Below are 56,108 nucleotides of genomic sequence, written 5' to 3' on the forward strand. Positions count from 1 at the left end.
CACCCTCACCGGCCACCGCAACGAGCGCAAGGAACAGGCCGACAACGTCATTCGTTACGACTTCGTCCGCGATGCCGGCCAATGGAAGATCGACGACATCCGCGGCGCCATCGACGGCAAGCCATGGTCGATCCGCGACATGCTGGCCGAGTTCATCAAGCTGACCGATAAACCGAAACGAAAGTAGCGCCCAAGAGGAGTGACCATGACCGCCGTCCGCGACAACAAGGCCGAGAGTCGCTTCGAGCTCGACATCGACGGCAGCATCGCCTTTGCCAATTATCGCGCGACTCCGCTCGCGGTCATCATCACCCATACCGAAACGCCGCGTCCGCTGCGCGGGCGCGGCATCGGGTCAGAGCTGGTGAGGGGCGCGCTGGAGCTGATCCGTGCGGAGGGACGAAAGGTCGCCGCGGGCTGCAGCTTCGTCGCCGATTACCTCCGCGATCACCCGGAGAACCGGGACATCATGGCGTGACAGCCCGTAGAACTACCGAACAGAACGATTGGAGCCGCCTTCTTAACCCGGCGGCTACCCGGATGGATCAGCAATTCCCCGCCGTTCAAGCAATCAGACCAATGGGGAGAGGCTCATGTTCATCGCGGCCGTATTCGACGTTCTCAAGCGCTACGTCCACTATCGCACTCAGCTCGCTTATGTCGATCAGCTGGACGAGCGGACGCTGCGCGACATCGGTTTTACGCGCGACCAGCTGCATGCCGAGGCCTGGCAGCGCGCGGCGTTCGTGCGCGCCTGACGCGTTTCGCTATGGCGCGGCCACGCGTCGCGCCACACGACATCCAAGACGACAAAGGCCCGCGCGATCGCGGGCCTTTCGCTTTTGGAACGAGAGCACCAGCTTCTCAGTGCTTGATCTCCGGCGGCAGCTTGCCGCCATTGGCCGCGAGCTTGCTCATGACCTGTTTGTGCAGCCAGACGTTCATGCTTGCGGAATCGTTGGTGTCGCCGCTGTAGCCGAGCTCCTTGGCGAGCTCCTTGCGCGCCGAGAGGCTGGAATCGATGTCGAGCGCCTTCATCAGGTCGACGATCGAGGTCCGCCATTCCAGCTTCTCGTGCTTGGCGGCGGCAGCCTTGTCGACGATCGCTGCCACATCGACATTTTGCGGCGCAGCAGCCGGAGCCGAGGCCGGAGCCGCACCCGGGCTCGCCGTGGGCGCGCTTCCACCTGCAGCTGGCGCGCTGCCGCCGGCCGGGGCGGCCTCGGCCTTATGGCCGAAAATCGCGCCCATGATCTTTCCGAAAATGCTCATCAATGGCTCCCAAAGCAGTGTGATCGAATGAAGAACTCGGCCGACGGTGTTCCGTTGCGGAGCAGCCTGTCAGCGTCAGTTCGCCCCGCTCGCCAACGCGGACACGGCGACCGTTGTGAAGCTTACCGAAGGCGGAATGACGGCGGAATGACTTTGTGCGCGCCATGCTCAGCTTCATTGGGTGGATCTGCCCGCCTAATGCACTGCGATATTCACTGGGGTCACCGAGGCGTGAGTAGGCGCGGGCCGGATCGCCGTTATGCTTCTCGCTTCCGTTCGCGAATGGCCGTCCCGAGGTTCGTCGCGTCTGGCCATCCGCGATCCGTCAACGACAAGCGCAGCCCGGCCTGCGTGGTTGGGAAGCGCCTCACGCAGTTTGAGGGAGCGAACGACGATGGCCACCTATCACAGCAATGTCGATGCACATGTTCGGCCAGCCGACGAGGTGGCGGCCGAGATCACGATCCGCAAGATCGACATGTCGAGCCTGATGCGCGCGCTGCGGCTCGGCTGGGACGACTTCAAGGCCGTGCCCAGCCACGCCATCATGCTGTGCGCGATCTATCCTGTGCTCGGCCTGGTGCTGGCGCGCGCTGTGTTCGGCTATGCGGTGCTGCCGCTTTTGTTCCCGCTGGCGGCGGGCTTCGCCCTGCTCGGCCCGTTCGCGGCGCTGGGCCTCTACGAACTCTCGAGCCGGCGCGACCGCGGCGAGGAGGCGAGCGCCTGGGATGCGTTCGAGGTGCTGCGCTCGCCGTCATTCGGCTCGATGCTCGGGCTGGGCACCCTGCTGCTGGCACTGTTCGTCATCTGGGTCGCGACCGCGCAGGCGATCTATGTGGCCGTGTTCGGTTACGGCGGAGCCGCCGGCGTCAGCGACTTCCTGCAGCGCGTGTTCACCACCCCGCAGGGCTTCTGGCTGATCGCGGTCGGCTGCGGCGCCGGCTTCCTGTTCGCGCTGATGGCGCTGTGCCTCAGCATCGTCTCGTTCCCGCTGATGCTCGACCGGCACGCCGGCGCGCTCGAAGCCGTGGTGACGTCGCTGCGTGTCGCGGCGCAGAACCCGATTCCGGTCGCCGCCTGGGGCCTCATCGTCGCCGTGCTGCTGGTCGCCGGCACGATCCCGTTCTTCCTGGGGCTCGCGGTCGTCATCCCCGTGCTCGGTCACGCCACTTGGCATCTGTATCGCGAGGCGATCGCCGTCCACCCCGACGCCGCGCCGGTCGTGACCCCGCCTGCGCGCGCGTCGAAGCCCGCGGCCGATTTTCCGGCCAATCTCTTCCCATGGCGGCCGCGCGACCGGATGTGAGGACACGCATGGGTGAACGTGCTTGCCGCCGGCCTCTTGGCCGGCGGGGGTCTGGATGGCCGGCGTCGGGCGGTCATCACAGCCGACGGCAACGTGATCGTCCGGCCTTGTTGCTGCCGCGGTTGCGCCCGACATGGAGCGCGCCCGACCTCCTTCTTTCAGCATCCATTGCCGTCCAGGTGTTTCGATGATTGCCCGCGTTGCCCTCCCCGTTTTGGCCTGCCTCGCTGTCCTGACGACCTCCTCCACCTTCGCCCACGCCGCCGTGCCCTGCGGCACCGGCAATTTCGATGCATGGCTCGCGGAATTGAAGACGGAAGCCGCCGGCAAGGGGATTTCCCAGAACGCGATCAACGCGGCGCTGACCGGGGTGACGCCGGACCAGACCGTGCTCAACCGCGACCACGGTCAGAAGGTGTTCACCCAGACCTTCGAGGAGTTTTCCGGGCGCATGGTGCCGCCGCGGCTGACCCGCGGCTCCAACATGCTGAAGCAGTATGGTTCGGTGCTGTCCCGCATCGAGCAGGCCTATGGCGTGCCCGGCGAGGTGCTGGTCGCGATCTGGGGGCTGGAGACCGATTTCGGCGTCAATGTCGGCAAGTTCCCGACGATCCGCGCCCTGGTGACGCTCGCCTATGACTGCCGGCGCGCCGAGCAGTTCCGCGGCGAATTGCTGGAGGCGCTGCGGATCGTCGATCGCGGCGACCTCCAGCCTGCCGAGATGCGCGGCGCCTGGGCCGGCGAAATCGGACAGACCCAGTTCATGCCCTCGTCCTGGATCAAATACGCGGTCGATTTCGACGGCAATGGCCGCCGCGACCTGATCCGCAGCGCTCCCGACGTGCTCGCCTCCACGGCGAACTACCTCAAGGGCTATGGCTGGCAGAAGGGCAAGGATTGGGAGCCGGGCAGTCCCAATTTCGCTGTCATCCAGCAATGGAACAAGAGCGAGGTCTATGCCCGGACGATCGCGACCTTCGCGACCCAGCTCGCGCGGGCGCCCTAGCGCCAAAGAAGAAGGGCCGGCCGCCGAGGGCGACCGGCCGGTGGTTGATGACGCCTGAGATGCGGTTACTTCATCATCCCGACGTGCATCGCCTTGGTCAGGTGCATGCTGCAGGCGCCCATCCTGCCGGCGAGCAGCGCGTCCTGCGCCGCGGCGACCTGCTTCTGGGCCTCCCAACGGGCATCACCGTCGGCCATGGCCTCGACCGCCGTCTCGGTCTTTTCAAGATTGGCCCCGCTGCAGCCGGCGCCATGCATCCGCGCCGCCTGAGCCGGCCCGAATGCGAAAATGGCCACGGTGACGAGTGCGGCTCCCAACAATTTGGTTGTCATTGTTCTTTCCTCGCTGGTGCGTCGGCGTCGGCATCATTGCCCAACACCGCGACAATTTGTCGCATAACCAGAGCGGATCACGAATGAAATCCCCGCGAGCAGCGCGTGATCGAGGGACCGACGTTACGCACGGCGAATTGAAAGAATGAATTATAAATCAGGTCCGTGGACCCATGCATTCGTACGACGCTCTTCTCGCCGTTGCTTATCCCTCCCTTTCCGCAAATCACGCCGAGCGGGACGAGAGCTTCATTTGTTGTCCAAATGCGCCGATACAAAATCCCGCATCATTACGGACTGTTACGAGATCGCCCAAGGCATGGGCTCGTGCGCTCGATTCTTACTCAAGCGTTACCCGAGCTATGCGCGTCAGGTTTAGCTGCATCGCAACATTCACGCTTCCGCATCGCAACAATCCCTTCTATGTTCATTTCAACGATGAGGTTCCAGTAAGAACTGAATCGCGAATTGAAGGAGATTTCTCATGTTGCTCTCGCTCATCCGCATGGTTCACGCGTTCCGTGAGTATCAGCGCAACGTTGCCGAGCTGTCGCAGCTCAGCGATCGCGAACTCGCCGACATCGGTCTCGATCGGTCGGACATTCCGCGCGTTGCTGCCGGTCACTACAACGGCTGATCAGCCTGCTTCCGATTTCTACCGGACATCGCCCGCCTCGCTGCGGGCGTTGCCGCATCTGGGCCTCGCCGGCGACACAGCGGCCCGGTTTCTCGCACGCGGGCCCACTCGCGCATTTGCAGCGCTGACGAAAAGCGCTACCTGTCCCGCGATGACAGGGACCAAATCACCTCATACCGTCCACGTGATCGGGGCCGGACTCGCTGGCTCCGAGGCCGCTTGGCAACTCGCCGAGGCGGGCCTCGATGTGGTGCTGCACGAGATGCGGCCGGACCGCATGACGGAGGCCCACCGGACCGCGACACCGGCAGAGCTGGTCTGCTCGAACTCGTTCCGCTCCGACGATGCGGCCAACAATGCCGTCGGCCTTCTCCATGCGGAGATGCGCCGGCTCGGCTCGCTGATCATGCGCGCGGCCGATGCCAATCAGGTGCCTGCCGGCGGAGCGCTCGCGGTCGATCGCGATGGATTCTCGGCAGCGGTCGCGGCGGCGCTGGAAAGCCATCCGCGCATCGCCCTGAGCCGTGGCGAGCTCACCGGCCTTCCGCCTGCGGACTGGAGCAACGTCATCATTGCGACCGGTCCCCTCACCTCGCAGCCGCTCGCGGAGGCAATCCGCGGCCTCACCGATGAGAGCGCGCTTGCCTTTTTCGACGCCATCGCGCCGATCGTGCACAAGGACACGATCGACATGTCGCAAGCGTGGTTCCAGTCGCGCTATGACAAGGTCGGTCCGGGCGGCACTGGTGCGGACTACATCAACTGCCCGATGACCAAAGAGCAATACGACGCCTTCGTCGCGGCGCTGCTCGCTGGCGAGAAGACCGACTTCAAGGAGTGGGAGACCAACACGCCCTATTTCGACGGCTGCCTGCCGATCGAAGTCATGGCCGAGCGCGGCCACGAGACCTTGCGTCATGGCCCGATGAAGCCGGTCGGCCTGACCAACCCGCACAACCCGACCGTGAAGTCCTACGCCATCGTCCAGCTGCGCCAGGACAACAAGCTCGGCACGCTCTACAACATGGTCGGCTTCCAGACGAAGCTGAAGTACGGACCGCAGCAGCAGATCTTCCGCACCATTCCCGGCCTCGAGAATGCGGAGTTCGCGCGGCTCGGCGGCCTGCATCGCAACACCTTCCTCAACTCGCCAAAACTGCTCGACCCGCAGCTGCGCCTGCGCGCGCAACCACGGCTGCGCTTTGCCGGTCAGATGACGGGGTGCGAAGGCTATGTGGAGTCGGCGAGCATTGGCCTGATCGCGGGCTTGTACGCGGCAGCCGAGGCTCGCGGCGCGAGCTTGTCGCCGCCGCCGCTTACGACAGCGCTCGGCGCCCTGCTCGGCCACATCACCGGCGGACATATCGAGACGATCGACGGCGCGACGCGCTCGTTCCAGCCGATGAACATCAATTTCGGCCTGTTCCCGCCGTTGACGGTGGCTCCGACCAGAAAGCCGGACGGCACGCGACTCAAGGGCAACGAGAAGACGGTCGCCAAGAAGCAGGCGATGAGCGCCCGCGCGCTGGCGGATCTCGACCGCTGGATCGCCGAACATCTGCGTGTCGCGGCCGCTGCGTGAGAGTGCGATGAGTTTGCCGAAGACCGACTCAGCCCTGCTAGCGGCGCGCTGGAGCGAGGGCGTGCTGCTCAAGCGCGACGTGTTCTCGACCGTCGAGCGCGGCCGCTTCAGGAGCGAGGCCGGCGAGGTCGATGCCGTGCTGCGCCGGCTCGACGAGGTGCCGTGGTGGTCATTCGTGCTGGCACGCCATCTGTTCGCCAGGGAACGCAAGGCGCTGACGCGCGCCAATGGGCTGAATGCCGGTCCCGACCTGTTGTGGGCGGGAGATCGCGCGCTTGTCCGCGGCTTCATCAACGGCGTGGCGCTGCATCTTGCGAAGCCGCACGGCAACGTCGCCTATTTCCGCTCCGCCAAGCAGATGATGCGCCGGCTGCATCGCGCCGGGATCACGCACAACGACCTCGCCAAGGAGCAGAACTGGCTGGTCGGCCATGACGGCCATTGCTACGTGACCGACTTCCAGCTCGCCGCGTGCTTCTCGCGCCGCAGCCGGCTGTTCCGGATCGCTGCGTACGAAGACCTGCGCCACCTCCTCAAGCACAAGCGCAGCTACGCGCCCGAGGCGCTGACGCCGAAGGAGCGCAAGATCTTGGCGCGCAAGTCGCTGTTCGCACGGATCTGGCTGATGACGGGCAAGAAGGTGTATCGCGCGATCACCCGCGGCATCTTCAACTTTACCGACCGCGAGGGCGGCGGGCGGCGCTTGGTCAATGATGCACCGGTGCTGATGGACATGATCCGCAGGAATCCTGCGGTGCGTGACGCCGCGATCGTCGCCTTCGCCGATCGGCGCTCGGGCGTGGGACTCTATGCCTTCGTCGAGGCTGACCAGCCTGCGCTTGAGAATCAATTGCAGGACGAACTGACCTCTGCCAAGGGGCCGAAACCGCCGGAGCATATCCAGGTGGTCCACGCGCTGCCACGCGACGCCGGCGGCAAGCCGCGTACCGAGCTGTTGCAGCTGGTGGCGATGAACCAGATCGACCTGATCGAGCCGATGCTCACGAGCGACAGCGATCGTGCGTTCCTCAAGGACATCCTGGATTCACGCAAGAACCTGCGTGACCGGTTCAATTTCGAGGCGGACCTGAAGCTGCCGTCGACCTGAGCGGACGAGACTTCGCAGAGCGCACGCGCTATCGTCGGTGCATCGCAAGGGAAGGATCTAGCCATGAACGTCGAGACCCGCCTGCACCCGGCCTCTCCGTCATCATCGCTCGAGATCGTTCCGACCGGAGCGCAGCTCGGCGCCGAGATCCGCAACGTCGATCTCCGGAATCTCGACGATGCGGGGTTCGCGGCCCTGCTCGGCGCCTTCCACGACCATTCGGTGCTGCTGGTTCGTGGACAGACTCTCTCCGACCAGGATCTGATCGCCTTCAGCCGCCGCTTCGGTGATCTCGACTTCGCGCCGATCCAGGAGAACGGCCGCCGCTTCGTCGACGGCCTGCCCGAGATCTACATCGTGTCGAACGTGAAGGTGAATGGCGAGGCGATCGGTAGCCTCGGTGCGGGCGAAGCGGTGTGGCACACCGACATGTCGTATCTCGACACGCCACCGATCGCGAGCGCGCTCTATGCGCTGGAAATTCCTCCGGTGGGTGGCAACACGTCGTTCTGCAGCATGTACGCCGTCTATGACGCGCTTCCTGCCGACTTGAAGCGTCGGATCGCAGATCTCAAGATCAAGCACGACGGCACCTACAACAGCGGTGGCTTCGTGCGCCAGGGCGTGACACCGACGGATGATCCGCGCACATCACCGGGCGTGATCCATCCGCTGGTCTGCACGCATCCCGAGTCCGGCCGGCAGATGCTGTATCTCGGCCGCCGGCGCAACGCGTATCTCATCGGACTTGCGCTCGCTGAATCGGAAGCGCTGCTCGACGAACTCTGGACCTATGTCGCGCGTCCTGAATACGCCTGGGAACATGTGTGGAAGGTCGGCGATCTCGTCATCTGGGACAACCGTTCCACCATGCATCGACGCGATCCGTTCGATGATCATAGCAGGCGAATCATGCACAGGACTCAGATCAAGGGAGCACAACGGCCGCAGTGATTCGCCGGAGCATGACGCGCGCCCATTCGCGCGCCATACTGCCTGCGATCGACTCGCAGGTTGCTGAATATTTCTCTCCACATCGCCTTGAAGAGTCCCATTTCTGACTCAGAGCGGCAGAGTGTGCCGACAATCGGCAGATCGTGCCGCGATCCTTCCGCGAATTGCCTCCGAGCCGAAACAACCCCGACAAATTACAGTGGTTGATTTGCAGTGCTGGTGAAACTTGGGAGATGACGCAAGTGAGTCTCAGAAGCAACGTTGCTCGAAGCGCTGAAAGCAGCCTCATCCAGGTCAATCCCACGGGAAAGGCGCTCGGCGCCGAAGTCTGCAACGTCGATCTCGGATCGTTCGACGATTGGGCGTTCGCCTCCTTCATGCGCGCGCTGCTCAAGCACCAGGTTCTGCTCGTGCGCGGCCAGCGCCTCAGCGAGCGCGACCTCGCCGCCTTCAGCCGTCGCTTCGGCCATGCTGATCTTCTGTACACGTCGCCAGGAACCATGTTCGGCGACAGGCTGTCGTTCTGCAGCCTCTTCGCCGCCTATGACGCGATGTCACCGGCGCTGCGCAGCCGCGTTGCGCATCTGAAGCTTCGGCAGCTCGCGACCGACATGTCCGATGACGGCCGTCGCACCATCGTTGCGGGACCCGTGCATCCGCTGGTCGGCAATCATCCCGATACAGGAAGGCCGATGCTCTCGCTCGGCCAGCGCCGGCAGTCCTATGTCGTGGGCCTGGAGCAGGACGAGTCGGATGCATTGCTCGACGATCTCTGGCAGCTTGCCGAGCTGCCCGAGTTCCGTTGGACCCACATGTGCCGGCCCGGTGATCTCGTCGTGTGGGACACGCGCTGCACCATTCACCGGCACGAGGCGCAGGAGATGCCGAGGCTCCTGCACAGTCCGCCGCTCTGGAATGCCATCTCGAGCGCATAGCACGCGAGGTTTCAACGCGACCGAAAGCTTGCCGATCTCGCCGCGCGCCACAGCGTCCACAACGTTGCCAGACGCGACCGGGCGGCTGGTTGAAAGGGATCACCGGCGCGGCGATCGGCCTGCGCCAGGTCGCGCCGCACCAGCGCAAGCGGCAGCAGCGCCGGCCGGACTGCCGGCGGCGCCTCGCGCGCAAGCTCCAGCGTGTGATCGAGATGCTGCCTGGCCTGCCCGCGCAGGTCGGCCAGCATCTGCTGGATGGCCGGCGTCACCTTGCCGGCAAACATCTCCTCCTGCCCGACGACGCCGTGGCGCGCGAGCAGCTCGAGCGGAATGTACAGCTGCCGATGCGCGGCATCACGCGGCAGCGACGAGATCAACTGCATCAGGCCAAGTGCGACTCCGGCGTGGTGGGCAAGATGATCGACGGTCTCGAAGCTGCCGGCAACGAGCCGTGCGGCCAGTCCGAACAGCGCGCCGCTGGTGTCGCTGAGATAGGCGTCCAGCGCGGCCATGGTCGGCATCGGATCGTTGTAGAGGTCGAACTGATGTTCGTCGATCAACCGCGTCAGCCGCTCGACCGGAAGGCCGAAGCGTTGCACGGTCGACAGCAACTCGGCAGCAACGGGATTGCCCTCCACGCCGCCATGCGCCAGGCCGCTCAGCGCATCGTGCCACCATTGCAGGCGAACTTCACCCGGCAAGGGCTGCGACACCAGATCACGGATGCGCGTCACCTCGACGTTGAACGCGTACAGCGACAGCAGCGCGCGCCGAATCTCGGGCGCAACGAACAGCGTCGAGGCGTAGCGGTCGAAATCATGCTCGCGGACGAGGCCTGCACAGAACGCGGCGTCGCTTGCGCTGGTCTCGCTCATGGCACGGCAATGAGCGCCGCAGCAACCCGCCGCCGCTCGCCGATCATGACGTTGTAGGTGCGGATCGCCGGCCCGGTCTGCATCGCATCGAGCACGACGCCCACGCCGCGCAGGGCCGCCCGCAGCGGCGCCGGGGGCATCCACACCTCGGTGCCGGTGCCGACGATGAGCGTGTCGATTTTGTTCGCCGCATCGAACACGCGCTGTAACGAATGGCGATCGATCTGGCTCGGCTGAGTCACGTCCCAGGCCCAGATCGAATCTGGCAGGCACAGCAGCGAGCCGCGATGCGACATGTCGGCGAAGGCGAAGCCGCCTTTGCCATAGCCGTCGATTGGCGCGGACCGCGGGAAATGCGGTGTATCGTTCGCAGTGGCCATGTCCGAGATCAACCTGCTGCCTCCGGATATGATCCAAAGGCAAGCTTCCTTCGAATCACGGAGTCTTCTTCGTCGCCGGCTTCTCGTCCTGCGTCTCGGCGCGGACCGAGTGCACACCAAGATAGATCAGGATCGGAGACGCGATGAAGATCGAGGTGTAGGTGCCGACTAGCACGACGCCGAACATCATGACAGCGGTGAAGCTGTGAATGGCCGGGCCGCCGAACAAGAGCAGCGCGAGCAGCGCCAGCGTCACCGTGACGTGGGTGATGATCGAGCGCGACAGCGTCGAGTTGATCGATTCGTTGAGCAGCTGCGGCATCGGCATTTTCTTGTACCGCCGCAGCATCTCGCGGATACGGTCGTAGATGACGACGGTATCGTTGAGCGAGTAGCCGAGAATCGTCAGCAGCGCCGCAATGCTGGTCAGATCGAAATCGACCTGGCTGATCGACATGAAGCCGATGGTCAGCACGATGTCGTGGACGTTAGCAATCATGGCGCCGAGCGCAAACTGCCACTCGAACCGGAACCAGAGATAGATCAGGATCGAGACGATCGCGAGCATTAGGCCAAGGAGGCCTACGGCCAGGAACTCACCGGAGACACGCGGACCGACGACCTCAATTCGGCGATACTCGACGGAATCACCGATTGCCGCCTTCACCTTGTTGGCAGCCTCCTGCTGCGCGGCATCACCGCCAGGCTGCTCGGCGATACGGATCAGAACCGATGCATCAGTATCAGCACCGAACTGCTGCAGCTGCACCTCGCCGAGGCCGAGCGTCGACAGCGTCGCGCGCATCCCGGCGATGTCGGCGGTGCCCGACTTGGCCCGCACTTCCAGCAGGCTGCCGCCGCGGAAGTCGATGCCGAGGTTCAGGCCGTGGGTGAAGAACAGCACGATCGCGAGGATCGACAGAGCCGCGGAGATTGGAAAGCTGATGCGGCGGAACTGCGTGAAGTCGAAATGCGTGTCGTCGGGAACGATGCGCAGCGACGGCAGCAGGCCGAGCGCGCTGACCACCGTCAGCACCGCGATCAGGATGCCAAGCCCGATGAGAACCCAGTGTGTCACGATAGCTCCTAGATTGGCACGCTTTGCGGCCGCTTCCACCGCACCCACCACGCGACGATCAGACGGGTCAGCGTGAAGGCGGTAAAGACCGTGGTGAGAATGCCGATGCCGAGTGTCACGGCAAAGCCGCGGACCGGGCCGGTGCCAATGTAGAACAGCACGGCGGCGGCGATGAAGGTGGTGATGTTGGAATCGAGGATGGTCGCGAGCGCGCGCTTGAAACCGGCATCGATCGCCGAGATCGCGTTGCGGCCGCCGCGCAGCTCCTCGCGGATGCGCTCATAGATCAGCACGTTCGAGTCCACGGCGATGCCGACCGTCAGCACGATGCCGGCGATACCGGGCAGCGTCAGCGTGGCATTCAGGAGCGAGAGCACGCCGAAGATCATCGCGACGTTGACCATCACGGCGATGTTCGCGAACACGCCGAACAGCCGATAGGTCACCAGCATGAACACGATGACCAGAATCGAGCCGACATAGGAGGCGAGCTCGCCCTTGGCGATTGAGTCCGCGCCGAGCCCGGGGCCGACGGTGCGCTCCTCGATGACCTTGAGCGGAGCCGGCAGCGCGCCGGCGCGCAGCAGGATCGCCAGCTCGTTGGCGGACTGCACGGTAAAATTGCCGGAGATCTGGCCCGAACCGCCGGTGATGGGCTCGCGAATGACGGGCGCCGAGATCACCTTGTTGTCGAGCACAATGGCGAAGGGCTGGCCGACATTCTCGGTGGTGGCCTGCGCGAACTTGCGCGAGCCGGCCGAATTGAAGCGGAAGGTGACGATCGGCTCGTTGGTGCGCTGATCGAAGCCGGTCTGTGCATCCGACAGATCGCCGCCGGCGACCAGCACCTGCTTCTTCACGACATAGGGCTGATTGGGCGGCGACGCGCTCTGCAGCACTTCGGAGTCCGGCGGCACCCGGCCCTGCAACGCCTGCTCGGGCGACACCGTGGTGTCGACCATCCGGAATTCCATCTTGGCGGTCCGGCCAAGCAGGTTCTTCAGCTGAGTCGGATCCTGCAATCCCGGCACCTGCACGAGGATGCGGTCGGTGCCCTGGCGCTGGATCACCGGCTCGACGGTGCCGAGCTCGTTGATGCGGCGCTCGACGATCTGGATCGACTGCTCAATGGTCTGACGGATGCGCTCGATGATCGCAGCCTGCGGGATCGTCAGCTGGATCAGGCTGTTGCCGGCGTCGCTGACTTCGAGACTGCGCTGGCCGCTGGACCCCAGCAGGCCGCCGAGCGGCTGCGACAAGTCGCGCAGCTTGGACAGCGCGGTCGGAACGTCGGTATCCTTGGTGATGCGGACCTCGACGCCATCACCCTTGGTCACCAGTCCGGTGTAGCCGATCTTGGCATCGCGAAGCGTCCGGCGCACGTCGTCGCGCACGGAATCGAGCCGTTCCTTCTTGACGTAGTTGGAGTCGACTTCGAGCAGCAGATGCGAGCCACCCTGCAGATCGAGACCCAGAACGATGTGACGCTGCGCCCAGGCCGGCCAGGTCTTGACGGTGGCTTCAGGGAAGAAGTTGGGCACGGCGCACAGGCACACCACGAGCGCCGTGAGGATGATGCCCAGCGCCTTCCACCGCGTGAAATACAACATGAGAGGTGTCCGTAAGGCCGAAAGCCGGCCCGAAAAATCAGAACATCAGGTCAGACGAAGGCCGGCATCGCGCCGGCCGGGCAGCGATCAGCTGGCCGCCTTCTCGTCCTTCTTGTCGTCCTTGGCGTCAGCCTTGGCGGGCTCGCCCTTGGTGCGGACGCCCGTGATCATCTGGCGCATCTGGCGGACGCGGATGCCGTCGGCGATCTCGAACTCGACCTGGTCGTCGTCGACGACCTTGGTGACCTTGCCGACCAGACCGCCCTGGGTCACGATCGTGTCGCCGCGGCGGACGTTCTTGACGAGGTCGGCGTGCTCTTTGACCTTCTTCTGCTGCGGCCGCAGGATCAGGAAGTACATGATCACGAAGATCAGCGCGAACGGCAGCAGCGACATCAGCATGCTGTTGGTATCGCCAGCGCCGGCGGCCTGGGCATAGGCAGGGGTAATCAGCATGCAGTCGATCCTCGTGGGCCAGCGCCCGGTGATACGGAAATAGCCGGCGAACCACGCTTCTCTCGGCGCGGGCCGGCCTCTTTGCGAATTTCGCGCGGAATATAGCGGCAGCGGTCCCAATAGCAAGGCGCCCGGCCCCACCATTTCACCCCGCTTGCGGCCGCAGCCGCGGCCCGATATGGCTGCCCCATCAGGAACTTGCAGCATGTCGAAAAAACCAGCCAAAGCCCCCTCCCGCAGCCCCGCCAAAACCGTGTTCAGGCCCCGGACCAAGGGAGCAAAATCCGCCGTGCAAAAGCCGGCCGCGGTCGCGGCAAAACGTCCCGCAGGGCCGGCCCCGGACGACACGCGCGAGCGGATCGCAAGGGCGTTGGAAGCGATTGCGGCGCATCTGGCGGCAACCCACGCGGGTGCGACACCGGCTGTTGACCTCAGTGCCGCCGATGCCTTCGTCTGGCATCCGAACGGCCGGCTGTCGACGGTGCCGCGCGTCAGCCGCGTCGAGATCGACCTGCTGAAGGGCATCGATCGGATGCGCGACATCCTGATCGAGAACACCGAGCGCTTTGCCAACGGTCTGCCCGCCAACAACGCGTTGTTGTGGGGCGCGCGCGGCATGGGCAAGTCATCACTGGTCAAGGCCGCCCATGCCAGCATCAACGTCGCACGCAAGCCGGCCGACCGCCTGAAGCTGATCGAGATTCACCGCGAGGACATCGAGAGCCTGCCGGCGCTGATGGACATCCTGCGCGCGGCCCCCTTCCACTTCATCGTGTTCTGCGACGACCTGTCGTTCGACGGCAATGATGCGTCCTACAAGTCGCTGAAGGCCGTGCTCGAAGGCGGCATCGAGGGCCGGCCCGAAAACGTCATCCTCTACGCCACCTCGAATCGCCGCCATCTGCTGGCGCGCGACATGATCGAGAACGAGCGCTCGACCGCGATCAATCCGGGCGAAGCGGTCGAGGAGAAGGTCTCGCTGTCCGACCGCTTCGGCCTTTGGCTCGGCTTCCACCGCTGCAGTCAGGACGAATACCTCGCGATGGTCAAAGGCTATTGCAGCCATTTCGGTATCGCGGTGGCCGAGGACGCGCTGGAGCGCGAGGCGCTGGAATGGGCCACCACGCGCGGCTCGCGCTCCGGCCGCGTCGCCTGGCAGTTCACGCAGGATCTGGCCGGCCGCCTCGGCGTGCGGCTGAGCGCGAAGTAACGGCGGGCTTAGCCAGGCCTTCGGACATGACAGCAGCATGTGGCGTTGAGCCAGCCTCAGACGCCGTCATTGCGAGCTTAGCGAAGCAATCCAGAGTCCTTGCTCGGCCCTGGATTGCTTCGCTGCGCTCGCAATGACACTTGTGGCGATATCCGGTCTCGAAAACGAAAAGGGCTCGCCAAAGGCGAGCCCCGTGTAGACGACGCTAAGGCTCTAGGTCTTACGCCCCATTGAGGAATTGCAGCGGGTCGACCGGCGACGAGCCCTTGCGGATCTCGAAGTGCAGCTGCGGCGATCCCACCTCGCCCGACTGGCCGGATTTGGCGATGACCTGGCCGCGCTTGATCGGATCGCCACGCTTCACCATCAGCTCACTGGCGTGAGCATAGGCGGTGACGAAGCCGTTCGAATGCCTGACAAGGACGAGGTTGCCGTAGCCCTTCAGCTCGTTGCCGGCATAGGCCACGACGCCATCTTCGGCGGCCTTCACCGGCGTGCCTTCGGGCACGGCGATGTTGATGCCGTCATTGGCCTTGCCATTGGTCTTGGCACCATAGCTCGTGATCACCTTGCCCCGCGCCGGCCAGCGGAAGGTCGGCAGCGAGCTCGTGGTCTCGGCCGGACGCGCCGGCTCTTCTTCTTTCTCAGGCGCCGGATTGGCCTGGGCCAGACGAGCGCTCTGGACCGGGCCTGCGGCTGCCACCCGCGTCGTCGGCGCTGGCGCGGGCACGGTCGCAACCGCCTGGGGAACGGTTGCGACCGGAACCACAGGCGCAGCAACCCCTGCAGCCTTGCCAGGGACGGTCAGCCTGGCACCGAGCTTCAGGGGGGAAGCCTGATCGAGATTGTTGGCGCGGGCGAGCTCGGCAGCCGTCATGTGGTTCTGGCGCGCGATGCTGGCGAGAGTGTCGCCGCGATTGACGAAGTGGATGGTCGACGGCGCGGCGGGTGCCACCGCGACAACGGGCTTTGGCGCCGGCGGCGGCGCAGCAACCGGAGGCGCGGCGGCAACCGCGCCGGGCTGCGGAATGATCAGCTGCTGGCCCGGCGACAAGGCGCGCGGCCCCTTGTAGCCATTGGCAGCCAGGATCTCCGCCGGGCTCACGTGATAGCGCTTGGCGATGATGTCGAGCGTATCGCTGGTGCCGACGATAATCTTCGTGCCGCCTGCCGGACGCGCGGCGGCCACGGAGCGCGGCGGCACCGCGCCGGTGGTCTCCAGCTGGGGCTGGGCCGGCGGAGCATAGGCGTGGGTCGCCGGTGGTGCATAGGCCTGTGGGGCCGGCACCGGGGCTGGCGGCGCGTAGGACGCCACGCCACGCCCGCCCCCGGACATGCCGCCGGCGCCACCGCCGGACGCATAGGATTGCGGCGCGCCGACCGCGGGCGGCGGCAGCGCGGAGGACGAATAGGCCGGCGCCGGCGCGGCAGGCGTGTAGGATTGGCTATACTGCTGCTGCTGCCGGGGCGGCTGCGCCTGCACCGAGCCGGTGGACTCGGAGGCGAAGGGATTGGAGAATGGATTTTGCGTCTGCGACAGCCGCGTCGACATGTCGGCGCTGCAGCCGGCGACGCCGAAAGACATCAGCGCCAGCGCCGCAACCTGCGGCAGGCGGCGCGAGCGAAGCAACTCGACGGTAGCGGGCATGGTTACTCACTCGTACGCAACAAACAACGAATTCGAGTAAACACAGCCGCGGTAAATAAGCGCTTAAGCCGCAAATAAAGCGTTGTCGGGCCTGCTGATCCGGTGCCTCAAAGTTCACGCGCAATCCCCGGAATTGCCGGCACAAAACGCACGTCCACGAGCTCCTTGCGATCGAAGCGATCGCCGCTCCTGGTGATCCTGACGAGCGTCTGCACCCCGTGATGGGGCCCGACCGGTGCGATCAGGATACCGTCCGGCTGAAGAAGGTCGAGCAGGCTCTGGGGGATCTGGTCCATCGCAGCCGTGACGATGATGCGGTCGAACTGGCCGATCCCGGGCGGCAGCGCGTAGCCATCGCCCAGCATCACCTCCACGTTGAAGCAGTCGAGCTTCTCCAGCCGCTTCCGCGCCTTGTCGGCCAGGGTCCGGAAACGCTCGACGGTCAGGACGTTGGCCGCCAGCCGGGACAGGATCGCCGCCTGGTAACCCGAGCCGGTGCCGATCTCCAGCACGCGGTGGGTCTTCTGCAGCTTGAGCTGCTCGGTCATGTAGGCGACGACGAAGGGCTGGCTGATGGTCTGGCCGCAGGCGATCGCCATGGCGCTGTCACGGTAGGCGTCGGGGCGATCGGCCGGAAGCACGAACTCTTCCCGCGGCACCTCCTCCATCGCGCGCAGCACCGCCTGGTCACTGATCCCGCGGCGGCGCAGGGTCAGCTGAAACATCATTTTCTCGGGCGGAGCGGTCGGGGGCATTGCGCCGTTTCGGGTGGTTCACCTCGATCCAATCTAGAGCATCCTCAGCACCTTTCGCAGCGAATATTGGCTAGGCCGCGGTCGCGATGGCGGCCAGACCGCAGGTAGTCACAGAAATTCGCTCCTCGCCAGGAACCAGCGGACGTCGAACTCGTTTACTTTGCGGGCGATTTTGCCCGCGCCGCCAGGCGCTGACACACCAGAACGGCGCTGTTGACGTTGCGCGGTAAGCCGTTATTTGCGAGCGTCGAAGTCGCGTATTGGGCAAGGACTGACATCATGACTGCACCGCGGCCGCCGCGCGGCTCCGTGTTTCTGGTTGAAGACGAAGTCATGATCAGGATGATGGTGGCCGATATGCTCGAAGAGCTCGGCTACACCGTCGCCGCCGAGGCCGGAGAGATCGGCGAGGCGATGCGGCTGGCCGAGAGCACCTATTTCGACGTCGCGATCCTCGACGTCAACGTCAACGGCAAGGTGATCTCGCCGGTGGCCGATGTGATCAAGGCCCGCAACCGCCCCTTCATCTTCGCAACCGGCTACGGCTCGTCAGGGCTGCCGGAGGAGTATCGCGATCGGCCTGCCCTGCAGAAACCATTTCAGCTGGAGACGCTGAGCAAGGCGATCGACCACGCCTTGCGGAGCGCGGAGCCGCAAGGCTAGTTCAGAAGGCTAGTTCACAAGGCTAGTCTAGAGACGGAAGTCCTAGCCGAGGATCTCGCCGAGCTTCCCCGAAAAACTCTCGTCGGTGCGGTCCAGGCGCAGCGGCGTGACCGACACATAGTGGGCCGCCAGGGCCGCGAGATCCGTGCCCTCGTCGGGCACATCCAGCGCCGCAGCGCGATCGAACCCAATCCAGAAATAGGGATTGCCGCGGCCGTCGCGGCGTTCATCGACCTTCAGGAAGCCGAGATTGCGCTTGCCCTGCCGCGTCACGACGATGCCGCGGACCTCATCCGGCGTGCAGGACGGGAAGTTGACGTTGATCACGGTGTTCTTCGGCACCCCGGCGGCCAGCACCTTGCGCACGATCTCGGGTGCGAATTTGAGCGCGGTGTCCCAGGACGGCTTGTCGCGCGTGGCGATGCTGAACTCCTGCGACAGCGCGAATGACGGCAGCCCCAGGATCGTCCCTTCGAGCGCGCCGGCGATGGTACCGGAATAGACCACGTCCTCGGCGACGTTGCGTCCCTTGTTGACGCCCGACAGCACGACATCGGGCAGCTTGGTCCCCAGGATGTGGCGGGCGCCCATGATGACGCAGTCAGTCGGCGTTCCCCGCACGGCGAAGTGCCGCGGACCGACCTCGCGCAGCCGCAGCGGATCGTTGAGCGACAGCGAATGCGACACGCCGGACTGGTCGAGCTCGGGAGCCACGATCCAGACGTCGTCGGACAGAGCGCGCGCGATCTCCTCGATCACCTTCAGGCCCGGAGCGTGAATCCCGTCGTCATTGGTGCAGAGAATCCGCATGCCCATCTTCCCGTTCGATCCGATTTCCGGGTGTCTTATCCGCTGCGCAGCACCGAGGCAAACCCGCCGCTCCGCGCCTCGATCGGCCGCTTCAATTGCGGATTCGCCACTGCGGCAGGAACCGCGCGAGCTGGCCCTGCGTGCCGAGTTCGAGCGAGCTGGGGGACGTGGCAGAGTCCTCGGAGGCCGCAGGACAGGCGGGCGGCGGCTGTTCGGGCTCCGCCGGAAACCGTCCTCGCGCAACGCTCAGCGCCTTGTCGAAATCGGCAGCGTTGAACCAGGGCTGACCGAGCAGCGGCTTGGAGAGACCGTCGCTCCACACCCTCGTGCGATCGATGTCGAACGTGCCCTTCAGGCGCTGGTCGATGGCCTGGATGCCGGCGGCGGTGACCGCCCATTGCCGTCCAATCCAGAAGATGTCCCGATGCAGGGCCATGGTGCCGGTGTCTGAGAGAGCGATTGCTGAACAGACCCGAGGATACGGTGCCGCGGTCGCCGCGCAAGGTGACGACCGCCGCCGATGACATTTGCCGCGGCGCTATGGCTCCGCGGCAACGACCTTGAGCCCGCCCATGTAGGACTGCAGCGCGTCGGGCACTGCGATCGAGCCGTCGGCCTGCTGATAGGTCTCCATGACCGCGATCAGCGCGCGGCCCACTGCCGTGCCGGAGCCGTTCAATGTGTGCACGAAGCGCGGCTTGCCATCGCTGGCGCGATAGCGCGCATCCATGCGGCGGGCCTGGAAGTCGCCGCACACCGAACAGCTCGAGATCTCGCGGAACGCGCCGCCATCGCCCTGCCCGGGCATCCAGACCTCGATGTCGTAGGTCTTCTGCGACGAGAAGCCCATGTCGCCGGTGCACAGCGTGATGACGCGGTAATGCAGATCGAGCCGGCGCAGCACCTCCTCGGCGCAGGAGAGCATGCGCTCATGCTCGTCCTTGCTGGTCTCCGGCGTCGTGATCGACACCAGCTCGACCTTGGTGAACTGATGCTGGCGGATCATGCCGCGGGTGTCGCGTCCCGCCGCCCCGGCTTCTGCCCGAAAACACGGCGTCAACGCCGTGAGCCGCATCGGCAGCTCCTTCTCGTCGACGATCGATTCGCGCACGAGATTGGTGAGCGCGACCTCCGCGGTCGGGATCAGGCCGAGCCGCTCGGTCTTCAGCCGATCATCGGGAGAGACGAGCAGTTCGCCCTTCACCGCCCAGAACTGGTCGTCCTCGAATTTCGGCAACTGACCCGTGCCGAACATGACGTCGTTGCGCACCAGCAGGGGCGGATTGATCTCGGTGTAGCCGTGCTCCGTCGTGTGCAGGTCGAGCATGAATTGCCCGAGCGCACGCTCCAGCCGCGCCAGCCCCTTCTTGAGAACCACGAACCGCGCGCCCGACAGCTTCGCCGCCGACTCGAAGTCCATCGTGCCGAGGCCAGCACCAATGTCGTCATGCGGCTTCGGCGCAAACGCGTAGTTGCGCCTCGCGCCGAACAAGTGGCGCTCGACATTGTCGTGCTCGTCCTTGCCGTCGGGAACTTCGTCGAGCGGCAGGTTGGGAATCGCCGAGAGCTCACGCGCCAGTTCATCGTCGGCCTGCTTCGCAGCCGCCTCGAGCTCCGGCATCGTCGTCTTGAGCTTGGCGACCTCCTCCATCAGCGCCGACGCGCGCGCGTCGTCCTTGGCCTTCTTGGCCTCGCCGATTTCCTTGGAGGCGGCGTTGCGGCGGGCCTGCGCCTGCTCCGACGCCAGGATCGCCGCCCGCCGCCGCTCGTCGATGGCGAGCAGCTGCGACGACAGCGGCGACAGACCCCGGCGCGTCAGCGCCGCATCGAAACCTTGCGGATTGTCGCGGATCGATTTGATGTCGTGCATGGTCGTTCGGTCCTAGGAACGAAAAGACAGGGGAGGCGAGTCGCCGCGGCAGCCGCGGGCGCGCCTGCACTACCGCGAATGGCCGCCGATGGGAACAGGGCCCCGGACGGTCCCGGTCGCCCTGATCGCCTTATTCCGAAGGATTGGCCGGCAGATTGCCCGAGCCCGACGACGTGCCCGAACCGGATTTGGCCGCCGCCTGCTTCTCGACGATGCCGACCGCGATGATCGCCCCCTCGTAGAGCGCCATCAGCGGCAGCGCCAACGAGGCCTGGCTGAGCACGTCGGGCGGGGTCAGCACGGCCGCGATGATGAAGGCGATCACGATGAAATAGCGCCGCTTCTCCTTCAGCATCTTCGAGGTGACGATGCCGATCCGGCCGAGGAGGGTCAGGATCACCGGGAGCTGAAAGGCGATGCCGAAGGCGAAGATCAGCGACATCATCAGCGACAGATACTCGCCGACCTTGGGCATCAGCGCGATCTGCGCCGTCTCGGGACCGCCGAGCTGCTGCATGCCGAGCGAGAAGCGCACGATCATCGGCCACACCGCGAAATAGACCAGCATGGCGCCGAGGACGAAGAACACGGGGGTCGCGATCAGATAGGGCAGAAACGCATTGCGCTCGTGGCGGTAGAGGCCAGGCGCCACGAACATGTAGATCTGCGTCGCGATGATCGGAAACGACAAGAAGCCGGCGCCGAACATTGCAAGCTTGAGCTGCGTGATGAAATATTCGAGCAGCTGCGTGTAGATGAACTTGCTGTTCTCCGGCCCGGCCACCCACACGAACGGCAGCACCAGGATGTTGTAGATCTGCTTGGCGAACAGGAAGCAGAAGATGAAGGCCAAGCCGAAGCCGAGCAGCGCCTTGATCAGCCGCGACCGCAGCTCGATCAGGTGATCCATCAACGGGGCCTTGCTGGCCTCGATATCCTCGGCACTCATGACGCTTTGGCGTCCTTCAGACGCTCCGCCTCGGCCGGCGCTTCGGCCGGCTGCTCGGGCTTGATCTCGCGCACGATGGCCAGCGGCTCGCCGACGGCCTGATGCGTCTCGGCTTCCACGAAGGTCTCGGCGCGCGCCGGCTCGGGGGTGGTGGGGATCACGACGGGCTCGGGCGACACGGCAACCGTGTCCGACGCAGGCGCAGCCGGCTCGGCAGGCTTGTCCACGCCCTCGATGTCCAGGGCCTTGTCGACGTCGCGCTGCAGCGACGACATCATGCCAGACGGGGAGAAGCCGGTCGCAGCCTCCTTGACCTCGTCAAAGCTCTTCTTGAGGTCGGCCATCTCGGCCTCGCGCATGGCTTCCTGAAACTGGCCCTGGAATTCGGAGGCCATGCGGCGGGCCTTGCCCATCCACTGCCCGACCATGCGCAGGACGCCGGGAAGCTCCTTGGGGCCGATCGCAATGAGCGCGACGACCCCAATCACGAGCAGCTCACTCCAGCCGATATCGAACATGTACCAATCCGCCTACGCGACGACGCCTTTGATCCCGCCCTGCCCAACGCGTCCGAGCAGGTTTCGTGCTTGCGGGAGCGCGCGCCGCCCGCGCCGCTTTAGCGCAGATCAAACGGCCTTGCTGCCGACATCCGTGCGGGTGGCCGAGGGCGTCGCGCCATGGTCGATCGACTTGACCGGCTCGGTCTTCTCCGGCGCCTTGTCGTCGTCCTGCATGCCCTTCTTGAAGGCCTTGATGCCCTGCGCGACGTCGCCCATCAGGTCGGAGATCTTGCCGCGCCCGAACAACAGCAGGACGACGCCGATCACGACGATCCAGTGCCAAATGCTAAGCGAACCCATCCTGCAACCCTCCAAACACAAGTGCAGCCGTCCTGCGACTGCCGTCGACGCTACCGCCGAAACCGCGCCATATCCATGGACTTGCCCGCGACACTTCGCTTCTAGCATTCGATTGCGAAACAGCAACCTGAACCAAGGCGGCAATCAGCCGAAAGCGGCGCGCGGAGAGCCCGATCTGGCCGGAAGGTAGGCGTCAGCGCCCCCAAAAACAAGCACTTAAGGTCCGCCAAATCGCGGGCGGACCTACGTAATAACGCGAGTGTTAACGGCGCCCGGGCCGCTAATCGCCGCGGTGCGACGCCTCGTCCTCGTCGGTATCGCGGTCGCCCGCTTCCGGCTCGACCTCGGCCTCTTCATCGACCTCAGCCTCGGTCGCATCCTCGGCCGAAGCATCAACCAACTCCGCGACGGCTTCGTCCTCCTGCTCGACCGCGAGCTCCTCAACCTCGAGTTCCTCGGTTTCGAGTTCCTCGACGTCGAGCTCTGCGGCCTCGAGGCCCGCCTCGGCGATTTCGGCGTCCGCGCCCGAAGGCGAAAGCTCCAGATCGCCGACAGCAACCTGCGACGAGGCGTCGTCGTCCGGAATCGCAGCGTCGGCCTGTGCTACGCCCGCCTCTCCACCATCGGCCAACGTTTCGACGACACCGGTGGCAACGACTGCGGCTTCCGCCTCGGACGTCTCCGCCTCCGCCTCCGCGGCTTCGGCGTCGCCTGGCTCGGCCTCGACCGCCGGCGCGAGCGCCAGATCGAGATCGCCCGGATCCAGCGGCTCCTCGTCCTCGCGAAGCGTCGGGTCGTCGGACGGCGTCGGCACAGTGAAGCCGGTGGGCAGCCGCGAATCCAACAGGCCGGTGCCCTTCAACTCTTCCAGACCGGGCAGATCGCCCAGCGTCTCAAGGCTGAACTGGGTCAGGAAGGAATCAGTTGTACCGAAGGTCAGCGGCCGCCCCGGAGTCTTGCGGCGACCGCGCGGCTTGATCCAGCCGGTCTCCAGCAGGACGTCCAGCGTGCCCTTCGATGTCACGACGCCGCGGATCTCTTCGATCTCGGCGCGGGTCACCGGCTGGTGATAGGCCACGATCGCCAGCACCTCGATTGCCGCACGCGACAGCTTGCGCGTCTCGGTGCTCTCGCGCGTCATCAGCCAGGCGAGATCGCCGGCGGTGCGGAAGGTCCATTTGTTGGCGACACGCACGAGGTTGACGCCGCGGGTGGCGTACTCCGCCTGCAGCTGCGCCAGCGCGGCCTTGATGTCGACACCGTCAGGCATGCGCTTGGCAAGCGCGGCCTGCTCGAGCGGCTCGGCCGCGGCGAACAGCAGAGCCTCGAGGATGCGCAACTCTTCGGGGCGCACCTCGGGCTCGCTTGCCACGATCTCATCGGGCTCTTCCATGCGCAGTTCCGCCAAGCTTGCCATGGCAGGGTCTCCTTCTTCGTTACTCAACCGTCAAGTCCGGCGCAGCCATGGCGCCGGACTGGTTCGGTAGACGCTTACGAAAATACAGCGGCGCGAACGCCTGCTTCTGGTTCAGCTCGAGCTTGCCTTCGCGGACCAGCTCCAGCACGGCGGCAAAGCTCGACGCGAAGACGGTGGCCTTCTGGGCAGGCTCGACGACGTAGTCCAGCAGATAGTCGTCCAGACATCCCCAGTCGTCCGACACCTCGGTCATGCCGACCAGGCGTTCGAGCGAGGCACGCGCCTCCGCAAGCGACCACACGGTGCGCTTGGCCATGTGCACCGAGGTGACGACGCGCGACTGCCGCTGAATGGCGTAGGCCGACAGCAGGTCGAACAGGGTCGCGGTAAACTTGGGGTGGCGGACCTCGGCAATCTGCTCCGGATTGCCGCGCGGGAACACGTCGCGCTGGAACTGTGGCCGGTTCATCAGCCGGTTGGCAGCCTCGCGGATCGCCTCCAGCCGGCGCAGCCGGTTGGCGAGCGCAGTCGCCATTTCCTCGGCGCTCGGTCCTTCCTGGGCCGGCGGCTCCGGCAGCAGCAGGCGCGACTTCAGAAAGGCGAGCCAGGCCGCCATCACGAGATAGTCGGCGGCAAGCTCCAGCCGGATTTTTCGCGCGGCTTCGATGAACTGGAGATACTGGTCGGCGAGCGCCAGGATCGAGATCTTGGCGAGGTCGACCTTCTGCTGCCGCGCCAGCGCGAGCAGCAGGTCGAGCGGGCCTTCATAGCCCTCGACATCGACGACCAATGCCGGTTCGGCTTCGGCCAGCTCCGTCGTGGGACGGCCGGTTTCAAACGACAGAATTTCAGCGGTCATGCGCTCGCGGGTCCCAGCCGGTTGATCAGGGCGTCGAGCTCGGCACGTGCAGCGTTGCGATCGAAGCTCACGGGGGGTTTGCGCGCTGCCAGCGCGCGATCGGCGCGGATCAAAGCCTCGCCGGCCAGTTCGGGCGTCTCGGCCGCGACGGCCTGCATTTCGTCGAGCTTGCCATTGCAATGCAGGACCATGTCGCAGCCGGCAGCGACGATCGCGCGCGTGCGCTCGGCGATCGTTCCGGCCAGTGCGTTCATGGACACGTCATCACTCATCAACAAACCCTGGAACCCGATCCGTTCGCGAATCACCCGCTGGATCATTGTCGCAGAAGTCGTGGCCGGATGGGCGGCGTCGATCGCGCTAAACACAACATGTGCAGTCATGGCCATCGGCAGGTCTGCAAGCGGCCGGAACGCCGCGAAATCGGTGGCGTCGAGCTCGGTTTCCGGGGTGTCCACCGTCGGGAGCCGGAGGTGACTGTCGGCGGTAGCGCGGCCGTGCCCTGGAATGTGCTTGAGCACCGGCAGCACCCCGCCCTGCTCCAGCCCCTCCGTCACCGCCCGGGCAATCGCCGCCACCTTGGCCGGCGCCGTGCCATAGGCCCGATCCCCGATCACGGCATCCGCGCCGGCGACGGGGACGTCGGCCAGCGGCAGGCAGTCGACCGTAATCCCCAGCTGGCTCAGATCGTCGGCGATCAGGCGGGCGCTGAGCCAGGCGGCGCGCAGGCCTGCGGCCGAATCAATGTCGTAGAGCTGGTCGAAGACGGCGCCTGCGGGATAGACCGGCCAGTGCGGCGGACCCAGCCTCTGCACCCGTCCGCCCTCCTGGTCGATCAGGACGGGGGCGTCGGCGCTGCCAGCGCAATTGCGCAATTCCTGAACGAGTGCAGTCACTTGAGCGGGTGACTGGACATTGCGTTTGAACAGGATGAAGCCCCACGGCTTCGCTTCGCGGATGAACGCGCGCTCGGCTTCGGTGAGGTCTGGGCCGGAGATGCCGGTAATGAAAGCCCGCATGGTCATGCGGGCCGCATAGACCCCGCCTGGGGGTCGGTCAAGCGAGCCTTAATTGTTGCTAAACGGGAAACACTGTCCGCCGGCGGTTTTCAACGTTCCGCACATCTTGTTGGCCTCTTCCTTCGTCGCGAAGGGGCCGACGGCCGCGCGGTACTTGACACCGCCCTTGTCGCCCAGATCCATCCGCTTGATGATCGGCTCGTATTTGCCGAGCACCGCGCCATACTTGTCCTGAACGGCCTTGTACGACGTCATCGCCTCGGCCTCGCTGGCCTGCGACGAGATCGACACGAGGTACCCTCCGGTGGCGCCGCCCATCGTCTGTTCCGTCACCGGAACCGCCGCCGCGATGCGCGCCGGCGCCGTCGCAGGCGCGGCCGGCTGCGGTGAGATCGACATCGGACTGTCGGCCGGCGGATTGGCCGACGCATTGGCGTTGGCAGCCGACTTCTTGCCTTTCATCGGCTTGGTCGCAGGCGGATTGGCCATCGCCGCACCACCCGGATCAGCCCCCGGCTGATTGCCGCCGGTCACCGACAGCGTCTTGATCGGGCGCGGATCGCTGTTCGGCAACGTGCCGTTGGCGTTCGCCAATTGCGACGGCATTGCGCTTTGCGTCATGCTGGCCGACGGAGGCGGCGCGCCATTCTGATTGAGCTGCGGGAACACGACGCGCGGATTGCCACCGCGGGCGTTCGCGTTCACGTCCATCGGCGTCTCCTCGCGGGACACCATCCGCTCGCCGCCGTCGTTGCCCAACAGGCGATCCGGCACCTTCGGCGTAGGATCCTGCTGCGCCATGATCTTGGTCGGCGTATTGTCGGCACGGATGATCGGCGGCTCACCGGTGCGGCCGGACGAGATGTAGGTCTTGTAGCCATAGGCGCCGCCGGTACCGACGACGGCCAGCGTCAACACCGCCAGGACCGTGCTCATCCCGCTGCGACGCCGCGGCCTCTCCTCTTCCTCACCCTCTTCGTAACCGTCCTGATAGCCGTACTGGCCGTCCTGGAAGTCGTTGTCGCCCTGGTAGCCCTGCTGGCCGCCCATCTGGCCAAACAGCGCGTCGTCGTAACGCGACGCATCCTGCTCGTTGTCGTCGTAATTGGCGTCATTCTCGGCAAAGCGGTGCCGCGACTCGCCAACGCTGTAATCGAGCTTCGAGAGCTGGTCCGCGAATTCGCCGTTCGGATAGCCCTGCTGCTGGCGCGGTGCCGGCGCGAAATCCTGCTGGGGAAAATCGGGCTCGCGTCCGCGCGGATCCTGGAGACCGGCCGGATACGCCGGCGGCTGGGGCGCCTGCTGCTGACCCATGTCGGCGAACGGATTGGCTGCTGCCGGCTGCGGCGTATTGGTCCGCTGCATCCACGTCGGAGGACCAGCCGGGGGCATTCCGGCCGAAGGATCCGGGGCAGCCGGATGCGCAGGCGCGCGTGGCGCGGCCTGGGGCGTAGCGCGGCCGGATGCGGCGAAGGGGTCATTCTGTCCGATCAGGCGGGCAAGCTCCGCCAGCGGATCGGCATCGGCCTGCTGGTTTCCACCACGGCCAAAACCATCAGCGGGAAAGGGTCTGTCCTGGTAACGATCAGCCATCGTAATGAAGCGTCCCTGCGGGTGATCCGCACATGCGTCCTAAGGCGGACCCTGCCAGATTGAGGCCCCCAACTGAAGTCGCGTGTTTCCCCCAATCAGCGCATTGCATCAGGAGCATTAACGCCCAAGATCGCAAGTCCCGACGCCAGTACCGAGACGACGCCCTGAACCATGGCCAAACGTGCCTTGGTCAATTCTGCATCATCATCGATAATGAAGCGTAAATAGGGCAAATCCCGCCCCCGGGTCCAGAGGGCGTGAAATTCGCTTGCAAGTTCATAGAGGTAGAAGGCGATCCGGTGCGGCTCGTGTGCTGCGGCCGCGCTCTCCACCGTACGTGGGTACAGCGCCAGGCGTTTCAAGAGGTCGTGTTCGGCCGGATCGGACAGTTTTTCCAGGTTCGCCCGGCCCAGATAGGCGAGCCGCGCCCCCTCCTCCTCCGGCAGGTCCGGAAGGCTCTCCCGAGCGTTGCGGAAGATCGAATGCCCGCGAGCGTGCCCATACTGGACATAGAACACGGGATTGTCGCGCGACTGCTCGATCACCTTGGCGAGGTCGAAATCGAGCACGGCGTCGTTCTTGCGATAAAGCATCATGAAGCGGACAGCATCGCGCCCAACTTCATCAACAACTTCCCGCAGGGTGACGAAGTCGCCTGAGCGCTTCGACATCTTCACCGGCTCGCCATTGCGTAGCAGCTTGACCATCTGCACGACCTTGACGTCGAGCGTCGCCTGCGCGGCGGTCACCGCCTTCACCGCCGCCTGCATGCGCTTGATGTAGCCGCCATGATCGGCACCGAACACGTCGATCAGATCGGCAAAGCCGCGCTCGAACTTGTGCCGATGGTTGGCGATATCGGAGGCGAAATAGGTGTAGGAGCCGTCCGACTTGATCAGCGGCCGATCGACGTCATCGCCATAGGCGGTGGCGCGGAACAGCTCCTGCTCGCGGTCTTCCCAATCCTCGACAGCCGCGCTTTTCGGCCGCGGCAGACGTCCCAGATAGACGTCGCCACGCTGGCGCAGGAAATCGATCGTCTCGGCGACCTTGTTGTTGCCCTGATCGATCAGCGACCGCTCCGAGAAGAACACGTCGTGCCGGATGTTCAGCGCGGCGAGATCGTCCTTGATCTCGCTCATCATCATTGCGATCGCCTTGGCACGTACGATCGGAAGCCACTCCGACTCCGGCATCGCCTTCAGCTTGGCGCCATGCTCGGCCGCGAGCGCCTGCCCGACCGGCTTCAGATAGTCGCCGGGATAGAGCCCTTCGGGAATCGCGCCGATGTCCTCGCCGAGCGCTTCGCGATAGCGCAGGAAGGCCGAACGCGCGAGCACGTCGACCTGGGCACCGGCGTCGTTGATGTAGTACTCGCGCGTGACGTCGCGGCCGGCGAACTGCAGCAGGCTGCACAGCGCGTCGCCGAACACGGCGCCACGGCAATGGCCGACATGCATCGGTCCGGTCGGGTTGGCCGAGACGTACTCGACGTTGACCTTCGGCGCGCCCGGCACCGGGGCGACCCGGCCATAGTCGGCGCCTTCGCGCAGAATCTTGGCCAGGGCCTGCGACCAGACCTCGGGCTGCAGAGTGAGGTTGATGAAGCCGGGCCCGGCGATGTCGACCTTGGCAACCAGGGCGTCGGCACGGAGACGCTCGGCGATCTGCTCGGCCAGATCGCGCGGCTTGGCCTTGGCCTCCTTGGCCAGCACCATCGCGGCATTGGTGGCCATGTCGCCGTGGGTGGGATCGCGCGGCGGCTCGACCACCAAGCGCGAGACATCGATGCCGTCCGGCCAGTTGCCTTCCTTGGCGAGCGCAGCGCAGATCGCGTGCACGCGGGCCAGCACGTCGGCGAACAAATGAGGATTGGGAGCTTGTTCGAGCATGTGGCCGCCTAACGCAAATCCGGGGTCGAGTCAAAAAGACGGTGGTGCTCGGTTAGGGCGAAACGGTCCGTCATTCCGGCGATAAAATGGCCGATGCGGCGGGCGCGGTCGCCCTCGCCGTCGCATCCCTCCAGCCATCCGGGCGGCAGGGATGCGGAATCGTCCTGATAGCGGCCGAACAGGTCGGCCACGATGCGCTCGGCATCGCGCATCACCCGCATCACCCGCTCGTGCCGATACATGTGCTGCCAGAGGAACCGCTTGATCGTGGCTTCGTGCTCGGCGACGTCGGCCGGAAACGCCACCAGCGGCCCGGCGTGCCGGCGCACGTCGTGCGGCGACACCGGCTGCGCGCGCTCGATTCGGCGCTGGGTTTCCGCGGCCACCGCCGCGATCAGGTAGGAGATCAGCTCCCGCACCAGCTCCGCGCCGCGCCTGATATCGTCGAGGCGGGGATAGTGGCGATCGATCTCCTCGATCATCGCCGCGAGCAGCGGAACGTCGCGCAGGTCGTTGACGCTGAACAGGCCGGCGCGCAGGCCGTCGTCGATGTCGTGGGCGTCATAGGCGATGTCGTCGGAGAGCGCCGCGATCTGGGCTTCGAGCGAGGCATAGCTCCACAGCTCGAGATCGAAGCGGGCGTTGAACTCGGCGATTCCGTTCGGGATCGGCTGCTGCAACGGGCCGTTGTGCTTGACGATGCCTTCGAGCGATTCCCAGGTCAGGTTGAGGCCATCGAAATCCGGATAGCGCTGCTCGAAGGTCGTGACGATGCGCAATGTCTGGGCATTGTGGTCGAAGCCGCCATGCGCTTCCATGCAGCGGTTCAGCGCCCGCTCCCCGGCATGGCCGAACGGCGGGTGGCCGAGGTCATGGGCCAGCGCCAGGGTCTCGGTGAGATCCTCGTCGAGGCCGAACTGGCGGGCGAGCGCGCGGGCGATCTGAGCCACCTCCAAAGAATGGGTCAGGCGGGTGCGGTAGTGGTCGCCCTCGTGGAAGACGAACACCTGGGTCTTGTGCTTCAGCCGGCGGAAGGCGGTGGAATGGATCACCCGGTCGCAATCCCGGCGGAACGGGCTGCGGGTCCGCGACGGCGGCTCGGCGACCAGCCGGCCCCGGCTGCGATCGGGATCGCAGGAATAAGGAGCACGGGGGGCAGCCATTCCGACCGACACGGGCGATTGTTCCCTTTGAGATTTGATTCCTCGACGGAGCCCACTTAACTATGGGGAGTGCCCGACACCAAATGAATAGGGCATGATGAGCTTCAGGAGCCCCTTGGTGATGACCGCAACCACGACCACCCCCGTCACCATCAGCGAACGCGCCGCCCGCCGCATCGGCGAGATCCTCGGCAAGGAGACCGCAGGCGCCATGCTGCGCATCTCGGTGGAAGGCGGCGGCTGCTCCGGCTTCCAGTACAAGTTCGACATCGACCGCGCCAAGGCCGAGGACGACCTGGTCATCGCGCGCGACCGCGCCGTGGTGCTGGTCGATCCGGCATCGGTGCCGTTCCTCGCCGGCTCCGAGGTCGATTTCGTCGACGACCTGATGGGCGCCTCGTTCCGGATCAACAATCCCAACGCTACCGCCTCGTGCGGCTGCGGCACCAGCTTCTCGGTCTAGCCCCTCCTCCGCCTCGCTCAGACCTCGGCCGTCGCCGCCGCGCCATCGGACGGCGCAAGACTCGGCGCCTCCACCCGCGGCGCCGCCGGGCCGATCGCCTTCAGCATCGCCGCCACCATGGCCGGCTTGCGCAAGGGCTTGGCCAGGAAGTCGCTCATGCCGGCCTCGCGGCACTGCTTGATGTCGTCGGGGAAGGCATTGGCGGTGAGCGCGATGATCGGCAACTCGGCGAGCCGCCCGCCCTTGCCGCGGATCGTGCGGGTCGCGGTGATGCCGTCCATCTCGGGCATGCGGACGTCCATCAGGACGAGATCGAACTCCTGTTCGGCCGCCGCCTTCACCGCCTGCACGCCATCCGGCACGATGCATTTGTCGATCTCGAATTCCTGCAGCATCTTCGACACCACCATGCGGTTGGTGGCGTCGTCCTCCGCGATCAGCACGCGCAGCGGACGGCCGAGCGCCTCGATCCGGGCCTTGAGGTCGCCGGCGCCGACACGATCGCCACGCTGATCCGAGATCTGCTTGTCGCTCCACGGCAAGGTCAGGCTGAAGCGGAACGTCGAGCCCTCGCCCGCCACCGACGACACCGCGATCGTGCCGCCCATCTGCTCGATGATGCGGCGGGAGATCGCAAGCCCAAGACCGGTGCCGCCGAAGCGGCGGTTGATCGAGGCGTCGGCCTGGGCGAATTCGGTGAACAGCTTGCCGACGCGGTCGGCGGGAATGCCGATGCCGGTGTCGGACACCCGCCATTCGATCGTGGCTACGTCGTGCTGGCGCGACGTGCAGCTCACGGCGATGGTCACGCCGCCGCGCTCGGTGAACTTCACCGCGTTCGAGGCGAGGTTGATCAGCACCTGGCGGATGCGCGCCACGTCGCCCTTCAGCGCCGGCGGCAGCTTCTGGTCGATGTCGGCGTTGACCAGGAGACTCTTCGATTTCGCGTTGACGCCCATGATCGCCGTGACGGCTTCGACCAAGGCTGCGGGCGAAAAATCCACCGACTCGAATTCGAGCTTGCCGGCATTGAGCTTCGACAGATCGAGAATGTCGTTGAGGATGCGCTGCAGATTGTCGCCGGATTCGCGGATCGTCATGACCGCGTGGCGCTGCTCCGGATCGAGCTTGGTCTCCAGCAGCGTAGAGGCCAGTCCGAGCACGCCGTTCATCGGGGTGCGGATCTCGTGGCTCATCATCGCCAGGAAGTCCGACTTGGCGCGGCTCTCGGCCTCGGCCTGCTCGGCGCGCCAGCGCTCAGTGACGTCGCGGCCGAAGCCGCGATAGCCGGCGAACTTGCCGTCATAATCGCGCGACGGCCGCGCGGTCAGCGCCCAACGCCGCCGCTCGCCGCCGGCCACGACGACATGGATCAGGATTTCCGGGATCGACAGCCGCCGCTTCATGCGATCGGCAAAGGTCGCCAGCGTCGCCGTGTCGGTCGGGCAGAGATATTCGAGCGTGTCGACGAGCCGCTCGCCCTTGAGCTGATCGAGCGGCAGCTGGGCGACGTCGGCGAAACGCTGCGGCGCATCGATCAGCCTTCCCTCCGCATCGGTCTGCCACAGCCAGCTCGACGCGTTCTCCTGAAATTCCTTGAGCAGCAGCGAGATCGTCTCGTTCTGCCGCTCGTGGCGGATCTGCGCCTTGAGGTTCTCCAGGAACACGTTGCCGTGCGACACCAGGTGACGCACCATGAACGAGGTGTACAGGAACAGGAAGATCACGAGGACGAGATAGATCTGACCGCCGCAGAGAAACAGCGAGGCAACCGAAGCGGCCATCATGGTCCAGGTGTAGGTCAATCCGGCGCGCGGCACGCTCGACATCGCGAACGCGCCGCCGGAGATCATGCCGGTCATCAGCGACCCGACGACGATCTGCAACTGCGCATCGACCTGCGGCATCACGATCAGCGGCAGCGAGCCCCAGGTGGCCGAGAGAAAGAACGCCTGCAGGGTCATGCGGCGAATGCCGCGCTCGGAGGCTTCCTGCGGCGGCGATTGACGCGCGCGCCACCAGCCGCGCAGCGCCATGACGCCGGCCACGGCGATCGCCGTTCCCCAGGCGAACAGAAACAGATTGGAAACCTTGTTCCAGAACACGCCGAGAATGATGGCGGCGTTGGCGAAGTTGATGCCGATGGTCACCGGGACCAGCCGGGCCACGGCATCGATCTGACGGGCCCGGATGCGCCTGCGATCGCGCTCCGTCAGCGAGTCGTCGTCGAGAGCCGCGATGGCCCCGAACCCGCCCAGCCAAAGAAAGAATGCGCCGAGCGGTCCGGCGCTTGCGGCTCGCTTCGAGCTCGCGGGATTTCCAGGCCACATCATGACGGCGCAGAACCTTCCTTGTGATCTCCTGCCATGCACGAGGTGCTGCTTCAGCCGCGTTAATTGCCCTCCCCGTAGAAGTACGGGACGAGAATGTCGGGCCCAGTGCCTGGCCATCCATCGGCACTTGCACGCCGCGCTCTCGACGCGCGCCACTGCCGTTTGGGCGCAGAACGACGTTCCCGCGGCGTGATCCGCCCGAGGTGTGCATCCTGGTTTCACCCTCTTCAAAGACGAGGGTGCAGGGAATGCCGGGTGCTGGCCGCAACCCATGGCCCGCCTGCAGAAAAAAAGCAGGCGGCAGTCACCACAGGTCCAGCCGGTCATCCGGCATTCCCTGCGCGATGGCTTGACGTCTTATGCGTACTCTCCCCGGGGATCGGCTGTCTTGCCCCCGTGACCGGCGGATCATCATCACCACCGGCGTAGCATCAGCGTCGAGATGCCAGGACCATACGTTTTCGACGTGCGCCTCGTGCCGTTCGTCGGCACGACCGAAGCCATGCTGCGACCTAAAGCGCCCACCGCATCCCACCCCGCGTGTCATGACGATCGCGATACGCCCCTCGTGCCGAGGCGGGACCATGGCAGAGAACCACATTTTCCGTAAAAACGAAATCGAAATATTTTTCGTGACAGGACTGGACAGACCATGTCCCGTTGAGATTGCGAAAGAAAATCGCCTGGCCGCGCAGCGCATGGTTCGGCGATCGCGCACCGCGCTGCAACGAGACCGCGCGCCGATGCGAGCCTCACTTTGGCCGTTGATCACATGGTAATTCGACACCCGGGGTGGGTTCCCTCGTGCCATGACGGCACGGCCTGCCGCTGATCGCTTCCGACGGGACACCATGACCGTAACTGGACGCCATGACTCGGCGCGGCCGCGACGACCAGCACGCCGCGAAAAGAGACCCACACCCAAGCGGGGCCTGCTGCGTTTCTTCGGCTTGTTCTTTGCCACCGGTGCCATCCTGTTTTTGATCGCCGGAGCCGGCGTCGCCGGCCTGATCTGGAAGTTCTCGCAAGACCTGCCCGACTATTCCCAGCTTCAGGACTACGAGCCGGCCGTCATGAGCCGCGTACACGCCGCGGATGGGTCGCTGCTCGGCGAGTATGCGCGGGAGCGCCGGCTCTATCTGCCGATCCAGGCGATTCCGAAGCTCGTGATCAACGCGTTCATCTCCGCCGAGGACAAGAACTTCTACCAGCACGGCGGACTTGACTTCTCCGGCATGGCGCGCGCGGCCGTTGCCTATGTGCAGAATCTTGGCTCGTCGCGCCGGCCGCAGGGGGCGTCGACGATCACCCAGCAGGTCGCGAAGAACTTCCTTCTGACCAACGAGGTATCGCTCAATCGCAAGATCAAGGAGGCCCTGCTCGCCCTGCGCATCGAGCAGACATATTCCAAGGATCGGATCCTCGAGCTGTATCTCAACGAGATCTATCTCGGCTCCGGCTCCTATGGCATCGCGGCTGCCGCCCTGTCCTATTTCGACAAGTCGGTCAACGAGCTGACGATCGCCGAGGCGTCCTATCTCGCGGCGCTGCCCAAGATGCCGGGCAGCCTGCACCCGGTGCGCAATCGTGACCGTGCCATCGAGCGCCGCAACTACGTGGTCGACCGCCTGTTCGAAAATGGCTTGATCACCAGGGCCGACGCGGACACCGCGCGCCGGGAGCCGATTACGCTGACCAGCCACGCCGCCAACGCCCACACGTTCGCCGGCGAGTTCTTCGCCGAGGAGACCCGCCGCGACCTGCTCGAGCGCTACGGCGAGAAGAAGCTGTATGAGGGCGGCCTGTCCGTGCACAGCACGCTCGCCCCTAAGATGCAGGTGATGGCGCGCAAGACCCTGGTCGCGGGTCTGGTGCGCTACGACCAGGAGCAAGGCTATCGCGGCCCGGTCAGCAAGCTCGACATGTCGGGAGACTGGGGCGCGCGCCTCGCCGAGGTGAAATCGCTGAGCGACATCTCGCCCTGGCGGATGGCCGTCGTGCTGGAGGTGTCGGATCAGTCCGCGCGCATCGGCTTTCAGCCGCCGCGCGAATTCGGCGCCGTCAGCAAGGAGCGCCAGACCGGGCTGATCTCGCTCGATGGCGTCAGATGGGCGAGGCCCGTCGCCGGTCCGAGAAGCGGAAAGACTCCCACCGCCGTTTCGCAGGTGCTGCAGCCGGGCGACGTGATCTATGTCGATCCGCTGTTCAAGGAGGGCAAGCCGGTCGACGGCCAATATCGTCTGGAGCAGCTTCCGGAAGTGTCGGGGGCGATGGTCGCGATGGAGCCGAACACCGGCCGCGTGGTCGCCATGGTCGGCGGCTTCTCCTACGATCAGAGCCAGTTCAACCGCGCCTCGCAGGCCTACCGGCAGCCCGGCTCGACCTTCAAGCCGATCGTCTACTCGGCCGCGCTCGACAACGGCTACACGCCGTCGAGCATGATCGTCGACGCCCCGCTCGAGATCGACCAGGGCCAGGGCAACGAGGTCTGGCGTCCGGAGGATTTCACCAGCGGCAAATATCTCGGGCCGACGACGCTGCGCAATGCGCTCAGATTGTCGCTGAACACGGTGACCGTGCGGCTCGCGCAGGATGTCGGCATGCCCCTGATCTCCGAATATGCGCGGCGCTTCGGCATCTATGACGACGTCCCGAACTATCTCTCCTACTCGCTCGGCACCGGCGAGACGACGGTGATACGCATGGTGTCGGCCTATGCGATGATCGCCAACGGCGGCCGCCGCGTGAAGCCGACGCTGATCGACCGTATCCAGGATCGCTACGGCCGCACCATCTTCAGGCACGACAGCCGGGAATGCCGCGGCTGCGAGGCGCCCGAAGGCTGGCACAATCAGCCAGAGCCGCAACTGGTGGATCGCCGCGAGCAGGTGCTGGACAGCCTGACCGCGTACCAGATCACCGAACTGATGGAAGGCGTCGTCCAGGGCGGCACCGCCGTTGCCCTGAAGGAGGTCGGCAAGCCGATCGCCGGCAAGACCGGCACCACCAACGAAGCGAAGGACGTGTGGTTCGTCGGCTTCTCGCCGGATCTCGTCGTCGGCCTCTACATCGGCTACGACAAGCCGCGCAGCCTCGGCAAGACCGCACAGGCGGCGCGGATTGCAGCCCCCGTGGCCCGCGATTTCCTGAAGCTCGCGATCGCCGACAAGCCGGCCACGCCCTTCAAGATGCCGGCCGGCATCAAGCTGGTTCGCGTCGATGCCAAGACCGGCATGCGCGCCGTTCCCGGCCAGACCGGCAGCGTCATCCTCGAACCGTTCAAACCAGGCACCGCGCCGCCGGACGACTATTCGGCGCAGGCGGACAATGATCCGAACCGGCTCCCCGCCAATCCGGCGAATTCGGGCGCAGTGATGCAGGTGACCGGCGGGCTCTACTGACCATCGGCGCCGTGCGTGACGGACGAGGCTCAGATCACGGCGCCGGAGGCGTAGGCGCTGGCCCAGCGCGGAAATCCGTTCTCGAGCGCGCGCGCCGCAGCGCGATCCCAATCGTAGGCCAGCGCAAACAGCTCGGCCTGCCAATGGCCGCGACGCTCGGTCAGCACGGCGTAGCGCGCGTGCGGCGAGCGATATTCGAGTTGGGCGGCGACCGGGATGTCGCCGAACACCGGGCAGCCGACGCTGCCGGGATTGACGACCAGGGGACCGCGCGGCACCTGCACCACCGCCTGGCGATGGCTGTGCCCGCACAGCACCAAGGTGGCGCCGCCGAGATTGACGAGCCGCGAGGCCAGCACGTCGCGGCGCGCTGCGACATAGCGGCCGTCGTCGAGCATCTCTTCGAGCAGGCACGCGCTGTCATCATCGGGCGTGCCGTGGACGCCGAGGATGCCCTGCTCCAGCACAATGCGCGCCGGCAGCGCATGCAACTGGCGGCGCTGCTCGGCGTTCAGCGCCGCCCGCGCAAAGCGGCCGGCCGGCGACAGCTTCTCCTCGGGATACTCCTCGATCCAGCGATCATGATTGCCGCGCACGGTCGGCAGCGACAGCGATTGCAGCAGCTCGAACGTCTCGCGCGGCCAGAGTGGACTGGTCACGCAGTCGCCGAGATTGACGGTGGCATCGACGCCGCGCGTCCTGATGTCGGCAAGCACAGCCTCCAGCGCCGGCAGATTGCCATGCACGTCGGAAATCACCGCCAGCCGCATCGTCGTCTCCCTCGCAGTCCCGTCTCAAGTCAATCGCTTGAGGCGATACTCTAGCATCCTCGTCATTGCGAGCGAAGCGACGCAATCCAGTGTCCCTGCTCCGCCCTGGATTGCTTTGCTTCGCTCGCAATGACGGCGGAGAGGCCGATGGCCAAAGCGAAACGTAGGGTGGGCAAAGGGGACGCCGCAGGCGGCCACGTGCCCACCGTCTTGTTTCACGCACGACGCCGGTGGGCACGGTGCTCACGACGCTTCGCGTCGCTGCGCGCCTTTGCCCACCCTACGCGCCTCCACGTCTACGAGGACCGCGCGGGAATCGCCGACAACATCGGCACGCCTCCGGCATAGCGCAGCAGCAGCCGATGCGTCGGATAGAAGATCACGAGCGGCAGCCCGATCAGCAGCATCGCGAACCAGGCCGGACCCGGCATGAAGCCTTGCGCCACCGCATCGCTCAGGCCGTACACGTAGTTGATGTTGACCGGCAGGTTGCTGGTGGCGGGCGGCGGCGGCATCAGGAAGTAGCACACCGACAGCAGCGCCCACGCGCCGATGGTCCAGACCGCGAAGGCGCGCCGGTCATAACCGAGCCGCCACACCAGCCAGGCCAGCACGAAGGGCAGCCAGAAATGGAAGAACGAGAGGCCGCGGGTGAACAGCGGCAGCTTGGCGTCGAACATGTAGGCGGTCATGCCCGTGATCGGCAGGCCGGCGGCGGTCCCGAGGAAATCGGCCACCCACAGCGCTTGCGGCAGCAGGATGCCGACCGCCGGCGCCGAGGCCAGCAGCGGACTCTCCAGCCAGACCGCGGCCAACGTGGTCAGCAGCGCGACGTCGCAGAAGTAGAGAAAGTTGGTCGGGCCGTAGGCCATCAGATAGGTCGGCACCAGAACCGCGCAGAATGCGCTGTAGGTTAGCTTGAACCACAGCGGAATGCCTGGCTTCGTGGCCTCGTTCATCGATCCCTGCCCCTGCAATATGCTTGTTTGCGCAATCACCAGGAGATTGCGGGGAGACCAGCGAAGACGTCAATCAGGAGGCCGGCGATGTTCGTGCGCAACGTTAATGAGAGTTTGCTTAGATCATCTTGCGATGAGTTCGTAGGGTGGGCAAAGCGAGCGCCGCAGGCGGGCGCGTGCCCACCATCGTTTCACGCCCAGTCGCGGTGGGCACGGTGCTCGCGACGCTTCGCGTCGCTGCGCGCCTTTGCCCACCCTACGCATCCTTCATTGCGGCGCGCCGATCGCAAACACATCGGCGCGCTCGATGATCAGGTCGCGGAACAGGCGCGCGCGGTGCGACATCCATTGCGGGTCGGGATAGACGACGTGGAGCGGCAATGAGGGGACGTCGTAGTCGGGCAGCAGGTGGATCAGCCTGCCCGATGCGATGTGTCGGACCGCGCACCAGTCCGGCAGCACGGCAGCGCCGAGGCCCTCCAGCGCGGCCAGCGCCATGATGTCGGCGTCGTCGCAGGTGAGCGAGGGCGTGATGCCGACGACGTGGCGGCCGGTCTCGGATTCGAAGCTCCATTCGTTCTTCGGCGACAGCCGCGAATAGGTCACACAGGGCAGCTGACGCAGATCGTTGGGCAGCCGCGGCGCGCGGTGTCGTGCAAGCAGCGTCGGCGCCGCCACCAGCAGCCGCTTCACCGTGCCGACGCGGCGCGCGACCAGCGAGCTCGATGACAGCACGCCGATGCGGATGGCGAGCTCGGTGCCGGTCTCGACGAGGTCGACGAACTGCTCGGTGAAGCGGATGTCGAGCCGCACCTCGGGATAGCGACGTCCGTACTCGGCGACGATGTCGGCAAAGAAATAGCGGCCGAACGACGTCGGCACCGTCATCCGCAGGGTGCCGGAGGGCGCACCGACGCGTTTCGGCGACGGCACGCCTGCGCTCTCGAACAAGGTGACGATGTCCTTGGCGAGCTTCAGCACCCGGTCGGCCTCGGCGGTCGGGCGCAGCTTGCGCGTGGTGCGGACGAACAGGCGGCAGCCGAACTGCTCCTCCAGCAGCGCGATGCGCTTGGTGATCGCCGGCTGGCCAAGGCCGAGATCGGCGGCGGCTAGCGTGAAGCTGCCGGCCTCCATGACCCGGATGAAGGTCTGCAGCGCGTCGATCCGGTCCATCCATTCCTCCTTGGAATGAGTTTTATTCTTGTCATTCCGTATACGTGATCGGGAGGACTGGTCTAGCCTCTGCAAAAATCAAAACGGAGGGAGACCCATGGAGAAGTCGATTGGCATCGTCGGCGCCGGCATTGGCGGGCTGCATCTGGCGCTCTACCTGCAGAAGCACGGCATCCAGGCGACCGTCCTCACGGACCGCGAGCCCGAGCAGTATGCTGCGACGCGGCTGATGAACACGGTGGCGCATCACGGCATCACGGTGGCGCGCGAGACCGAGCTCGGCGTGAATCATTGGGGCGATCCCGAATTCGTCTACTACCACCATGATCACTTCTTCAATTTCCCCGGCAGCCCCCTGCTGTTCCGCGGCGCCTTCAAGCAGCCGAGCAGAGCGGTCGACTACCGGATCTACCTGCCGGCGCTGATGAAGGACTTTGAGGATCGCGGCGGCACCATCGAATATGCCAGCATCCAGGACGATGACGTCCCGGCCCTGGTGGCGCGCTTCGATCTGCTGGTGGTGTCGACCGGCAAGGGCGCGCTCGGGCGGATGTTCAGCCACCGACCGGAGCTGTCGCCCTATCAGCAGCCGCAGCGCCTGCTCTGCGTCGGCCTCTATGACGGCGTCGATCACGGCAGCCCCGACGGCGACGATCCGCGCGGCGTGACGCTGTCGGTCTCGCCGGGCCATGGCGAGATGATCGTGATCCCGACCTTGACCTTCGGCGGCATGAAGACGGCGCTCTTGATGGAGAACATCCCGGGCGGCGACATGGCCGAACTGGTGTCGCTCAACTACGATGCCGATCCCGCGGGCTTCCGGCAGACGATGCTCGACAAGCTCGAGAAGCACCATCCGCACACCTACAACAAGATCGACACGCACCGCTTCGACCTGCAGCCGCTGGATCTGCTGCAGGGCGCGGTGGTGCCGACGGTGCGGCGCTCATCGGTCAGCTTCGACGGCAAGATCGCGATCGCGCTCGGCGACGTGCATTCGGTGGTCGATCCAATGATGGGCCAGGGCGCCAACATGGCGTCGTACGCGGCGTTCGAGCTCGGCAAGGCGATCGTCGACGCCGTGGCGTTCGACGATCGCTTCGTCGAGACGGTCGATCGCGCCCGCGAGAACCGCGTGCTCGCGGCGGCGCGCTGGACCAATCTGATGCTGCAGCCGCCGTCCGAGGCGATCGGACGGCTGATTGTCACGATGGCGCAGAACCGTGCGCTCTGCGACGAATTCACCGACAATTTCAACTATCCGGAGCGGCAATGGGACCGGCTGGCGAGCGACCGGCGCATCCATGCCTGGATCGATGAGCGAACGCAGCTCGCGGCGTGAGGCCGATGATGTGGAGCAGCTCATGAGTCACCATGCCGACCCGGCGAGCTTTCGTGCCGCGGCGTCGCGCTTCTCCACCGGTGTCACCGTGGTGACGAGCAGCGACGCCGACGGTGCGCCGGTCGGCATGACCGCCAACAGCTTCACCACGGTCTCGATGCAGCCGCCGACGGTGCTGGTCTCGCTCAAGCGCGGCCGCACCTGGCAGGCGGTGAACGCGACGCGCCGCTACGCGGTCAACGTGCTCGCGGCCGATGACGTCGCGATCGGCCGGTATTTTGCCGGCGCCACCTTGCCGCAGGGCGCGCCGGCGTTCGACGAGCGCGACGGCTTCTTCCTGCTGCCGCAGGCGATCGCGCAATTCGGATGCGAGGTGGTGAGCACAGTCGATATCGCCGACCATACGCTGTTCATCGGCGAAGTGCGCTGGTGCCACCACCAGGACGGCCTGCCGCTGGCATTCTACGCCAGCCGGTTTCGCAACGGATTGGGTGCGGAGATCATGCCGGGCGATGCGACGGCTTATCCGGCGGAGGGATGGACGATCTGATCGCGGCGTCCTGCTTTCCTTCGAACAGCGAGCGATCTGTCAGATACAGCGCCCTCGCCCCCAAGGCGAAGCGAAGCTTCGCCAGGGTGGGAAAGGGCATCGGCAGCCAATCCGCGAACTCGGTTGGGTGAGGGGTTCTCTCCGCAACTGATGCACTCGGATAGATACCCCTCACCCAACCGAGCTTGCTGCACTTTCCTACATGCCCTCTCCCACAAGGGGCGAGGGCACATTCACTAGCACTGCGCTCGTCTCACGACCTTCAAGCGATGATGTGCGAGATCGTTACCCGCCGCCAAAATTCCGATGCGGTTCGCCGGGACGACTTAGTGAGCCAAACATCGTCACATTGAAGACTGCGGGTCCGGCACAGTCGTGAGGCTCAACCGCCAATCGGTCCGGGGTCGATGCCCCCCCATTGTGGCGGCGCGGACATGGAACGAGAGCCGCCAATTAACTTACGATTGTAGTTCGAACGATCACACCGTGATCTCCACGACAGCCGCGGCGACAAACGTCGTCGGGCCAGCTCGAACCATCAGCTCTCGCGCTTGACTCCGAAGACCCTGCTCCAACAATGGATCAGATCCGCCGCCGATGGGATGCGCCGGTGCACCCGCGTGGAGACTCGATCAATGCCAGGTGGACGACGACCGATGGCCGGCAACTTCGACACTCACGGCAGACCACTGAGGCTGCGGACGCTGATCGCGGGCCTGCTGGTCGCGGCGACCGTCAGCACCGGCCCGGCCGGGATTGCATTGTCCCAGGAGGAGCCGGTCGTATTGATGCCCGAGTCCGAGGTGCCGCGGGGACCGCCGCGCAACTCCGAGGAAGGCCTGCTGCGCTCGAGCGAGTTGGTGCGGAAATATCCGCACGATCCGCGGGCGCGGCTGGACCGCGCTGCCGCGCTCCTGATCACCATGGATGTAAGCGGTGCGGAGCGCGAGCTGCGTGCGGGACTCGCCGAGGAAAAGGCGCTGGTGAAGCTCAATCCGGCGGTCACCAACCTGCTAAAGTCGATCCTGGCCAAGACACTGCTCGCCCAGCAGCGCCGCGACGAGGCGCTCGCCCTGGCGGCCCCGTTTTGCCGCAGCAGCGGCTTCTTCCAGGCCGAGGTCGCCAAGGTTGGCCTTTGCCCGGATCTCGCATCGAGCGTCCGGCGCAAGCCGGGCGAGCTCGATCCTGGCCGGATCGTCGCAGTGATCGAGGCTGCGAAGAAGCTCAAGACGATGGTGCCGAACGGACGTCCGCCACACGCTTCCGATCCGGCCGCGGGCCCCTTGCTCGATACGGTGCTCGACATCGGTGACCTCACCCGGGAAACTCCGTTGATCAGCCAATTGGGCGGAATCGGGCAGTGGATGATTGCGATCGGTGACGTCTGCGATTTGTACAACTTGCCCGCAGCTGCCGAGACGGCGCGCGAGCGAATGCGCGACTATGCCAACGAGATCGGCCGCTGCGCGGACGCGATGCTCGGCGTCACCGCAGCCTCGCTGGCGACCGCCGCAGCTGCCCCGGTTGAGTATCGCGGTGTGCTGGCCGGGCTGAAACCCAGTCCGCAACAGACCCTCACGCTTGCGGTCCGGTTGGTGCTCGCGATCATCAACCGCCCCGAGGCGACGGACGCATGGCGACGCGCGCGCCTGCCGGCGTTCACCGCGTTCGCCGAGCGCGCCGGCCCGCTGCTCACGCCGGACGAGCGCCGTCCGATCGCGGACATCCTGGACAAGTCGAGCCGCGCCGCGCGCGATCCCGAGTTTCGGGCGGGGCTGACACGCGTCGCCAGCCGCTTCGGCGACAAGTGATCGGACACGTGCAGGCTCAGTCGCCTGTTCGTGGGACGCTTGCGAGCAGCGCGGCCGCACGCGTCGGGACGGTGTTGGCCATGGCCCGTAGGCCGAGGCGCGCAAACCATGATCGATGATGAGAGCGCGGTTCGCCGGGACGACTTAGTGAGCCAAACATCGTCACATTGAAGACTGCGGGTCCGGCACAGTCGTGAGGCTCAACCGCCGATCGGTCCGGGGTCGATGCCCCCCGTTGTGGCGGCTCCAGAATGACCGGAGCGCGGCCACGTGACGATCGAGCTGCAATGCTACCGCCCGCCCCTGCTCGCCGTCAAATGGATCGGTGACGCAAGCGCAGCGGCAGCACTGAGTTCCACAGGAGTCGGATGGCCGAGCGGCGGCTAGCGCCGCTCGTTGAGCATCGGGAAGCCGCGCTGATGCCAGACCGGATAGGCCGCGGGGATGTCGCTGGCGGCGTCGAGCGCAGCCACCTGGTCGGCCGTCAGGCTCCAGCCGACCGCGCCGATGTTCTCGATCAGCTGGCTTTCGTTGCGAGCGCCGACGATGATCGTCGACACCGTCGGGCGCTGCGAGAGCCAGTTCAGCGCGACCTGCGGAATGGTCTTGCCGGTCTCGCTGGCGACGCCGTCGAGCGCATCGACGATGCGATACAGCCGCTCCTCCTGGAATTGCGGCCCGGTGCCGGCGATGTCGTGCGCGCGGGTGCCGGGCTTGGCCGGCTGTCCGCGGCGGATCTTGCCGGTCAGCTTGCCCCAGCCGAGCGGGCTCCAGATCACGGCGCCGACGCCCTGGTCACGGCCGAGCGGCATCAGCTCCCATTCGTAGTCGCGGTTCAAGAGCGAGTAGTAGGCCTGATGCGCGACGTAGCGCGGAGTGCCGTGACGGTCGGAGGCGGCGAGCGACTTCATCAGGTGCCAGCCGGAGAAATTCGAGCAGCCGATGTAGCGGATCTTGCCGGCGCGCACGAGCTGGTCGAGCGTCGACAGCGTCTCCTCGACCGGCGTGTTGTAGTCCTGACCGTGCAGCTGATAGAGGTCGATGTGATCGACGCCGAGCCGCGTCAGCGAGCCCTCCACCGCATCGATGAGGTGCTGGCGCGACGAGCCGTAATCGTTCGGACCGTCGCCCTTCGGAAACGTTCCCTTGGTCGAAATCAGCAGCCGGTTGCGCTTGCCCTTGATCGCCTGGCCGAGGATGGTCTCGGCAAGACCGCTGGAATAGACGTCGGCGCTGTCGAACATCGAGATGCCGTGATCGAGGCAGACGTCGATCAGCCGGGACGCGCCATCGGCGTCGGTGCCGCCCCAGGCCTTGAAGAAGTCGTTGCTGCCGCCGAAGGTGGCGGTGCCGAAGCTGAGGGCCGGCACACGGAGGCCGGAATGGCCGAGACGTCGATGCTCCATGATGGTCTCCTTGTGTCTCGCGGTTTCGTGGACCCGCTTCGCGACGGCCCGATGAATACGTGGATTGGCGGCCTGCCACCATGGGCCATCACGCATGGCATTCTTGCACCGGCCTGTGATTCCCTCGGCGATCCGCCTTGACCAAAGCCGCCGCGGCTTGATCTAACCCGGTCGTCTCTCCTGAAGGTCTCTGGAACCCGGCCATGCGCATCGCGACCTGGAACGTCAATTCGGTCCGGCAACGAATCGATCACCTGTTGACCTGGCTGAAGGAATGCTCGCCGGACATCGTCTGCCTGCAGGAGATCAAGTGCACGGATGACGCCTTCCCGCGGCTGGAGATCGAAGCGCTCGGCTACAACGTCGTGACGCACGGCCAGAAGACCTTCAACGGCGTCGCGCTGTTGTCGAAGCTGCCGTTCGACGAGACCAAGTCCGGGCTCGACGGCGATGCCGAGGACGTGCATGCGCGGTTCCTGGAAGGCGTCGTCAGCCTCAGAAGCGGCGTCGTGCGCATCGCCTGTCTCTATCTGCCCAACGGCAATCCTGCGAACACCGACAAATATCCGTACAAGCTCAAATGGATGTCGCGGCTTCGTGACTATGCGCGTGAACGGCTGAAGACCGAGGAGCCGCTGATCCTCGCCGGCGACTTCAACGTCATCCCCGCGGCGGCCGACGTGTCTAATCCGGACGCGTGGGTCGACGACGCGCTTTTCCGCCCCGAGACGCGCGAGAGCTTCCAGTCGCTGCTGTCGCTCGGCCTCACCGACGCGCTGCGCGCCGTCACCGACGCGCCCGGGCAGTACACGTTCTGGGACTATCAGGCCGGCGCCTGGCAGAAGAACATGGGCATCCGGATCGATCATCTGCTGCTGTCGCCGCAGGCCAGCGACCGGCTGGTCGAGGTCGGCATCGACAGCTACGTCAGGGCCTGGGAGAAGCCGTCGGATCACGTGCCGGTGTGGGTCGATCTCGATCTCGAGACGGCGTCGGCGTGAAGCGGCGCTAGCCGCCGAGCGGCTTGCGCATCGGATAGGACGCAGCCGTGCCGAACTTGCCGGCGGGAACGCCGACGTCGACGTAGCCGCGGGCGAGATAGAATCGGTGGGCCGTCTCGGTGCTGAGCAGTGCGATCTCCCGCGCGCCGAGCGCGCGCGCCCGCCGCTCCAGCTCGTTCACCATCGCCGAGCTGACGCCACGAAACCGGGCGCGCGGCGACACGTAGTTCACCGTGATCTCGCCGGGATGAGCGAGCCCGCCGACGGCAAGAACGGCGCCCTCCTCGACCGCGACCAGCAGCGACCGGCCCTGGCCGTCGGCCCAGGTTGCAACGATTTCCGGTGTCTTGTTGGCGAGCCAGCGCGCGAGAATGTCGGGATTGCCGCGGTGATCGGCCGCGCACAGTTCGATGATGGAGGCGCGAAGCACCGCGCAGGCCGCCGCAGCGTCGTCGGGGGTCGCCTCGCGGATCATCATCTCCAGCCCCTCCGTCATGCGGAGGGGAACGCGATGCATTCCGCTCCGCCTACTCGCGCTTGCCCTGAACCCAGCTCTCGAGCATCTGCAGCGCCGAGGCGCGGTCGTCGTCCGAGGCCTTGGCAAAGGCGCGGTTGTAGCTCTCCTTGATCCAGGCCTCGTCCGAACCGGCGCTGTCACGCGCCAGCGTCAGCCACATGAGGCCACGCGCGGCCTGCCGCGGCAGCCGGTCGCCATTGAACAGCATCTGGCCGAGCAGCGCCTGGGCCTGGTGCTGGCCCTTTTGCGCGGCGAGGCCGAGCCAGCGCGCACCGTAGCGGAAATCGTCGCGCGAGGCATCCGCCGTCTTCAGGTACATCCGCGCCAGATCGTACTGGGCATCGGCGTTGCCGAAGTAGGAGGCGGCGTAGGAGAACATCTCGCGGGCGCGATCCGGATCCGCCTTCACCTTGGAGTTCGGAATCCCGCTGAGGTAATAGCGGCCGAGCGCCACGAAGGCGTTGGCGACGATCTGGGCCTGCGGCGCCGACGGCGAATCCTCCGCATGCGCATTGGCGATGCGGCTGAAATAGTCGAAGGCGCGGATGTCGTCGCGCACGACGCCATCGCCCGCGGCATACATCCGGCCGAGCTTGAACTGCGCGACCGGGTGACCTTCCTCGGCAGCATATTGCAACGCCGTCAGCGACGGCGCCGTGGTCGTTGCGGTCGCGGAAGGAACAGACTTACGCAACGCGCCGGGCGCACCCGACTGCGGCCCTGCCACCGCGATCGGCTCCTGGTTCACCGGCGCGCCGTCGAATGCAAACGACGGCCACGGCAAAGCGAGCGGAGCAACCGCAAGCATCCATACGAAAATGATTCGATCAGATGTCCGCATAGCAATGTTTCTCTTGCGCACCACCTGGGTGAGTGACGGCACCCGCCACGGCCGGTCCCACCTGCTGGGCATATTTCCAAAGTGCACCTGACGTGTGATGGGTCTCACGCGGCGTCCACTTGGTCTTGCGTGTTGCGAGCTCGGCGTCACTCAACTTGACGTTAAGGATACCCGCCTCGGCGTCGATTTCGATGATGTCGCCATCTTCAACCAGCGCGATCGGTCCGCCGATCGCAGCCTCGGGTCCGATGTGACCGATGCAGAAGCCGCGGGTCGCGCCCGAGAACCGGCCGTCCGTGATCAGCGCGATCTTGCCGCCCATCCCCTGGCCGGTCAGCGCCGCCGTCGTCTGCAGCATCTCGCGCATGCCCGGACCGCCACGCGGCCCTTCGTAGCGGATCACGATGACCTCGCCCTCGCGATAGGTGCGTTTCTGAACGGCTTCAAAGGCATCCTCTTCCCGATCAAAGCAGCGGGCCGGCCCAGTGAATTTCAAGTTCGACATGCCCGCGACTTTCACGATCGCGCCCTCTGGCGCGAGATTGCCTTTCAGTCCGACAACACCTCCGGTTGCAGTGATCGGCTGGTTGGCCGGCCTGACCACGTCCTGGTGCGGATTCCATTTCACGCCTTTGAGATTTTCGGCGATCGTACGGCCGGTGACTGTGAGGCAGTCGCCGTTCAAATAGCCGTGGTCGAGCAACGTCTTCATCAGCAGCGGAATTCCACCAGCCTCAAACATGTCTTTGGCGACATAGCGGCCACCCGGCTTCAAATCCGCGACATAAGGTGTCTTTTTGAAGATTTCGGCGACGTCAAATAAGTCGAACTTGATACCGGCCTCGTGTGCAATCGCTGGTAGGTGGAGGGCCGCGTTGGTCGACCCGCCGGACGCCGCGACGACGGCCGCCGCGTTCTCCAGCGACGCCCGCGTGACGATGTCGCGGGGCCGGATGTTCGCTGCGATCAACTCCATGACCTTCTCGCCGGCGGTCATGCAGAACGAATCGCGGATCTCATAGGGGGCCGGAGCACCAGCCGAGTAAGGCAGCGCCAGCCCGATCGCTTCCGACACGGTCGCCATGGTGTTGGCCGTGAACTGAGCGCCGCAGGCGCCGGCCGACGGACAGGCGACGCGCTCGAGCTCGTCGAGGTCGCCGTCCGACATCGCGCCGACCGAGTGCTTGCCGACGGCCTCGAACATGTCCTGCACCGTGACCTGCTGGCCGCGGAAATTGCCGGGCAGGATCGAGCCGCCATAGATGAAGATCGAGGGCACGTTGAGCCGGACCATCGCCATCATCATGCCCGGCAGCGATTTGTCGCAGCCGGCGAGGCCGACCAGCGCATCATAGGCATGGCCGCGGATCGTGAGCTCGACCGAATCGGCGATCGCCTCACGCGACGGCAGGGACGAACGCATGCCGTCATGGCCCATCGCGATGCCGTCGGTCACGGTAATGGTGCAGAATTCGCGCGGCGTGCCGCCGGCATGGGCGACGCCCTTCTTGACCGCCTGGGCCTGCCGCATCAGCGCGATGTTGCAGGGCGCGGCCTCGTTCCAGCACGAGGCGACGCCGACGAAGGGCTGGTGGATCTGGGCCGTGGTCAGACCCATCGCGTAGAGATACGACCGATGCGGCGCACGCTCCGGCCCTTCCGTCACGTGACGGCTGGGCAGCCTGCGCTTGATATCGGTCTTCGCGTCCATCGCTGTTCTGGCCTCCCGGTGCTTCGGAGACGCCTATCCTAAAGAGGGATTTTTGGCAGCCTCACACGCACAGGTACTATTCTGATCAAAGTATTTCACGACCAGGTGTGGCCAAAAAGCGGCGCGTTTGCGGAGCGCCCGAGATTGTTACCAAAACTTCGTAAACTGTGGCGGACCCGCAACATTCGTGGCCGTTGCGCAACCATCCGATCCGCAGCAGAATACCGCCTGCCTACTCCGGCACCACCCCGGCGGCCCGGATCATCGGCCACCACTTGCCGATTTCCGCCTTTTGCACGGCTCCGAGCGCTTCCGGCGTCCGCTGATCCGGCCCCGGCATCTGCAACCCCAGGTTTTTCAATTGATTCTGCACATCCGCGTCATTCAGCGCCGCGACGGCCGCGGCGTTGAGCGTCGTAACGATCTCCTGCGACGCTCCCTTGGGCAGCCACAGGCCCGACCACAGCGTCATGTGGAAGCCTGCAAGGCCCGCCTCGTCTGTGGTCGGAATCTCCGGAGCGGTGTCGAGGCGCTTGGAGTCGGTGACGGCGTAGGCGCGAATCATGCCGGCGCGCACCTGGTTGATGGCGTTCGAGGTCTGATCGACGATGAGATCGATCTGGCCGCCGACGAGATCGTTCATGGCCGGGCCCGTGCCGCGATACGGCACGAATTGCAGCTTGATGCCGGTGATCTGCTGGAGATACAGCCCGGCGATGTGGCTGCCGGAACCGTTGCCGGCCGTGCCGGCGGATGCAGGATTCGGCTGCGACTTCAGCCAGGCGAGGAATTCGGTCAACGAGTTCGCCGGAACGTTGCTTCTGCTGACGATGATCATCGGATTGCTGGGCAGCAGCACCACCGGCTCGAGATCGGCGACGAGATCATAGCCGAGCCGATACACCGCGCCGTTGGCCACGTGCGTGCCGAGATGGCCGAAGCTCACGGTGTAGCCGTCGGGCTTTGAGCGCACCGCGCGCCCGACTCCGATCGAGCCGCCGGCGCCGGTGACGTTCTCGACCAGCACGGGCTGGCCGAGCGTCCGCTTCATGTGCTCGGCAAGGATGCGCATCATCGCATCCGAGGGACCGCCGGCGGCGAACGGCACGATCACCGTGATGGCGCGCGACGGATAGGTCTCCGCGCCAGCGCGGCTGACAAACAAGGCAAGCGCCATCACAACAGCGCCGAACAGGCGTCGCATCGCGGTCCTCCCTGGGCGGCCTGATCCTTGTTGTCAGACGATCAGGCGCCAGGCCGCAATGCCGACCGTCCGGTTAGAACTGAGTGTAGTCGATCGGCTGGTGACGATCGAGCGCGCGCTCGACCTTCGGCAGCGGATATTTGAGGCCGGTGGCGCAATTGAACAGCATGACGCGGTCGCTCTTCGTGACGCGTCCGTCGGCCAGGCTCTGCTTGTAGGCCGCATAGGTCGCGGCCCCTTCGGGGCACAGCAAGAGCCCCTCCTCGCGCGCGACTTCGTTGAGCGCAGACGAAATCTTCTCGTCATCGACGGCGATCGCGAAACCTTTGCTCTCGCGGACCGCGCGCAGGATGAGAAAATCCCCCACCGCCTGGGGCACGCGGATGCCGGACGCGATGGTGTGGGCATCCTCCCAACGCGTCGCATGCTCGACGCCCGCTTCGTACGCGCGCACCATCGGCGCGCAGCCGGAGGCCTGCACCGCGACCATCCGCGGGCGCTTGGCGCCGATGAAGCCGATCTTCTCCAGTTCGTCGAACGCCTTCCACATGCCGATCAGGCCGGTGCCGCCGCCGGTCGGATAGAAGATCACGTCGGGCACGTCCCAGCCGAGCTGCTCGGCGAGTTCCAGCCCCATCGTCTTCTTGCCCTCGATGCGATACGGCTCCTTCAAGGTCGAGGTGTCGAACCAGCCGACCTTGGCCTTGCCTTCGCCGACGATCTTGCCGCAGTCATCGATGAGCCCGTTGACGCGGTACACGGTCGCGCCCTGCAGCTCGATCTCGCTGACGTTCACCTCCGGCGTATCGGCCGGACAGAAGATCGTGGTCTTGATGCCGCAGGAGGTCGCGTAAGCCGCCAACGCCGCGCCGGCATTGCCGTTGGTCGGCATCGCCATGTGGGTGATGCCGAGCGCCTTGCCCATCGACACCGCCATGACCAGGCCACGCGCCTTGAAAGAGCCGGTCGGCAGCCGTCCCTCGTCCTTCACGATGATCTCGCCGCCGCCGAGCTTCTTGCCGAGCTTCGGCAGATTGATCAGCGGCGTCATGACCTCGCCGAGGCTGACGATGTCGGCGCACTTTCGCACCGGCAGCAGCTCGCGGTAGCGCCACAGGTCGGCCGGGCGGTGCGCCAGCGCATCCTTGGTCAGCGCCTGCTTCACGCCGGCGAGATCGTAGCGCACCAGCAGCGGCTTGCCGGCCTTGGAGAGGTTGTGGACCTGGTCCGCCGGATAGTGATCGCCGACCATCGCGCATTCGAGATGGGTGACGAAGGTCGGGCGCTCGGTGGTGAGGTTGTCGCTGGATTTCACGGATCGTGGCCTCTCGTTTAAGTCTGACTTCCGCTCACGCCTCAATGAAACTGGCGTTTGAGCCAGGATATACGCTGTCGCGCTTCGGTTTCGGCTGTATCCGCTGAATCGTAAATTCCGCAATCAGGACCGGGCGGTCCCCACCCTTCCTCGTCGCCGTAGGTAAACTGCCAGGCATCCTGACGCCATTGCCTACGATAGGTATAGTGGCCATCAGCACGCTGCAAAATCAGCACGCGCTCATTTCCGTCAGGACTCTCGAGAGTCTTGATGTCGATGCTCCCGCCTCGTCGCAACCTACATGTTCAGCACGCGCCCATAGGCGTCGAGCACCGCTTCCTTCATCATCTCCGACAAAGTCGGATGCGGGAAGATGGTGTGCATCAGCTCTTCCTCGGTCGTCTCGAGGTTCATCGCCACGACATAGCCCTGGATCAACTCGGTCACCTCGGCGCCGACCATGTGGGCGCCGATCAGCTGGCCCGTCTTCTTGTCGAAGATCACCTTCACCAGGCCCTGGTCCTCGCCGAGTGCGATCGCCTTGCCGTTGCCGACGAAGGGGAAGCGGCCGACGCGGATGTCGCGGCCATGCTCCTTTGCCTTGGCTTCGGTGAGGCCGACGGAAGCGACCTGCGGGTGGCAGTAGGTGCAGCCCGGGATCAGGCTCTTGTCCATCGGGTGCGGATGCAGGCCCTTGATGGCCTCGATGCAGACCACGCCCTCGTGCTCGGCCTTGTGCGCGAGCATCGGGGGGCCGGCGACGTCGCCGATCGCGTAGAGGCCGGGCACGTTGGTCTTGCCGTAGCCGTCGATCACGATGCAGCCGCGATCGGTCTTCACGCCGAGCTTCTCGAGCCCGAGATTCTCGATGTTGCCGACCACGCCGACCGCGGAGATCACGCGGTCGAACTCGACGGTCTCGGTCTTGCCCTTGCCGTCGTCGATCGTCGCGACAACGCTGTCGCTCTTCTTGTCGAGCTTGGTGACCTTGGCGCCGGTCATGATCTTGAGGCCCTGCTTTTCCAGCTGCTTGCGGGCGATGCCGGCGATCTCGGCGTCCTCCACCGGCAGGATCTGCGGCAGCACCTCGACCACCGTGACCTCCGAGCCCATGCTGCGGAAGAACGAGGCGAACTCGATGCCGATCGCGCCGGAGCCGACCACCAAGAGCGACTTCGGCATCTTGTCGGGCACCATCGCCTCGAAATAGGTCCAGACCAGCTTCTTGTCCGGCTCCAGGCCCGGCAGCACGCGTGGCCGCGCGCCGGTCGCGACGATGATGTGCTTGGCCTGGTAGGTGCCTTCGCCCAGCGCGCCCTTCGGCGCTTCCACGTCGGACTTGGTCACGGTGATCTTGCCGGGCGCGTCGATGTTGGCGCGGCCCCAGATCACCTGCACCTTGTTCTTCTTCATCAGGAAGCCGACGCCGTCGGCAAGCCGCTTGGAGACGCCGCGCGAGCGCTGCACCACCGCCTTCGGGTCGTAGGAGATCTTCTCCGCCGACAGGCCGTAGTCCTTGGCATGCTGCATGTAGTGATAGATCTCGGCCGACCGCAGCAGCGCCTTGGTCGGGATGCAGCCCCAGTTCAGGCAGATGCCGCCGAGATGCGACTTCTCGATGATCGCGGTCTTGAAGCCGAGCTGGGCGGCGCGGATCGCGGTGACGTAGCCGCCCGGGCCCGAGCCGATGATGATGACGTCGAAGGATGTGTCGGCCATTACGGCTCCCGTTCAACTGAAGCAGTCGGATATGAGTTCGTCGTGGTGCTGCCGATGGAGCGTCGCCAGATCCAGCTTCGGATCATGGCCTCGACAAGCATCAGCGCGGCTGAGATCGCGAACCCGGCGAGCACGATCGGGGCCCAGATGCCGCGCGACAGCGCCTCGCCGGAGAAGAAAGCGGATCGGATGACGTCGATCCCGAGCGGGTTGGCTGATAGCACGATGCTCGCCGATGCCGTGATCCAGGGCCACCGCGTCCTTATACGCATGCGCCGGCCCCGTCAGCCATCCCGCTCCGGAAAACAACGTCACACCATCATCATCACGGGGTTTTCGATCAGCTGCTTGAAGGCGCCGATCAGCTCGGCGCCGAGCGCGCCGTCGATGGCGCGGTGATCACACGACAAGGTCACGCTCATCATGCTGGCAATCTCGATCTTGCCGTTGCGCACCACCGGCCGCTCCTCCGACGTGCCGACCGCAAGGATCGTCGCATGCGGCGGGTTGATGACCGCCGTGAAGTGCGTGATGCCGTACATGCCGAGGTTGGACACGGCCGTGGTGCCGCCCTGATATTCCTCCGGCTTCAGCTTCCGGGTCCGCGCGCGCGCGGCAAAATCCTTCATCTCGTTCGAGATCGCCGACAGCGTCTTGGTTTCGGCCTTGCGGATGATCGGCGTGATCAGACCGCCGGGCATCGCCACCGCAACGCCGACGTCGGAATGCTTGTGCTTGACCATGCCGGCTTCGGTCCAGCTGACGTTGCAGTTCGGGATCTTCTGCAGCGCGACCGCCATGGCCTTGATGACGAAGTCGTTGACCGAAATCTTGTAGAGCGGCTTCTTCTCCTTGTCCTTCGGAGCGGCCGCATTGATCTCCTCGCGCGCGGCCAAGAGCTTGCCGATGTCGCAGTCGATCGTCAGGTAGAAGTGCGGGACCGTCTGCGTCGCTGCGGTCAGGCGCTGCGCGATCGTGCGGCGCATGCCGTCATGCGGGATGACCTCGTAGGAGCCCGGCTCGAACAGCGCAAGGATCTGCTTGTCGGACATCGACGGAGCTGCTGCAGGAGCGCCCGCGGCGGGAGCAGCCGACGGCGCGGCTTTGAGGCCCTTACCAGACTTCGCATCCTCGACGTCGCGGGCAACGACACGACCATGCGGGCCGGTGCCGGTGATGCGGCCGAGATCGATGCCGGCGTCCTTGGCAAGGCGGCGCGCCAATGGCGACGAGAACATGCGGGCGTGGCCGTTGTTGGCCTGGGGCGCAGCCGCAGGTGCGGCTGGCGCAGGCGCGGCGGCCGACATTGCCGCGGGTGCAGCAGCAGGCGCCGGCGCCGCGGCGGGAGCCGCTGACGCAGTCGGCTTGGCCTCAGGCTTCGGCGCTGCCGGCGCGCTGCCGGCGGCCTTGACGTCCTCGCCTTCGCCGGCGAGCACCGCGATCACGTCGTTGACGGGGACGTCCTGCGTGCCCTCGGGCACCAGGATCTTGGCGAGCGTGCCTTCGTCGACCGCCTCGACTTCCATCGTGGCTTTGTCGGTCTCGATCTCGGCGATGACCTCGCCGGATTTGACCTGGTCGCCTTCCTTCTTGAGCCAACGAGCGAGGTTGCCCTTCTCCATCGTCGGCGACAGCGCGGGCATCAGAATGTTGATCGGCATGATCAGTGACCTTGTTTCGACCTGGGGCTGGTGGTGCCCGTATCAGTCGGCCGAGCCAGCTCGGCTTCGAACATCTCGACGATGCGCTGCAGCGCCTCGTCTTCGGAATACTCGCTCTCGCGCGCATAGGCGCGCGCAGCATGTCGGGCCACGTCGACCAGGAGCAGCCCCCACACGTCCGGCTCCTCGAAGGCGCGCTGGAAGGCGATCGAGAGTCCGCCATCGAGCACGAAGGCGCGCAACACTTCGGTGGCGTCCTCGCGGCCGACGACGTCGGGCGGCAGCGGCTGCTCCTTGGGTCCGGCCATCTGGGGGTCCCTTAGCGGTAGCACACGGATTTGGCGGCCCGCACGACATCAGCAGCCGAGGGCAGCGCCAGCTTCTCGAGGTTCGCCGCATACGGCATCGGCACGTCCTTGCCGGACACGCGCGTCACCGGCGCATCGAGATAGTCGAAGGCGTGCTCCATGATGCGCGCGGCGATCTCGGCGCCGACGCCGCTCTGCGCCCAGCCCTCTTCCACCGTGACCGCACGCCCGGTCTTCTTGACCGAGGCGATGATGGTCTCGGTGTCCATCGGACGCAGCGTGCGCAGGTCGATGACCTCGGCCTCGATGCCCTCCTTGGCGAGCTCATCGGCGGCCTTCAACGCGTAGGTCATGCCGTTCGACCAGGAGATGATCGTCACATCCTTGCCGGCACGGGCGATACGCGCCTTGCCGATCGGGATGATGTAGTCGTCGAGCTTCGGCACCTCGCCGGAGTGACCGTACAGCACCTCGTTCTCGAGGAAGATCACCGGATTCGGATCGCGGATCGCTGCCTTGAGCAGGCCCTTGGCGTCGGCCGCGGAATACGGCGCGACGACCTTGAGGCCGGGGATGTGCGAGTACCAGGACGAGTAGTCCTGGCTGTGCTGCGCGGCGACGCGCGCGGCGGCGCCGTTGGGCCCGCGGAACACGATCGAGCAGCCCATCTGGCCGCCGGACATGTACAAGGTCTTGGCCGCGGAGTTGATGATCTGGTCGATCGCCTGCATGGCGAAGTTGAAGGTCATGAACTCGACGATCGGCTTCAGGCCGGCCATCGCAGCACCGACACCGATGCCGGCAAAGCCGTGCTCGGTGATCGGCGTGTCCATCACGCGGCGGGCGCCGAACTCCTGCAACAGGCCCTGGGTGACCTTGTAGGCACCCTGATATTCGGCGACCTCCTCGCCCATGATGAAGACGTCGCCGTCGCGGCGCATCTCCTCGGCCATCGCGTCGCGCAGCGCCTCGCGGATGGTCACCGTCACCATCTCGGTGCCGGCGGGAATTTCCGGATCGGGCTGTGCCACGGCTTGTGGCGCAGCTGCAGAGATGGCCGGCGTCTCGGCGGCAGCCATCGGTGCGGCTTCAGCGGCCGGCTTGGCCGGCGCGGCCACCTTGCCGAGGTCGGCAGCGGTCTCGCCATCGGCGAGGATGGTTGCGATCGGCGTGTTGACCGCGACGTCAGCGGTGCCCTCGGGGATCAGGATCTTGCCGAGCGTGCCCTCGTCGGTCGCCTCGACTTCCATCGTGGCCTTGTCGGTCTCGATCTCGGCGATCACGTCACCCGACTTGATCGCCTCGCCTTCCTTCTTCAGCCATTTGGCGAGGTTGCCCTTCTCCATCGTGGGCGACAGCGCAGGCATCAAAACTTGAATTGGCA

Annotated in this window: 54 protein-coding genes (2 of these 54 cut by a window edge); 19 read left to right on the plus strand and 35 right to left on the minus strand. The window is 65.6% G+C overall.

Going from position 1 to position 56,108, the window contains the following annotated elements:
• The 3 genes from ACQR07_RS32955 to ACQR07_RS32965 all read left to right on the plus strand — a co-directional run.
• Positions 1–187, plus strand: partial view of a DUF3828 domain-containing protein gene (locus tag ACQR07_RS32955; RefSeq protein ID WP_434906223.1) — the final stretch only. The gene continues 356 nt to the left of window position 1, outside the view; the window shows 187 of its 543 coding nt (coding positions 357–543); the start codon falls outside the window, past its left edge; its stop codon occupies positions 185–187.
• Positions 188–205: 18 nt separating this feature from the next.
• Positions 206–478, plus strand: coding sequence for a GNAT family N-acetyltransferase (locus ACQR07_RS32960; RefSeq protein WP_434906224.1), 273 nt, complete (start codon positions 206–208; stop codon positions 476–478).
• A 115-nt stretch (positions 479–593) separates the two neighbouring features.
• A complete protein-coding gene (locus tag ACQR07_RS32965; RefSeq protein ID WP_434870639.1) occupies positions 594–758 on the plus strand; it encodes a DUF1127 domain-containing protein in 165 nt (54 codons plus the stop codon).
• A gap of 106 nt (positions 759–864) precedes the next feature.
• Here the strand turns inward: ACQR07_RS32965 and ACQR07_RS32970 are convergent, their stop codons facing one another.
• Positions 865–1,272, minus strand: a complete 408-nt coding sequence (locus ACQR07_RS32970) for a DUF3597 domain-containing protein (RefSeq protein ID WP_434906225.1) — start codon at positions 1,270–1,272, stop codon at positions 865–867.
• Positions 1,273–1,666: 394 nt separating this feature from the next.
• Here ACQR07_RS32970 and ACQR07_RS32975 point away from each other — a divergent pair, with 394 nt between their 5' ends.
• On the plus strand, positions 1,667–2,578 hold the full coding sequence (locus ACQR07_RS32975) for a DUF2189 domain-containing protein (protein ID WP_434906226.1): 912 nt from the start codon (positions 1,667–1,669) through the stop codon (positions 2,576–2,578).
• A 187-nt stretch (positions 2,579–2,765) separates the two neighbouring features.
• Positions 2,766–3,584 (plus strand): lytic murein transglycosylase, encoded by an 819-nt coding sequence (locus ACQR07_RS32980; protein ID WP_434906227.1) that lies wholly within the window; start codon positions 2,766–2,768, stop codon positions 3,582–3,584.
• Between the two features lie 65 nt (positions 3,585–3,649).
• Here ACQR07_RS32980 and ACQR07_RS32985 read toward each other — a convergent pair whose 3' ends face one another.
• On the minus strand, positions 3,650–3,916 hold the full coding sequence (locus ACQR07_RS32985) for a hypothetical protein (RefSeq protein WP_434906228.1): 267 nt from the start codon (positions 3,914–3,916) through the stop codon (positions 3,650–3,652).
• Between the two features lie 484 nt (positions 3,917–4,400).
• On the opposite strand from ACQR07_RS32985, the gene ACQR07_RS32990 reads away from it, so the two are divergent.
• From ACQR07_RS32990 to ACQR07_RS33010, 5 genes are all read left to right on the plus strand, one after another.
• Positions 4,401–4,553: a DUF1127 domain-containing protein gene (locus ACQR07_RS32990; protein WP_434870634.1), complete on the plus strand. Its 153-nt coding sequence runs from the start codon at positions 4,401–4,403 to the stop codon at positions 4,551–4,553.
• Positions 4,554–4,704: 151 nt separating this feature from the next.
• Entirely contained in the window at positions 4,705–6,135 is a 1,431-nt protein-coding gene (gene trmFO / locus ACQR07_RS32995; RefSeq protein ID WP_434906229.1) for a methylenetetrahydrofolate--tRNA-(uracil(54)-C(5))-methyltransferase (FADH(2)-oxidizing) TrmFO, read from the plus strand.
• Between the two features lie 7 nt (positions 6,136–6,142).
• Positions 6,143–7,243: a serine/threonine protein kinase gene (locus ACQR07_RS33000; RefSeq protein WP_434906230.1), complete on the plus strand. Its 1,101-nt coding sequence runs from the start codon at positions 6,143–6,145 to the stop codon at positions 7,241–7,243.
• A 63-nt stretch (positions 7,244–7,306) separates the two neighbouring features.
• On the plus strand, positions 7,307–8,197 hold the full coding sequence (locus ACQR07_RS33005; RefSeq protein ID WP_434906231.1) for a TauD/TfdA dioxygenase family protein: 891 nt from the start codon (positions 7,307–7,309) through the stop codon (positions 8,195–8,197).
• Positions 8,198–8,439: 242 nt separating this feature from the next.
• Entirely contained in the window at positions 8,440–9,132 is a 693-nt protein-coding gene (locus ACQR07_RS33010) for a TauD/TfdA dioxygenase family protein (RefSeq protein WP_434906232.1), read from the plus strand.
• An 11-nt stretch (positions 9,133–9,143) separates the two neighbouring features.
• On the opposite strand, the gene ACQR07_RS33015 is transcribed toward ACQR07_RS33010, so the two are convergent.
• The 5 genes from ACQR07_RS33015 to yajC all read right to left on the minus strand — a co-directional run bounded on the left by ACQR07_RS33015 (position 9,144) and on the right by yajC (position 13,531).
• A complete protein-coding gene (locus ACQR07_RS33015; protein ID WP_434906233.1) occupies positions 9,144–10,007 on the minus strand; it encodes a phytoene/squalene synthase family protein in 864 nt (287 codons plus the stop codon).
• Complete coding sequence (locus ACQR07_RS33020) at positions 10,004–10,387, minus strand: Mth938-like domain-containing protein (RefSeq protein ID WP_434906234.1); 384 nt, start codon at positions 10,385–10,387, stop codon at positions 10,004–10,006. Before ACQR07_RS33020 ends, ACQR07_RS33015 begins: the two co-directional genes overlap by 4 nt.
• Positions 10,388–10,442: 55 nt before the next feature.
• Positions 10,443–11,465 (minus strand): protein translocase subunit SecF, encoded by a 1,023-nt coding sequence (secF, locus tag ACQR07_RS33025; protein WP_434906235.1) that lies wholly within the window; start codon positions 11,463–11,465, stop codon positions 10,443–10,445.
• A gap of 8 nt (positions 11,466–11,473) precedes the next feature.
• On the minus strand, positions 11,474–13,075 hold the full coding sequence (secD, locus tag ACQR07_RS33030; RefSeq protein ID WP_434906236.1) for a protein translocase subunit SecD: 1,602 nt from the start codon (positions 13,073–13,075) through the stop codon (positions 11,474–11,476).
• A gap of 87 nt (positions 13,076–13,162) precedes the next feature.
• Entirely contained in the window at positions 13,163–13,531 is a 369-nt protein-coding gene (yajC, locus tag ACQR07_RS33035) for a preprotein translocase subunit YajC (protein ID WP_172108587.1), read from the minus strand.
• Between the two features lie 205 nt (positions 13,532–13,736).
• On the opposite strand from yajC, the gene ACQR07_RS33040 reads away from it, so the two are divergent.
• Complete coding sequence (locus ACQR07_RS33040) at positions 13,737–14,741, plus strand: DUF815 domain-containing protein (protein ID WP_434906237.1); 1,005 nt, start codon at positions 13,737–13,739, stop codon at positions 14,739–14,741.
• A 220-nt stretch (positions 14,742–14,961) separates the two neighbouring features.
• Here ACQR07_RS33040 and ACQR07_RS33045 read toward each other — a convergent pair whose 3' ends face one another.
• Both ACQR07_RS33045 and ACQR07_RS33050 read right to left on the minus strand, forming a co-directional pair.
• The gene (locus tag ACQR07_RS33045) at positions 14,962–16,389 is read right to left on the minus strand and encodes a peptidoglycan DD-metalloendopeptidase family protein (RefSeq protein WP_434906238.1); all 1,428 of its coding nucleotides are present in this window, start codon (positions 16,387–16,389) and stop codon (positions 14,962–14,964) included.
• Between the two features lie 107 nt (positions 16,390–16,496).
• Positions 16,497–17,144, minus strand: a complete 648-nt coding sequence (locus ACQR07_RS33050) for a protein-L-isoaspartate(D-aspartate) O-methyltransferase (protein ID WP_434906239.1) — start codon at positions 17,142–17,144, stop codon at positions 16,497–16,499.
• Positions 17,145–17,423: 279 nt separating this feature from the next.
• Here ACQR07_RS33050 and ACQR07_RS33055 point away from each other — a divergent pair, with 279 nt between their 5' ends.
• Positions 17,424–17,807, plus strand: a complete 384-nt coding sequence (locus ACQR07_RS33055) for a response regulator (protein WP_434906240.1) — start codon at positions 17,424–17,426, stop codon at positions 17,805–17,807.
• Positions 17,808–17,849: 42 nt separating this feature from the next.
• On the opposite strand, the gene surE is transcribed toward ACQR07_RS33055, so the two are convergent.
• From surE to ACQR07_RS33115, 12 genes are all read right to left on the minus strand, one after another.
• On the minus strand, positions 17,850–18,617 hold the full coding sequence (surE, locus tag ACQR07_RS33060; protein ID WP_434906241.1) for a 5'/3'-nucleotidase SurE: 768 nt from the start codon (positions 18,615–18,617) through the stop codon (positions 17,850–17,852).
• A gap of 91 nt (positions 18,618–18,708) precedes the next feature.
• Positions 18,709–19,053: a hypothetical protein gene (locus ACQR07_RS33065; RefSeq protein WP_434906242.1), complete on the minus strand. Its 345-nt coding sequence runs from the start codon at positions 19,051–19,053 to the stop codon at positions 18,709–18,711.
• Positions 19,054–19,155: 102 nt separating this feature from the next.
• Complete coding sequence (serS, locus tag ACQR07_RS33070; RefSeq protein WP_434906243.1) at positions 19,156–20,487, minus strand: serine--tRNA ligase; 1,332 nt, start codon at positions 20,485–20,487, stop codon at positions 19,156–19,158.
• A gap of 130 nt (positions 20,488–20,617) precedes the next feature.
• Positions 20,618–21,436 carry a twin-arginine translocase subunit TatC gene (gene tatC / locus ACQR07_RS33075; protein WP_434906244.1) on the minus strand — a complete coding sequence of 273 codons (819 nt, stop codon included), beginning with the start codon at positions 21,434–21,436 and terminating at the stop codon, positions 20,618–20,620.
• Positions 21,433–21,954 (minus strand): Sec-independent protein translocase protein TatB, encoded by a 522-nt coding sequence (gene tatB, locus ACQR07_RS33080; RefSeq protein WP_434906245.1) that lies wholly within the window; start codon positions 21,952–21,954, stop codon positions 21,433–21,435. The genes tatC and tatB overlap by 4 nt, the downstream gene beginning before the upstream one ends.
• A 108-nt stretch (positions 21,955–22,062) precedes the next feature.
• Entirely contained in the window at positions 22,063–22,296 is a 234-nt protein-coding gene (locus ACQR07_RS33085) for a twin-arginine translocase TatA/TatE family subunit (RefSeq protein ID WP_434870616.1), read from the minus strand.
• A 280-nt stretch (positions 22,297–22,576) separates the two neighbouring features.
• The gene (gene scpB, locus ACQR07_RS33090; protein ID WP_434906246.1) at positions 22,577–23,713 is read right to left on the minus strand and encodes an SMC-Scp complex subunit ScpB; all 1,137 of its coding nucleotides are present in this window, start codon (positions 23,711–23,713) and stop codon (positions 22,577–22,579) included.
• A 19-nt stretch (positions 23,714–23,732) separates the two neighbouring features.
• Complete coding sequence (locus tag ACQR07_RS33095; protein ID WP_434906247.1) at positions 23,733–24,572, minus strand: segregation and condensation protein A; 840 nt, start codon at positions 24,570–24,572, stop codon at positions 23,733–23,735.
• Positions 24,569–25,597 (minus strand): beta-N-acetylhexosaminidase, encoded by a 1,029-nt coding sequence (nagZ, locus tag ACQR07_RS33100; RefSeq protein WP_434906248.1) that lies wholly within the window; start codon positions 25,595–25,597, stop codon positions 24,569–24,571. The genes ACQR07_RS33095 and nagZ overlap by 4 nt, the downstream gene beginning before the upstream one ends.
• A gap of 42 nt (positions 25,598–25,639) precedes the next feature.
• Positions 25,640–27,184 (minus strand): SPOR domain-containing protein, encoded by a 1,545-nt coding sequence (locus ACQR07_RS33105; RefSeq protein WP_434906249.1) that lies wholly within the window; start codon positions 27,182–27,184, stop codon positions 25,640–25,642.
• 95 nt (positions 27,185–27,279) lie between these two features.
• Positions 27,280–29,076, minus strand: a complete 1,797-nt coding sequence (gene argS / locus ACQR07_RS33110) for an arginine--tRNA ligase (protein ID WP_434906250.1) — start codon at positions 29,074–29,076, stop codon at positions 27,280–27,282.
• 8 nt (positions 29,077–29,084) lie between these two features.
• A complete protein-coding gene (locus tag ACQR07_RS33115; protein WP_434906251.1) occupies positions 29,085–30,251 on the minus strand; it encodes a deoxyguanosinetriphosphate triphosphohydrolase in 1,167 nt (388 codons plus the stop codon).
• A 109-nt stretch (positions 30,252–30,360) separates the two neighbouring features.
• Here ACQR07_RS33115 and erpA point away from each other — a divergent pair, with 109 nt between their 5' ends.
• Positions 30,361–30,702: an iron-sulfur cluster insertion protein ErpA gene (erpA, locus tag ACQR07_RS33120; RefSeq protein ID WP_434906252.1), complete on the plus strand. Its 342-nt coding sequence runs from the start codon at positions 30,361–30,363 to the stop codon at positions 30,700–30,702.
• A 17-nt stretch (positions 30,703–30,719) separates the two neighbouring features.
• On the opposite strand, the gene ACQR07_RS33125 is transcribed toward erpA, so the two are convergent.
• Positions 30,720–33,035, minus strand: a complete 2,316-nt coding sequence (locus tag ACQR07_RS33125) for an ATP-binding protein (protein WP_434906253.1) — start codon at positions 33,033–33,035, stop codon at positions 30,720–30,722.
• A gap of 950 nt (positions 33,036–33,985) precedes the next feature.
• On the opposite strand from ACQR07_RS33125, the gene ACQR07_RS33130 reads away from it, so the two are divergent.
• Positions 33,986–36,436, plus strand: a complete 2,451-nt coding sequence (locus ACQR07_RS33130) for a penicillin-binding protein 1A (RefSeq protein WP_434906254.1) — start codon at positions 33,986–33,988, stop codon at positions 36,434–36,436.
• Between the two features lie 29 nt (positions 36,437–36,465).
• On the opposite strand, the gene ACQR07_RS33135 is transcribed toward ACQR07_RS33130, so the two are convergent.
• The 3 genes from ACQR07_RS33135 to ACQR07_RS33145 form a co-directional block, all read right to left on the minus strand.
• Positions 36,466–37,206, minus strand: a complete 741-nt coding sequence (locus ACQR07_RS33135) for a metallophosphoesterase family protein (RefSeq protein WP_434906255.1) — start codon at positions 37,204–37,206, stop codon at positions 36,466–36,468.
• A 296-nt stretch (positions 37,207–37,502) separates the two neighbouring features.
• Positions 37,503–38,165 carry a hypothetical protein gene (locus ACQR07_RS33140; protein ID WP_434906256.1) on the minus strand — a complete coding sequence of 221 codons (663 nt, stop codon included), beginning with the start codon at positions 38,163–38,165 and terminating at the stop codon, positions 37,503–37,505.
• A gap of 267 nt (positions 38,166–38,432) precedes the next feature.
• Entirely contained in the window at positions 38,433–39,338 is a 906-nt protein-coding gene (locus ACQR07_RS33145; RefSeq protein ID WP_434906257.1) for a LysR substrate-binding domain-containing protein, read from the minus strand.
• 97 nt (positions 39,339–39,435) lie between these two features.
• Between ACQR07_RS33145 and styA the strand changes: the two genes are divergently transcribed.
• The 3 genes from styA (at position 39,436) to ACQR07_RS33160 (ending at position 43,041) form a co-directional block, all read left to right on the plus strand.
• Positions 39,436–40,680: a styrene monooxygenase subunit StyA gene (styA, locus tag ACQR07_RS33150; RefSeq protein WP_434906258.1), complete on the plus strand. Its 1,245-nt coding sequence runs from the start codon at positions 39,436–39,438 to the stop codon at positions 40,678–40,680.
• Between the two features lie 22 nt (positions 40,681–40,702).
• Entirely contained in the window at positions 40,703–41,230 is a 528-nt protein-coding gene (locus ACQR07_RS33155; protein ID WP_434906259.1) for a flavin reductase family protein, read from the plus strand.
• A 656-nt stretch (positions 41,231–41,886) separates the two neighbouring features.
• Positions 41,887–43,041: a hypothetical protein gene (locus ACQR07_RS33160; protein WP_434906260.1), complete on the plus strand. Its 1,155-nt coding sequence runs from the start codon at positions 41,887–41,889 to the stop codon at positions 43,039–43,041.
• A 383-nt stretch (positions 43,042–43,424) separates the two neighbouring features.
• Here the strand turns inward: ACQR07_RS33160 and ACQR07_RS33165 are convergent, their stop codons facing one another.
• Positions 43,425–44,447 carry an aldo/keto reductase gene (locus ACQR07_RS33165; RefSeq protein WP_434906261.1) on the minus strand — a complete coding sequence of 341 codons (1,023 nt, stop codon included), beginning with the start codon at positions 44,445–44,447 and terminating at the stop codon, positions 43,425–43,427.
• A 203-nt stretch (positions 44,448–44,650) separates the two neighbouring features.
• On the opposite strand from ACQR07_RS33165, the gene xth reads away from it, so the two are divergent.
• Positions 44,651–45,448: an exodeoxyribonuclease III gene (gene xth / locus ACQR07_RS33170; RefSeq protein ID WP_434906262.1), complete on the plus strand. Its 798-nt coding sequence runs from the start codon at positions 44,651–44,653 to the stop codon at positions 45,446–45,448.
• Between the two features lie 7 nt (positions 45,449–45,455).
• Here xth and ACQR07_RS33175 read toward each other — a convergent pair whose 3' ends face one another.
• From ACQR07_RS33175 to lpdA, 6 genes are all read right to left on the minus strand, one after another.
• Positions 45,456–45,926: a GNAT family N-acetyltransferase gene (locus ACQR07_RS33175; RefSeq protein ID WP_434906281.1), complete on the minus strand. Its 471-nt coding sequence runs from the start codon at positions 45,924–45,926 to the stop codon at positions 45,456–45,458.
• Between the two features lie 49 nt (positions 45,927–45,975).
• Entirely contained in the window at positions 45,976–46,692 is a 717-nt protein-coding gene (locus tag ACQR07_RS33180) for a tetratricopeptide repeat protein (RefSeq protein ID WP_434906282.1), read from the minus strand.
• A gap of 100 nt (positions 46,693–46,792) precedes the next feature.
• A complete protein-coding gene (gene ilvD, locus ACQR07_RS33185; RefSeq protein WP_434870599.1) occupies positions 46,793–48,517 on the minus strand; it encodes a dihydroxy-acid dehydratase in 1,725 nt (574 codons plus the stop codon).
• Positions 48,518–48,749: 232 nt separating this feature from the next.
• Positions 48,750–49,721 carry a tripartite tricarboxylate transporter substrate binding protein BugD gene (locus ACQR07_RS33190; RefSeq protein ID WP_434906263.1) on the minus strand — a complete coding sequence of 324 codons (972 nt, stop codon included), beginning with the start codon at positions 49,719–49,721 and terminating at the stop codon, positions 48,750–48,752.
• A gap of 73 nt (positions 49,722–49,794) precedes the next feature.
• Positions 49,795–51,036, minus strand: coding sequence for a threonine synthase (locus tag ACQR07_RS33195; RefSeq protein WP_434906264.1), 1,242 nt, complete (start codon positions 51,034–51,036; stop codon positions 49,795–49,797).
• 297 nt (positions 51,037–51,333) lie between these two features.
• Positions 51,334–52,755, minus strand: coding sequence for a dihydrolipoyl dehydrogenase (gene lpdA / locus ACQR07_RS33200; protein ID WP_434906265.1), 1,422 nt, complete (start codon positions 52,753–52,755; stop codon positions 51,334–51,336).
• A gap of 42 nt (positions 52,756–52,797) precedes the next feature.
• Between lpdA and ACQR07_RS33205 the strand changes: the two genes are divergently transcribed.
• The gene (locus tag ACQR07_RS33205; RefSeq protein WP_434906266.1) at positions 52,798–53,154 is read left to right on the plus strand and encodes a hypothetical protein; all 357 of its coding nucleotides are present in this window, start codon (positions 52,798–52,800) and stop codon (positions 53,152–53,154) included.
• Here ACQR07_RS33205 and ACQR07_RS33210 read toward each other — a convergent pair.
• The 3 genes in view from ACQR07_RS33210 to ACQR07_RS33220 are tightly spaced (at most 11 nt apart) and all read right to left on the minus strand, a layout consistent with a single transcriptional unit that may run on beyond the window.
• Entirely contained in the window at positions 53,067–54,416 is a 1,350-nt protein-coding gene (locus tag ACQR07_RS33210) for a pyruvate dehydrogenase complex dihydrolipoamide acetyltransferase (protein ID WP_434906267.1), read from the minus strand. The genes ACQR07_RS33205 and ACQR07_RS33210 overlap by 88 nt on opposite strands.
• Positions 54,417–54,418: 2 nt before the next feature.
• Complete coding sequence (locus ACQR07_RS33215) at positions 54,419–54,724, minus strand: DUF5076 domain-containing protein (protein ID WP_434870593.1); 306 nt, start codon at positions 54,722–54,724, stop codon at positions 54,419–54,421.
• An 11-nt stretch (positions 54,725–54,735) separates the two neighbouring features.
• A protein-coding gene (locus ACQR07_RS33220) for a pyruvate dehydrogenase complex E1 component subunit beta (RefSeq protein WP_434906268.1) crosses the window boundary here: on the minus strand, positions 54,736–56,108 show its 3' portion. It continues 1 nt past the right edge of the window; only the last 1,373 of its 1,374 coding nucleotides appear in the window; only part of the start codon is in view: it crosses the right edge, with 2 bases visible at positions 56,107–56,108; the stop codon is at positions 54,736–54,738.

It is taken from the genome of Bradyrhizobium sp. HKCCYLS20291 (assembly GCF_051167715.1).
Classification (GTDB): domain Bacteria; phylum Pseudomonadota; class Alphaproteobacteria; order Rhizobiales; family Xanthobacteraceae; genus Bradyrhizobium.

Bases quoted from the DNA above. Each gene is read 5' to 3' on its own strand.
- ACQR07_RS33135 (WP_434906255.1), bottom strand. From the start codon at position 37,206: ATGCGGCTGGCGGTGATTTCCGACGTGCATGGCAATCTGCCGGCGCTG.
- ACQR07_RS32990 (WP_434870634.1), top strand. From the start codon at position 4,401: ATGTTGCTCTCGCTCATCCGCATGGTTCACGCGTTCCGTGAGTATCAG.
- ACQR07_RS33045 (WP_434906238.1), bottom strand. From the start codon at position 16,389: ATGCCCGCTACCGTCGAGTTGCTTCGCTCGCGCCGCCTGCCGCAGGTT.
- ACQR07_RS33145 (WP_434906257.1), bottom strand. From the start codon at position 39,338: ATGGACCGGATCGACGCGCTGCAGACCTTCATCCGGGTCATGGAGGCC.
- ilvD (WP_434870599.1), bottom strand. From the start codon at position 48,517: ATGGACGCGAAGACCGATATCAAGCGCAGGCTGCCCAGCCGTCACGTG.
- lpdA (WP_434906265.1), bottom strand. From the start codon at position 52,755: ATGGCCGACACATCCTTCGACGTCATCATCATCGGCTCGGGCCCGGGC.
- ACQR07_RS33015 (WP_434906233.1), bottom strand. From the start codon at position 10,007: ATGAGCGAGACCAGCGCAAGCGACGCCGCGTTCTGTGCAGGCCTCGTC.
- trmFO (WP_434906229.1), top strand. From the start codon at position 4,705: ATGACAGGGACCAAATCACCTCATACCGTCCACGTGATCGGGGCCGGA.
- ACQR07_RS32970 (WP_434906225.1), bottom strand. From the start codon at position 1,272: ATGAGCATTTTCGGAAAGATCATGGGCGCGATTTTCGGCCATAAGGCC.
- ACQR07_RS33155 (WP_434906259.1), top strand. From the start codon at position 40,703: ATGAGTCACCATGCCGACCCGGCGAGCTTTCGTGCCGCGGCGTCGCGC.
- ACQR07_RS33125 (WP_434906253.1), bottom strand. From the start codon at position 33,035: ATGATGTGGCCTGGAAATCCCGCGAGCTCGAAGCGAGCCGCAAGCGCC.
- ACQR07_RS33140 (WP_434906256.1), bottom strand. From the start codon at position 38,165: ATGAACGAGGCCACGAAGCCAGGCATTCCGCTGTGGTTCAAGCTAACC.
- ACQR07_RS32985 (WP_434906228.1), bottom strand. From the start codon at position 3,916: ATGACAACCAAATTGTTGGGAGCCGCACTCGTCACCGTGGCCATTTTC.
- styA (WP_434906258.1), top strand. From the start codon at position 39,436: ATGGAGAAGTCGATTGGCATCGTCGGCGCCGGCATTGGCGGGCTGCAT.
- ACQR07_RS33160 (WP_434906260.1), top strand. From the start codon at position 41,887: ATGGCCGGCAACTTCGACACTCACGGCAGACCACTGAGGCTGCGGACG.
- ACQR07_RS33165 (WP_434906261.1), bottom strand. From the start codon at position 44,447: ATGGAGCATCGACGTCTCGGCCATTCCGGCCTCCGTGTGCCGGCCCTC.
- scpB (WP_434906246.1), bottom strand. From the start codon at position 23,713: ATGGCAAGCTTGGCGGAACTGCGCATGGAAGAGCCCGATGAGATCGTG.
- yajC (WP_172108587.1), bottom strand. From the start codon at position 13,531: ATGCTGATTACCCCTGCCTATGCCCAGGCCGCCGGCGCTGGCGATACC.
- ACQR07_RS33210 (WP_434906267.1), bottom strand. From the start codon at position 54,416: ATGCCGATCAACATTCTGATGCCCGCGCTGTCGCCGACGATGGAGAAG.
- ACQR07_RS33055 (WP_434906240.1), top strand. From the start codon at position 17,424: ATGACTGCACCGCGGCCGCCGCGCGGCTCCGTGTTTCTGGTTGAAGAC.
- ACQR07_RS32975 (WP_434906226.1), top strand. From the start codon at position 1,667: ATGGCCACCTATCACAGCAATGTCGATGCACATGTTCGGCCAGCCGAC.
- ACQR07_RS33175 (WP_434906281.1), bottom strand. From the start codon at position 45,926: ATGATGATCCGCGAGGCGACCCCCGACGACGCTGCGGCGGCCTGCGCG.
- ACQR07_RS33050 (WP_434906239.1), bottom strand. From the start codon at position 17,144: ATGCCCCCGACCGCTCCGCCCGAGAAAATGATGTTTCAGCTGACCCTG.
- serS (WP_434906243.1), bottom strand. From the start codon at position 20,487: ATGCACGACATCAAATCGATCCGCGACAATCCGCAAGGTTTCGATGCG.
- xth (WP_434906262.1), top strand. From the start codon at position 44,651: ATGCGCATCGCGACCTGGAACGTCAATTCGGTCCGGCAACGAATCGAT.
- ACQR07_RS33000 (WP_434906230.1), top strand. From the start codon at position 6,143: ATGAGTTTGCCGAAGACCGACTCAGCCCTGCTAGCGGCGCGCTGGAGC.
- erpA (WP_434906252.1), top strand. From the start codon at position 30,361: ATGACCGCAACCACGACCACCCCCGTCACCATCAGCGAACGCGCCGCC.
- argS (WP_434906250.1), bottom strand. From the start codon at position 29,076: ATGCTCGAACAAGCTCCCAATCCTCATTTGTTCGCCGACGTGCTGGCC.
- secD (WP_434906236.1), bottom strand. From the start codon at position 13,075: ATGTTGTATTTCACGCGGTGGAAGGCGCTGGGCATCATCCTCACGGCG.
- surE (WP_434906241.1), bottom strand. From the start codon at position 18,617: ATGCGGATTCTCTGCACCAATGACGACGGGATTCACGCTCCGGGCCTG.
- tatC (WP_434906244.1), bottom strand. From the start codon at position 21,436: ATGAGTGCCGAGGATATCGAGGCCAGCAAGGCCCCGTTGATGGATCAC.
- ACQR07_RS33040 (WP_434906237.1), top strand. From the start codon at position 13,737: ATGTCGAAAAAACCAGCCAAAGCCCCCTCCCGCAGCCCCGCCAAAACC.
- ACQR07_RS33190 (WP_434906263.1), bottom strand. From the start codon at position 49,721: ATGCGACGCCTGTTCGGCGCTGTTGTGATGGCGCTTGCCTTGTTTGTC.
- ACQR07_RS33065 (WP_434906242.1), bottom strand. From the start codon at position 19,053: ATGGCCCTGCATCGGGACATCTTCTGGATTGGACGGCAATGGGCGGTC.
- ACQR07_RS33085 (WP_434870616.1), bottom strand. From the start codon at position 22,296: ATGGGTTCGCTTAGCATTTGGCACTGGATCGTCGTGATCGGCGTCGTC.
- ACQR07_RS33020 (WP_434906234.1), bottom strand. From the start codon at position 10,387: ATGGCCACTGCGAACGATACACCGCATTTCCCGCGGTCCGCGCCAATC.
- tatB (WP_434906245.1), bottom strand. From the start codon at position 21,954: ATGTTCGATATCGGCTGGAGTGAGCTGCTCGTGATTGGGGTCGTCGCG.
- ACQR07_RS32980 (WP_434906227.1), top strand. From the start codon at position 2,766: ATGATTGCCCGCGTTGCCCTCCCCGTTTTGGCCTGCCTCGCTGTCCTG.
- nagZ (WP_434906248.1), bottom strand. From the start codon at position 25,597: ATGACCATGCGGGCTTTCATTACCGGCATCTCCGGCCCAGACCTCACC.
- ACQR07_RS33105 (WP_434906249.1), bottom strand. From the start codon at position 27,184: ATGGCTGATCGTTACCAGGACAGACCCTTTCCCGCTGATGGTTTTGGC.
- ACQR07_RS32965 (WP_434870639.1), top strand. From the start codon at position 594: ATGTTCATCGCGGCCGTATTCGACGTTCTCAAGCGCTACGTCCACTAT.
- ACQR07_RS33095 (WP_434906247.1), bottom strand. From the start codon at position 24,572: ATGACCGCTGAAATTCTGTCGTTTGAAACCGGCCGTCCCACGACGGAG.
- ACQR07_RS32960 (WP_434906224.1), top strand. From the start codon at position 206: ATGACCGCCGTCCGCGACAACAAGGCCGAGAGTCGCTTCGAGCTCGAC.
- ACQR07_RS33005 (WP_434906231.1), top strand. From the start codon at position 7,307: ATGAACGTCGAGACCCGCCTGCACCCGGCCTCTCCGTCATCATCGCTC.
- ACQR07_RS33215 (WP_434870593.1), bottom strand. From the start codon at position 54,724: ATGGCCGGACCCAAGGAGCAGCCGCTGCCGCCCGACGTCGTCGGCCGC.